Below are 54,891 nucleotides of genomic sequence, written 5' to 3' on the forward strand. Positions count from 1 at the left end.
TGCCGGTGCCCCCCTCCGCGGCTGAACACCGGACGACAGTGGGCCCACCGCGCGGCCTCGGCGCGCGGTGGGCCCACTGTCGTCCGGTGTTCAGCCGCGGAGGGGGGCACCGGCACGTCCGGGCCGCCGTGCCGGTCCTCCGAGCAGGCGCGGCGCCGGCTACCACAGCGCCGCCCGCCCGTGCACGGGGTGGCCCCGGAGGCGCGGCTCGCCTGGGATGGAGGGGAGCGGCCCGATCCGGGTGCCGCGGACGGAGGAGCCATGCCCGACCAGTACACGTTCACGAACCCCGCCACCCAGTACCCGGACGTGACTCCGCCGGTCCAGCAGCAGCCCGAGCCCGGGCTGCAGTCGCGGATGACCCCGGTGCCCGACCTCGGCGAGGAGAGCTACCGCGGCACCGGCAGGCTCGCGGGCCGCCGCGCGCTCATCACGGGAGCCGACTCCGGGATCGGCGCCGCCGTGGCCATCGCCTTCGCCCGCGAGGGGGCCGACGTCGCCCTCGCCTACCTCCCGAGCGAGGAGGAGGACGCGCAGCACGTGATCGGGCTGATCCGCGCGGAGGGGCGCACCGCCGTGCCGATCCCCGGCGATCTCACGAGTGCCGAGTACTGCACGCGGCTCGTGGCGGAGGCGGTCGAGGGCCTCGGCGGGCTCGACGCGGTGGTCAACGTGGCCGGCAAGCAGATCTGGAAGGAGGACCTGCTCGACATCACCGACGAGCAGTTCGAGGCGACCTTCGCGGTCAACGTCTTCGCTCCGTTCCGGATCATCCGCGCGGCACTCCCGCACCTGCCCGCGGGCGCCACCATCATCAACACGGCGTCGGCGGAGGCGCACAAGCCCGCCCCCGACCGCCTCGACTACGCGATGACGAAGGGCGCGATCAACAACCTCTCGAAGGGCCTGGCGCAGCAGCTCGCCGCGAAGGGCATCCGCGTGAACGTCGTGGCGCCCGGCCCGACGTGGACCGCCCTGCAGGTGAGCGGCGGCGTCGACCCCGAGAGCCTGCCCGACTTCGGCTCCAGCGAGTCGCCGATGGGCCGTGCCGCGCAGCCCGCCGAGCAGGCCCCGGCCTACGTGTTCCTCGCGTCCGCCGAGTCGAGCTTCGTCGCCGGCGAGACCCTCAACGTGAACGGCGGCATGGTCTCGCCCTGACCCGCCGCGCCGCCGCCGCTCGCTGCTGGACCGCCGAGACGCCTTGGTCCTGCTCGAGACACGGGCTCGCGTCAACCCTCTCCCGAGCGGCGGGGGGCGCGAGGTGCCATGGAGGGACCACCACGAAGGAGCACCATGAGCACCACGACCGTCCTCCCCATCGAGACCTACTCCGACGAGCAGGGCTGGCACAACCGCATCGCCCACGCCCAGGTCCCGCTGAGCCACCACGAGTCGCGCCAGGAGGCGGAGGAGGTCGGCGAGGAGATCGCCGAGCAGCGCGGCGGGGAGCACGTCGTCCTCGGCTGACGGCCGGCGCGGGGCGCGGCATGCGGTGCCCGGCCGGGGGACGCGCCCGGCCCGCAGGCGCCCGCTCCGCAGACGCCCCGTCCCGCGCGTGTAGCGCCCCCGACCCCGCCCGGTCAACCTTCTCGACCTCCCGGCCCCCTCCTCCCTAGCGTGGCCCGTCGTGCTCGCTCCCGAGCGCGCGACGAGAGGACGACATGGCCACCACGAGCGACGCCCCCGCGACCGGAGAGGCCGGCGGCACCTCCCTGCGCCGCCGCATCACCGGCCCGCTGCTCTACTTCTTCATCCTCGGCGACGTCCTCGGCGCGGGCATCTACGCCCTCATGGGCACGCTCTCGGCGGAGGTCGGCGGCGCCGTCTGGATGCCACTCCTGCTCGCGCTCGGCCTCGCGCTGCTGACCGCCGGCTCCTATGCCGAGCTGGTGACCAAGTACCCGAAGGCGGGAGGCGCGGCGGTGTTCGCGCAGCGGGCGTTCCAGCGCCCGATCGTCTCGTTCCTGGTCGGCTTCGCCATGCTCGCGGCCGGAGTGACCAGCGCGGCCGGTCTGTCGCTCGCGTTCGCCGGCGACTACCTCGGCACCTTCCTCGACGTGCCGACCGTGCCGACGGCCATCGTCTTCCTGATCCTCGTCGCGTGCCTCAACGCGCGGGGCGTCGCGGAGTCGCTGCTCAGCAACACGGTGATGACCGTGATCGAGGTCGGCGGCCTGCTGATCGTGATCGGATGCGTCGCGCTGCTGGTGGCGGGCGGAGGCGGCGACCTCGCCCGCACGGTCGAGCTCAGCTCCGAGCAGGCGCCGGCGCTGGCGGTGCTCGGCGCGGCGATCATCGCGTACTACTCCTTCGTCGGCTTCGAGACCTCGGCCAACATCGCCGAGGAGATCCGCGACCCCAGCCGCGTCTACCCGCGCGCGCTGTTCGGCTCGCTGCTGACGGCCGGTGCGGTGTACGTCCTGGTCGGCCTCGCGAGCTCGATCGCGCTGCCCGCCGACGAGCTGTCCGGATCCTCCGCCCCGCTGCTCGACGTCGTGACGGCGAGCGGAGCCGGGGTGCCGGCGTGGCTGTTCAGCCTGATCGCGCTCGTCGCGGTCGCCAACGGAGCGCTGCTGACCATGATCATGGCGAGCCGCGTCACCTACGGCATGGCGAAGGACGGCCTCCTCCCGGACGTGCTCGGCCGGGTGCTGCCGAAGCGCCGCACGCCGTGGGTGGCCATCGCGGTGACCACGCTGGCGGCATGCCTCCTGACCCTGGTCGGCGATCTGGCGACCCTCGCCGAGACCGTGGTGCTGCTCCTCCTGCTGGTGTTCATCAGCACGAACGTCTCGGTGCTCGTGCTGCGGCGCGACAAGGTCGAGCACGACCACTTCCGTGTGTGGACGGCGATCCCCGTGCTCGGCATCGCCTCGTGCGTGCTGCTCCTCAGCCAGCAGGACCCGATCGTCTGGCTCTACGCCGGGATCCTCCTCGTGGTCGGAGTCCTCGTGCACCTGGCGACCCGCCGCTCGTCCCGTCGCACCGCCTGATCCGCTGACGGTCCCGGCGGGGCCGCCGCTCCGCCGGACCGTCCCTCCCGACCGCCGCGCTCGCCCCGCGACCGGTCAAGCCCCTGGGCGGACGGCCGTCCGAGGCGTGGGATGGAGGGAACGGAAGGAACACGAATGACCGACACACCCTCCCGTGAGGAGCTGCCGCTCCCCGACTGGAACGACATCCCGCTCGCCACGCTCGCGGAGCGCATCCGCCCGCTCGACGAGGCCGGCCTCGGCGCGCTGCTCGCCTACGAGGAGGCGCACGGGCACCGACTGCCGGTGACGACGATCCTGCACTCGCGCCTCGAGCAGCTGCGCGGGGGAGCGGAGCCGGCAGGCAGCGCGCCGGAGTCGCTGCCCGAGGTGTTCCGCTCGTCGTCCGGATCGCCGGTCTCTCCGGCGACGTCCGGTCCGCCGATCAACCCGCCCTCGCACGGAGTGCCGACGAACCCGGCTCAGCCGCGCTGACGGCGGCGGGCGGAGTCGCGGTCGCGGCGGCTCCGCTCCCGCCGCGCGCTGCTCAGGGCCTGCCCAGCGCGCGCGGGCAGACTGTCCGGAGCCGATGACGGCGACCGGACGAGGGAGCAGTACCCGGAACGCGACAAGACTGACTCGTAGGAGCTGTCATGTCCTGGATCGTCCTCATCCTCTCCGGTGTCCTCGAGGCCGTGTGGGCCACCGCCCTCGGCAAGTCGGAGGGGTTCACCCGGCTCGGCCCGTCGGTCGTCTTCGGCGTCGGCGTCGTCGCGAGCATGGCCGGCCTCGCCTACGCGATGCGCGAGCTGCCCACCGGCACCGCGTACGCGGTCTGGGTCGGGATCGGCGCTTCGCTGACCGTGCTCTACGGCATGTTCTTCGGCGGCGAGGGCTTCTCGCTCGTGCGCACGCTGCTGGTCCTCGGGATCGTCGGCTGCGTCGTCGGCCTGAAGCTCGTGCACTGAACCGAGGCCCCCGTCCTCTCCTCCGCGAGAGCCGCTCCCGTACGCGACACGCCGACGGAGGCGCACCGGACTGGCATCTCGCCGAGGGTCCGAGGCCGGTGGTTGCAGGACGCCGCGCGTTCCACCTAGGCTCGGCGCATCAGGGGAGAACGATCGTTCTACGGTTCTCCCCGCCCCCCCAAGGAGGACTCATGCCCACTCGTACCGCACGCACCGCCTGGAACGGCTCGCTCGAGACCGGCGAGGGCCAGGTCGAGCTCTCGAGCTCGAAGATCGGCACCTACGACGTCTCGTTCCCCAAGCGCGCCGCCGACGACGCCAACGGCTCGACCAGCCCCGAGGAGCTCCTCGCGGCCGCCCACTCCGCCTGCTACGCGATGCAGTTCTCGGCCGTCCTCGGCCAGGCCGGCGGCACCGTCGAGGCGCTCGACGTCCGCGCCGACGTCTCGCTCGGCCCGGACTCGGCCGGCGGATTCAAGCTCACCGGCATCAAGCTCGTCGTGAGCGGCGAGGTCTCCGGCATCGACGAGGCCGCCTTCCTCAAGGCCGCCGACGAGGCCAAGGAGACCTGTCCCGTCAGCAAGGCGCTCACCGGAGTCGACATCACGCTCGACGCCACCTTCGAGGGCTGAGCCCCTTCGCACGTCACGAGCACCCCGTCGCGCATCGCGGCGGGGTGCTCGTGCGTCCGGCGCGGCCGCGGAGCGGCGTATCGAGACCCCCGCCCCCGCCGGCCGCCCGGCGCCCCCTGTCGTCAGACCGCCGCCGGCGCGTAGCGGAAGCCGGCGCCGAGGTGCTCCTCCGGCAGCCGGTCGCCGCGGCCGTGCAGCTTCTGGCGGAGGCTCCCCTCGACGTACTCCTCCGGGTACGCACCGCGGCGGCGCAGCTCCGGCACGATGAACTCCACCACGTCCTCGAAGGTGCCGGGCGTGATCGCGTAGGCGAGGTTGAACCCGTCCACGTCGGTCTCCTCGACCCACTCCTGGAGGTGGTCGGCGACCTCCGCGGGCGAGCCGACGACGAACGGGCCGAGCCCGCCGATAACGCTGAGCTTGGCGATGTCGCGGACCTTCCACTCCGAGCCGTCCTCGTTCGCCTCCTGGAAGTTGGCGACGGCCGACTGGATCGCGTTGCTCTTCACGTTGCCGATCGGCTCGTCGAGGTCGTACTGCGACAGGTCGATGCCCATCCAGCCCGACATGAAGACCAGCGCCCCCTCCTCGCTCCCGTAGGAGAGGTAGTCGCGGTGCTTCTCGTGCGCGGCCTCGCTGGTCTCGGCGGTGATGATCGTCAGCAGCGTGTAGATCTTCGCGGAGTAGCGGTCGCGGCCGGCCGCCTCGAGGGCGTCGCGGATGCGCGAGACGGTCGCCTTTAGGCCGGCCTTCGTCGAGGACGCGACGAAGATCGCCTCCGCGTTGCCCGCCGCGAAGCGGATGCCGCGCGGTGACGCTCCCGCCTGGTAGATGACGGGGGTCCGCTGCACCGACGGCTCCGAGAGGTGGATGCCGGGGACGGTGAAGTTCTTGCCGCGGTGCCCGATCTCGTGCACCTTCGCCGGGTCGGTGAAGACGCCCGACTCGCGGTCGCGGACGACCGCGTCGTCCTCCCACGACCCCTCCCACAGCTTGTAGAGCACCTCGAGGTACTCGTCGGCGACGTCGTAGCGGTCGTCGTGCTCGAGCTGGTCTTCGTGGCCCATGTTGCGGGCGGCGCTGGGGAGGTAGCCGGTGACAACGTTCCAGCCCACGCGGCCTTTCGTCAGGTGGTCGAGCGTCGACATGCGCCGCGCGAACGGGTACGGGTGCTCGTAGGCGGTGCCCGCGGTGATGCCGAAGCCGAGGTGCTCGGTCGCGGCGGCCATCGCCGAGACGAGGAGGATCGGGTCGTTGACGGGGACCTGCGCGCCGTGGCGGATCGCCGCCTCGTTCGAGCCGCCGTAGACGTCGTAGGTGCCGAGCACGTCGGCGATGAAGATGCCGTCGAACGTGCCGCGCTCGAGCAGCTTCGCCAGGTCGGTCCAGTACGAGAGGTCCTTGTAGCGCCAGGACTGGTCCTGGGGGTGGCGCCACATGCCCGAGGACTGATGGGCGACGCAGTTCATGTCGAAGGCGTTGAAGCGGATCTGGCGGGTCATGGAGTCGATAGTGCCCAGAAGAGCAGCGAACGGGTACCGAGCGCGACGCACGGCGTCACAATGCGACGCCCGTCGAGGCGCCCGGCGGGTCTGGGTGGTCGGCGACGTCCTCGACGAGCTGGCCGACCTCGAGGACCGCATCGGCAGCGCGATGATCGAGAGTCGGAACGGGTGATGCGCCGGGGCGCACCGCCCCCGTCCGCCGACCGGGCGGCTCCTCCTCCTACGCCAGCTCGCGCCCCAGGAAGCGCACGTGCTCGCCGATCTGGAACGCCTCGCCGCCCTCGTGGCCGTTGAAGGGGTAGACCCGGATCTCGCGGGGTCCGGCGTAGCGGTTGTAGGAGGCGTAGACGGTGGACGGCGGGCAGATGTCGTCGCGGAGCGCCACCGAGAACAGCGCGGGGGACTGCGCGTAGGGGGCGAAGGAGGTGCCGTCGAAGTACGAGAGAGTGTCGAACACGCGCGCCTCGGCGCCGCGGTGGGTGTGCAGGTACTGCACGATCTCGCCGTACGGCATCGTGTCGACCAGCCGCACGGCGTGCGGGATGTGGGAGAGGAACGGCACGTCGACGATCGCCGCGCGCGCCGACTCCGACTCGCCGAGCAGGCCCAGGATCCCCGTGACGGCCAGGGCGATCCCGCCTCCCTGGCTGCCGCCCGAGACGGCCACGCGGGAGGCGTCGACCGCGGGGTGCGCGCGCAGCACGTCGAGCGCTCGGACGGCGTCGGTGAAGACGCGGCGGTAGAAGTGCTCCGCGGGCGACTCGATGCCCTGCGTCATGAAGCCGGAGACGTGCGGCCCGCTGCCCACCGGGTCGGGCGTCGCTCCGGAGCGGTGCCCGGACCCCTGGCCGCGGGTGTCCATGACCAGGTGCGCGTAGCCGGCGGCCGACATCGCGGTCCACTCCGCGAGCTGCCCGCGGCCGCCTCCGTAGCCGATGAAGGTCACGAGCCCGGGGAGGGGGCCCTCGACGCCGCGGGGGAGGATCAGCCACGCGCGGATCGGGTGGCCGCCGAAGCCGGAGTAGGTGACGTCGAAGGTGTCGAGCAGTCCGAAGCCGGCGTCGACCCGCTCGAGGCGCGGCTCGGTCGCGACGGCCCTCGCCTCGGCGATCGTGTCGCGCCAGAACTCGGCGAACCCGGCGGGCTCGGCGATCTCGGGGGCGTACTGCTCGAGGAGGTCGAGCGGGAGGTCGTACTGCGGCATCACGGACTCCTTCTCGGGCAGCGGCGCCCGAGGACCGAGGCTACTGGAGGCACGGGCCCACCTGGGTGCGGCGTGGGAGAACGCCGCAGAGCGGAATGCCTGGGCACCCTCCGCGTTCTCCTCAGCATGACGACGTACGGAATCATCGGAGCAGGCAACATCGGCAGCCAGGTCGCACGGGCGGTCATCGCCCTCGGGGACGAGGTGGTCATCGCGAACTCGCGCGGCCCCGAGACCCTCGCCGACCTCATCGCGGAGCTCGGCCCGAAGGCCCGCGCCGCCACGGCACAGGAGGCGGCCGAGGCCGCCGAGATCGCCGTGGTGACGGTGCCGCTGAAGAACCTCGAGGAGGTGCCGGTCGCCCCGCTCGCCGGCAAGATCGTCCTCGACACGAACAACTACTACTTCGAGCGCGACGGCCGCATCGAGGCGCTCGACAAGGGCGAGACCACGACCAGCGAGATGCTCCAGCAGCACCTCCCGGAGTCGAAGGTCGTCAAGGCGTTCAACCACATCATGGCCGCCGACATCACCACCGACGGCACCCCGGTCGGCACGCCCGACCGCCGTGCCCTCGCGACGTCGAGCGACTACCCCGAGGCGATCCACTTCGTGACCGACCTCTACGACCGGATCGGCTTCGACACCGTCGCGATCACGCCGCTGAGCGAGTCGTGGCGCGTCGAGCGCGACCGCCCCGCCTACGTGGTGCGGCAGAACCGCGAGGAGCTCGAGGCCAACCTCGCGAAGGCCCCCCGCACGGTCTGATCCAGCCACTCGGAGGGGAGCGGAGCTGCGGCGCCGCTCCCCTTCTGCATGTCCGGACGGCGTCGGAGGCGCGCCCGGGACGGCTCCCTCGGCGCTCGCCGCCGCCGGGCCTGCGATAGTCGAGAGGACCAGCCACGCACCAGAGAGCCCCGATCGGGCTCCGAGAGGAGAGGCCTGCCATGCCCTCGACACCCCGTTCCGTCCCCTCCCGCTCCGGGCTCTCGCGCCGCAGCGTCGTGATCGGCGGTCTCGCGGTGCTCCCGCTGCTCAGCGCCTGCACGCCCGACTCCTCCGCTCCGGACGACGCTCAGCAGGAGGCGCCCCGCACCCGCACCGCGGCTCCGAGCGGGCCGGTGGCGCTCGCCCCGGACGCGCTCGCCGCGAGCGCGGCCCTGTTCGCCGCGGCTCCGCTGGTCGTCCTGGTCGAGGACGTCGCCGAGTCCCGCCTGCGCGCCGCCCAGGTGAGCATCGCCTGGGGCGTGCCGCTGCTGGTCGGCTCGGCGGGATCCGGAGCGACGGCCGCCCCGACCGCGGACGCCGCGGCCGCGGGATCCACGGCTTCCGAGACGCCGTCCGATCCGGGGGGCCCGTCCGACTCCGCGACCGGATCCGCCACCCCGTCCGCCACACCGTCCTCCACCGCTCCGACCTCCGACGCCCTCGCCGCCGAGTTCGCCCGCCTCGGCGTGACCCGCGTGCTCGCGATCGGCGACGTCACCGCGCCCGAGGGCGTCGACGTCGTCGCCTCCGCCTCCGACGCGGCCGCCCTCAGCACCGCGTCCGGCCTGACCGTGACCGACCTGGCGCTCGCCGACCTCGCCGCCGCGGCGCCGTCCACCGCCTCCGACGCTCCCTTCGGCGCTCTCCCGGCCCGGGCCGACGCCCTGACCGGCCTGCACGCTCTCGCCCGCGCGCAGGACGCCGACGTCGCCGCACTGGCGACCGCCCGCGCGGCCGGCGTGCCCGTCACCGTGGTCGACGGCGACGACCTGCTCGCCTCGGGCGGAGCCGTGACCGCGATCGCCCAGGCCGACGCCTCCTGCACGCTGCTGCTCGGCCCCGTGCTCGCCGCCCAGCCCGAGCCCGAGTGGGCCGTGCGCGCGGCCGCGAGCGGCTGGCAGCTGCCGGGCGGCGGCCAGCGGATGTTCGGCGGGCACCTCTTCGTCGCGATCTACGGCACTCCGGGCGCTCCCGTCCTCGGCGTGCTGGGGGAGCAGGGCCTCGAGCCCACGATCGCGCGGGCGGAGGCGGTGGCCGAGCCGTACCGGGCGCTCACCGACAAGAAGATCGTGCCGAGCCTCGAGATCATCACCACGGTCGCGGCGGGCGACCCCGGCAAGGACGGCGACTACTCCAACGAGCTCGACGCCGCCGACATCCGCCCCTACATCGACGCGGCGCAGGCGGCGGGGATGTACGTGGTGCTCGACCTGCAGTCGGGGCTGACCGACTTCCTCACCCAGGCGAAGCAGTACGCGGACCTCCTGTCGCTGCCCAACGTCGGCCTCGCGCTCGACCCGGAGTGGCGCCTGCTGCCCGGCCAGAAGCCGCTGCAGCAGATCGGGCGCGTCTCGGCCGCCGAGGTCGACAGCGTGTCGGAGTGGCTGGCCGACCTGGTGCAGAGCGAGGGGCTGCCGCCGAAGATGTTCGTGCTGCACCAGTTCCGGCTGTCGATGCTGCAGGACCGCGACAGCATCCGCCGCGACCGGCCCGAGCTGGAGTTCCTCATCCACGTCGATGGCCAGGGCTCGCAGCCCGACAAGCAGGCGACCTGGGACGCGCTGCACGAGGGCGCCCCCGAGGGCATCGGCTGGGGCTGGAAGAACTTCTACGACGAGGACGCGCCCATGCTCACCCCCGCCGAGACCATGGCCGAGGTGCGCCCCCTCCCCGACCTCGTCACCTACCAGTAGGCGGATCCCGAGGGCGGGCGTCAGCGGCGCAGGAGCTCGCCGGAGACGACGCCCGCCTCGACCTCCTCGAGGGCGCGGCCGCGGGTCTCGGGCACGCGCTTCCAGATGAAGACGAGCGCGAGCAGGCCGACGGCGCCGAACAGGAAGAACGTTCCGGTGATGCCGACGCCGGAGACGAGGGTGGGGAAGAACAGGCCGAGCACCGCGTTCGTGATCCAGTGGCAGAAGATCGCGATGCCGACGCCGACGCCGCGGATCCGCAGCGGGAAGATCTCGGACAGCATCACCCAGGTGACGATGTTGAGGAACGTCTGCATGCTCCCCACGAACGCGACGACCAGCACCAGGATCACGTACGGCCGCGCCGGGTTCCCCACGGGGAGCGCGACGGAGGCGATGCCGATCAGGAAGTGCATCGCGGTGGTCAGGGAGTAGCCGAGCAGGAGGGTCGTGCGGCGGTTCATCGTCTGCATGAGCCGCAGCCCGATCAGGCCGCCGATCACGGCGATCGCCCCGGGTGCGATGTTGGCGACGAGCGCGCCGTCGTGGTCGAAGCCCGCCTCCTTCAGCACCGACTGGCCGTAGTACATGATCGAGTTGATGCCGGTGAGCTGCTGGGCGACTCCGATCCCGATGCCGACCAGCAGGATGCGCACCGCCCAGCGCTCGCGCAGCGCCTGCAGCAGGGGGATCCTCGGGCCGTCCTTCGCGCCGATCGAGCGGGCGATGGTCTCCGCCTCCGCATGGGCCCGGTCGGGCGTCCGGATGGTCGTGAGCACGTCGAGCGCCTCGTCGCGGCGGCCGTGCGCGATCAGCCAGCGCGGCGACTCCGGGACCCGGGTCATGCCGAGCAGGAGCGCGGCGGCGGGGAGCGCGGCGACGGCGAGCATGATCCGCCAGACGCCGGGCAGCTCGCCCCAGACGGTGCCGATGACGGCGTTGGCCACGAAGGCGGCGAGCTGGCCGATCACGATCATCAGCTCGTTGCGGCCGGCGAGCGAGCCGCGGATCTCGGAGGGGGAGATCTCGGAGAGGTAGATCGGCACGACCACCGAGGCGCCGCCGACGGCCAGTCCGAGGACCGCCCGCCCGAGGACCATCACGCCGAAGCCCGGCGCCACCACGCAGACCAGGGCGCCGACGAGGAAGAGCACGGCGAGGAGGCGGATCGTGGTCCGCCTCCCGAGGGCGTCGGCGAGGCGTCCGCCCGAGATCGCGCCGATCGCGGCGGCGAAGAGGAGCGAGCTGGTGACGACCCCCTCGGTCAGCGCGGTGAGGCCCAGCTCGGCCGACATCGGCTCGAGGGCGCCGTTGATGACGCCGGTGTCGTAGCCGAAGAGGAGGCCGCCGAGGGTCGCGATGAGCGCGATGAGGCCGAGACGCCGAGTCGGCGCCTCCAGGGAGGTGGTGGTCATCCGCTCACTCTGACGCATGGCCGCGCGGTGAGCGAACCCTGGACCGTCGGGGGAACCCGGTGTAGCGGGTCCCCTCGACGGCCCGAAGCCCCTCGGCGGCAGGGAGGGGGGAGGGAGCGTGCGGAGGGGGTGCTCAGGAGGAGACGCGCGCGCCCTCGCGCAGGCCCTCCTCCTTGGCCTGCTGCACCAGGGCGGCGATGCGGCGGCGCGAGCGCGAGCGCCCGGCGAGCAGCGCCGCGAGGATGAGGCCGACCCCGAGGATCACGAGCAGCTGCGGGACCGGCACGGCGGCGACCGTGATCGACTTCGTCACGGGAGCGGTGGCGACCGGCTCCTGATCGGCGGCGGCGACGGTCGGTGCGATGGTCAGGTCGGCGCCGACCCCGAAGAGGGGCCAGATGCCGTCGAGCTGCACCGAGACGCTGCGCCGGTCGCCGGGCAGCAGCTCCTGCTGGGGCGCGTCGGCCGCGACGACGGGGGCGGTGGCGCCCTGGGCGCTCGCCGTGCCGTCGAGCAGCAGGCGCACGTTGCCAGTGTTCACCACGTCGGCGACGAGCGAGAGGGAGCCGGGCTGGAACGGGTTCCAGGAGAGGCGGTAGTCGCTGGCCAGGTCCTCGACGGAGAAGGAGGGGGTCACCTCGCCGGTCACGCGGGTCATCACGCGGAAGCCGATGCGGCTCTCCACTCCGACGTTCGCGCCTCCCGCCTCGGTGCCCTGCGAGAGCACGGAGGCGGCGATGCCGGCGGCGTGGTCGCCGGGGGTGGCGTTGTCGGGGACCGTCACGGTGAACGGCACCACGCCGCTGCTGCCCGGATCGACGGTCACGGTCTCGGGGGCGGAGATCCACAGCCCGGCGTCGACCGACTCCTGGTCCGAGTTGAGCATGTTGAAGCGGCCGGTGTCGGTGAAGTAGCCGTCGGCGCTGGTGATGCTGAAGGTCACGGGCTGGTCGCTGAGGTTCCGCACGACCGCCTCGTCCGAGGCGCTCGCGCCGGGGGCGAGCTCGAGCTCGACCCACGCGCGCTTGTCGGGGACGCCGTCGGTGGAGGGGCTGACCGCCCAGGTGATCGCTCCGTCGGCCGCGACGGCCGCCGGAGCGACCCCCGCGCCGAGGAGGGCGACGATCAGCGCGAGCAGCGCGGGGAGGAGCGGGCGGCGGGGAGCGGCGGAGCGGCGCGGAGCAGTCATCAGAACCTCATGGTCGCACGGGGGAAGCACGACGCGGCCGGGCGGGCGGGCCCGGCCGCGTCGGCCGTGGTGGGATCGCGGCCGAGGGAGTGCGTCCCCCGGCCGCGACGGGTCACTCGAAGAGCGACAGGGTGATGGTGGACGAGTACGCGCCGGCGTCCACGTTCACGGGGGTGCGGAGGAAGAGGTCGGCGTCGGCGCTCCAGGAGCCCTCGGGGTTGACCTGCTGGGAGTTGCTGGCGACGATCGCGAGCAGCTCCTTGCCCTTCAGGCCGACGCCGTTGGCGCCGCCGTCGATGGCGGTGCCGACCTCATCGCCCGCGGCGACCTCGCCGAGGTCTCCACCGTCGACCAGGTCCGGGGTCCAGCCGAGGTTCTCGGCGCCGATGGTCGAGCCGTCGGCCGACGTGAAGTCGCTCGCCGTGCCGATGACGTACCACGCGGAGTCGGGGGAGACGTCCGCGGCGTCACGGGTGTCGGTGACCGTGACGGTGGGCAGGGTGCCGGTGAACTGGCGGCGGACGTTGTCCGAGCCGGTCTCGGTCAGCGTCGTCGAGTCCGCGGCGACGGTCATCGAGAGGGCGCCGGTCCCGGGGAGGTCGGCGATCTCGACGTTGATGTCGACGTCGTCGTTGCCGTAGTTGACCTCGGCGGCGAACGCCGTTCCGGCGACTCCGAGCAGGAGGACGCCTCCGGCCAGTCCAGCGGCTCCGCGGATCAGAAGGGATCGGGTGTTCATGTCGGGTGTTCTCCGTTCTCCGGCCGGCGTCGTCGCCGGCTCGATCTCAATGGGTGTGGGTCGTGCCCGCGGATCAGCTGCAGCTGGCCGCGGAGTAGGGGGCGGTCGCGGAGGCCGTGGCCGGCTTCCCGCTGATGAACGCGGTCGCCGTGGCGGTCGCGGATCCGTCGGTCACGCTCGTCGCCCGGGTGGTGAAGGCGGCCGAGACGGTGGCGCCGGGAGCGACGTCGGCGAAGCTCTTGGAGCCCCACGTCGTGCCGATCACGATCTTCGCGGCGAAGGCGTTCGGGTTCGTGGCGGTCGCGGTGACGACGATCTTCCCGGCGGCGCAGCGCGTCGTGGAGGTCGTGGTCACGGCGATCGCGGGTGCCGAGTCGGTCACGGGACCGACGGAGGCGGAGGCCGTCGCCGGCGTCCACTGCGGCTTCGCGGCGGTCACGGCCACCGAGATCGTCGCTCCGCGGTCGGCGGCGGTGAGCGTGTAGCTCGACGCCGTCGCCCCGCTGATCGCGGTCCCACCGCGCTTCCACTGGAAGCCGGTCGCCGTCCACGGGGAGGAGGCGGAGGCGGTCAGCGTGCTGCCCACCGTCGCCTTCCCCGTGATCGAGGCTGCGAGCGGCGCGGTGTCGACGATCGTCTGCGCGGCGACGCTGGTGAGGGTCGGGACGACCTTCTGCATGAGCCCGGTCGTCTTGTCGAAGGTCACCCGGTCGATCGTCGTCTCGCGGTGCTGGCCGTCTCCGCCGGGGATGGCGAAGCGGTGGTAGGCGATGTACCAGTCGTCCGTGCCGGGCACGTTGACGATCGAGTTGTGGCCCGTGGCGAGGATGCCCTGCGAGGTGTCCTTCTCGAGGACCACGCCGCGGTAGGTCCACGGTCCGTCGACGCTCGTCGAGGTGGCGTAGCCGACCTTGTAGTTCTCCGAGCCGGTGTCGTCGATCGAGTAGGTGAGGTGGTACAGACCGTCGCGGTAGTTCAGGAACGCACCCTCGCGGAAGTCGGTCAGACCGCTGATCTTCTTGATCGTGCCGGTCTTGATCGAGAGCATGTCGTCGGACAGCTCCCCGTAGAGCGGGTCGCCGTTGCCCCAGAAGAGGTAGCTCTTGCCGGTCTTCGGGTCGGTGAACGCGGCGGGGTCGATCGCCTGGCCGGACCGCACGGACTCGCCGTTGGTGATCATCGCGGTCGGCTGCGCCGTGAACGGGCCCATCGGGCTGTCCGAGACGGCGACTCCGATCGTCTTGCGGTTCAGCGAGGAGTTCTCGCCGGAGAAGTAGAAGTAGTACTTCCCGTTCTTCTCGATGATCGTCGGCGCCCAGGCGTTGCCGGTCGCCCACGGCACGTTGCCGTTCGCGCCGTCGAGCGTCAGGAAGGGCTGCTCCGAGCGGGTCCAGTCGATGAGGTTCTTCGAGGACCAGGCGTAGAAGGTCTTGCCGCCCCAGCCGGCGAAGCCGTCCGAGGTCGCGTACAGGTAGTAGGTGTCGCCGAAGACCGCGATGTTCGGGTCGGCGTTCAGGCCTGCGAGGACCGGGGACTTCATGACGACGGCCTTCAGGGTCCAGGTGGTCGCGGTGCCGCCGGCGGCGGGCGTGAGCACGACCGTCTGCGGGGTGGAGAGGTCGCGGACGGTGCCGGAGGCGGGGCTCGCCGTGACGCCGGCCGCGGTGGAGAAGGTCGGGGTGAGCTTCGTCAGGTCGGTCCCCGGCTTCACCGGGAAGGTGACCGTCCTGCTCGCCGAGTCGACGATCGGGGCCGTCTTCAGGACGTCGCCGCTGAGCGACAGGTCGACCAGGGCCGACGTGTTGCCGGAGGCGGCGAGCACCTCGGAGGCGCTGAGGGCCCGGTTGTAGACCGAGAACTCGCGGATCTGGCCGCGGAAGCGGTTGTCGGCGTCGTAGTTCGAGCGCCCGATGTAGTTCGCCGAGGTGGAGCCGCCGCCGATGTCCTTCGGGTCGGTCGTGACGGTGCCGCTGGCGACCTTCACTCCGTCGAGGTAGATCGTGCCGGTGGTGCCGGAGAGCGTGTACGTCAGGTGCGCCCAGGTGCCGCGGGGGAGGGCCGAGCCGCCGGCGACGGTCTGCTCGGTGGTGTAGTTCCCGGTCGCGATGCTGGTGCGGTAGTTGTTGCCCGAGGTGAAGAGGTAGCCGTCGCCGGCGCCGTTCGTGGTGTTGCCCAGGCCGTAGAGGAAGTAGGCGCCGCCCTGCGCGGGGTCGATCCAGACGTCGGACTGGATGGTGAGGTCCGTCACTCCGGCGAGCAGGTCGTTCGGCAGCTTGACGTAGTCGTCGGTGCCGTCGAGCTGCAGGGCGCCGTCCTTCCAGGTGCCACCCGAGGGCAGCGTGCCGTTCTGGTTGTTGCCCGAGCTGTCGCGCACCGTGGTGCCCGAGCCGCCGTCGAAGGTGTAGCGGAGGATCTCGCCGGCCGCGTTGACCGGCTTCGCGGCGGGGCCGGTGCTGCTGGTGCCGTAGGCGGCCGTCAGGCGCGCCTCCTCAGCGCTCGAGAGGCGGAGCACCGAGCCGTGGCGGAAGGGCTTCGAGAACGAGTACGTGTTCGCGCCGGTGGTGCCGACAGGAAGCGCCGTGAACCGCATGTCCGCGAGGGTGTCGGTGACGTAGGCGGAGTAGCCGAACGAGTCGCCCATGACGACCCAGCGGCCGTCGGGCAGCTGGTAGACGGTGAGGCCCTCGAGGTGGTCGGAGAGGCCGCGGGACTTCTCCTCGCCGAAGCCGATCACGCGGGTCCAGGGGCCGGCGAGACTCGGGGCCTTGTCGACGACCGTGCGCCAGTCGGCGGTGGAGAAGCGGTAGTACGTGTCCCCCTCCTTCGCGATGGTCGTGTCGATGATGCTGCCGCGGCTCCCGCCGCCGGCGGCGGGGTTCTCGTCCAGCCAGACCTTCGGGGTGGAGAAGCCGACGAAGTCGCGCGTGGTCGAGACGTAGACGCGCTGGGCGGAGGCCCCGCCGGTCAGCGTCTTGTCGCGGGCGGCCCAGTAGACGTAGTACTGGCCGGTCGCGTCGTCCCAGATCGCCTCAGGAGCCCAGACGTTGCCCGCGTCGGGGAAGCCGGCGAAGACGATGCTCTGATCGCTCCAGTTCACGAGGTCCGTCGAGCGCCAGACGACGAGGTTCTTGCTCGCGTTGGTCTGGTCCCAGGTGCCGCCGGGAGCGGTGCCCTCGGCGTGCAGGTCGGTGCCGATGATCCAGTACTCGTCGCCGGTGGGGGAGCGCACGAGGTGCGGATCGCGGACGCCGAGGGTGCCGCCGAGGTTGGCGAGCACGGCCTTGTCGTTGTTGAGCTTCGACCAGTGCAGGCCGTCGGTGCTGGAGCCGAAGTAGATCTTCTCGTAGTCGGTCGAGGCGAAGTGGGTCCAGAGGTAGCCCGCGTCGTACTCGGTGTCGAGGTCCGCGGGAGCCGCGGTCACCGTGACGGGCAGCTGCCGGGTCGCGGTCGTGCCGGCGATCGTCGCGGTGAGTGTGACGGGCGTGGCGGCGGACCGGCGCTTCACGACGCCGGTCGTGCTGAGCACGGCCGAGTTCGAGGAGGCCCAGGCGACGTCGTAGGAGCCGGCCTTCGCGGGCAGCGTCACATTGCCGCGGACGTCGCCGGAGTTGACGATCGAGAGGGCGTCCAGCGCCTTCTGGGCGTCGGCGTTCACGTCCTTGGCGGGCACGGTGGCGGTGAAGGTGCGGGTGGCCGTGGCCGAGCCGCGGGTGGTCGTGGCGGTCAGCTCGACCGAGGCGACCCCGGTCGCGGGCGGCGTGACGACTCCGCTGGTCGAGACGACCGCGGAGTTGCTCGAGGCCCAGGCGATGGCGGAGCCGTTGGGGCCGGTCGTCGGGAGGGTGAGGTTCGCGGAGACCGAGGAGAGGCTCCCGAGGTCCAGGGCGGCGGAGTCGCGGGAGACGCGCGTGCTGTCCGGGGCCTGGAGGGTCGCGACGTCGGCCGCGCTGAGCGCCGTGCTGTAGACGCGGAAGTCGCGGACCGAGCCGGCGAGGGTCTTGTCCGCCGTGTAGACGGAGCGGCCGATCGCGTTCGCGGTGGTGGTGCCGTTGCCGATCGCGGCGGGAGTGATGGTCACTCCTGTCTGCTGCGCGACCTGGGTGCCGTCGAGGTAGAGGCGTGCGGTGTCGCTCGCGTCGTCGAGCGTGTAGGTGAGGGTCTTCCAGACGCTGCGCGCGAGGTTCGCGTTGGAGTTGACGGTCTGCTCGGTGGTCCAGTTGCCGGTGGCGATCGAGGCCTTGTAGCCGTTGCCCGTCGTGTAGAGGTAGCCGTTCCCGGCGCCGTTCGTCGTGTTGCCGAGGCCCCAGATGAAGTAGGGCGTGCCCTGGTTCGCGTTCACCAGGACCTCGGTGCTGACCGTGATCGAGTTCAGGCCCGCGAGCAGGTCGTCGGGCAGCTTGACGTAGTCGTCGGTCCCGTCGAGGGCGACGCCCGCGGCTCCGCGAGGAGCGGCTCCGTTGACGAGCGTGCCGGTGCGGCCCTTGCCCGAGCTGTCGGCGACGGTCGTGCCGCTCGTCTCGTCGAGCGCGTAGCGCAGGACGAGGCTGTCGGAGGGAGCTGCGCTCGCCGACTGGGCCGTCAGAAGGGGGACGGTGAGGGCCACGGCCGTCACGAGGACGAGTGGTCGCAGGAAAGGCTTCATCGCGCTTTGCTCCAGGGTCGGCACCATTGCTGAGGGGAGGGAGTGTGCCGGCTTCGTACGCGGCAATGTTCACGGTAACACTATGTTGACGACAACGTGAAGAGCCTAACCGGATCATTTCCCGACACTCCAGAGGAGAGGCGAACCGGTTCGACGAATCCCGGGTGCATCCTGGAGCGACGCGTACGCCGATGTCCGGTCGGATCAGCCGCGGTCGACGTCGCGCGAACGGCTCAGCGCGCGGTCCATCGCCCTCAGCGTCCGGAAGCCGGCCCGCTCGGCCACGGCCGCGCGAGCCGAGGGCGAGAGCGACGGGCTCGCGGCGAGCAGCGACGCGGCGAGGTGCACGCGCCGCTCGCGGAGGGTCGCGGCCACGGTCGTGCCCCGGCGGTGGAAGGCGCGGTCCAGCGTCGCCCGCGAGACGCGGAGCCGCATCGCGAGAACGCCGGCGGTGAAGTCCGCGTCACCCGCCTCCGCATCGATGACGGCGATCGCGCGGAGGAGGACGCCCTCGAGTCCGTCCTCCGGACGGGCGGGCGGCAGGCTCTGCTTGATCAGGGCCGACGCGGTCGCCTCGAGCGCGCGGCGCAGCTCGCTGAAGCCGGGATCGCCCGCCGCGAGGTCCGCGTTGAGGGTCGCGTTGACGAGGGAGACGAAAGCGCCGCTGTAGCTGTCGGCGGCGAGCAGGGTGCAGGACGGCCCGTCGGACTGTGCGCTCGTGAGGCCGAGCCTGCCCCAGGACGTCCTCAGCGCCAGCCAGGCGGAGTCCTCCTCCGCCCGGAACCGAGCGGAGTCGTCGCGTCGGAGGAGGGCGAGCCCGCCGGGCCGCAGACGAGCGGCCTCGAGAGGGCCGTCGACGACGATCTCGCCGGCGACCGGGACGATGAGGTCGACCTCGGCCCGGTCGGGGGCCGGGAGGGGCGGGTCGGTCCGGAGCGTGCCGGGTGTGTGCCAGAGGCGGCTCAGCCGGAAGCCGTCGACGGCGAGCACGTCCCCGGCGAGGTGCAGGGGCGGAGCTCCGTCGCTCGCCCAGCCGAGGCTCCTCAGCCACGCCTCCACGCGGGGACCGCTCAGCTGCAGCGTCTCGACGAGACCGCGCGGGGCGGCCGGCTGCTCGGAAGCGGTCACCGGGCTCCTTCGCAGCGGGGACGGGGTGCGCGGGCGGTGACCACGTTAGGCCGGGGGAGGGGCGCCGAGACGGGGTGGCGCGTTCCTCCTCGGACGAGGCGCCCGTCCTCGGCGGGAGGGCGGAGGCGGCCCTCCTCGCCCGCGGTCCGGCAGGACGCGGGCGGAGAGGGCCGCCGGGCGCGGATCAGCGGCAGTCGGTTCTCGCCTTGATCCAGTGGGGGTTCAGCGCGCCGTCTCCCTGGGCGGTGATCCCGGCCGCATCGGGGCCGGTGCTGGCACCGGAGCCGATCTTGGTCCACGTGTTCTGCGCCGTGCTGTAGTACCAGATGTCGCCGTTCGCCTTCACGGAGACGTTCCCATCCGCTCCCTGACCGTAGGTGCGGACGAACCCGGAGTTCTCCGGAACGGTCGCGAGCCGGGTGCCGTACTGCAGGACCCCGTCCTTGATCCAGTGGATCTCGAAGGTCCCGCCCGGCCGCTGGGTCAGTCCGGCGGCGCTCGGCTCGGTGCTGGCTCCGGTGCCGACGAGGTCCCAGACGTTGCCCTGCGGGGTGTACCGCCAGATGTCGCCGTTCGACTTCACGGCGATCGTGCCGCGGGTGCCGAGGCCGTAGACGCGGACGAATCCGGAGTTGGTCGGCACGGTGGCCGCTGCGGTGCCGTACTGCAGGACTCCGTTCTTGATCCAGTGGACGTTCAGGGTCCCGGCCGGGTTCGCGGAGATGCCGGCCGCGCTCGGCTCGGTGCTGGCGCCGGTGCCCAGAAGGGTCCACTCGTCGGCCTGGCGGTTGTACCGCCAGACGTCGCCGTTCGACTTGATGGAGACGTTCCCGTCCGCGCCCTGACCGTAGGTGCGGACGAATCCGGAGTTGTTCGGAACGGTCGCGAGCGCCTTGCCGTACTGGAGGACTCCGTCCTTGATCCAGTGCGCGTTGTAGGTTCCGTCCGGCTGCTGCGTGAGCCCTGACGTGCTGGGCTCCGTGGAGGCGCCCGTGCCGAGCTTCTGCCAGCCGTCCGACCGCCGGTACTGCCAGATGTCGCCGTTCGCCTTGACGGAGACGTTGCCGTTCACACCCTGCGAGGAGGTGTGGATGAATCCGGAGTTCTCGGGAACAGTGGCGAGGCCCGTGCTGTACTGCAGGTCGCCGGTCTGGCGGACCGGGAACGGGGCGTTCGTCTTCGCCGAGCCGCCGAAGGCGAGGGCCGAGCCTGTCGAGGGGCCGGCGATGACGCTGCCGGCGGGGATGGTGGCGACTCCGTTCGCGTCGGTCACGAAGGTGTCGGTCCCGCTCCCTCCGAAGCGGAAGCCGGGCGGGGTGTTCACCCGCACGGGGACGTTCGCGACGTTGCCGCCGGTGAGGGTCAGCGTGATCGGCGCCGTGTTGGGCATGCACGCGATCATGGTCGGGATGGAGCTGAACACGAGGGTCTGCGTGGCAGAGGCGGCGGCGGCCGGGGTGGCCGTCGCTGCGGCGATCACGGGCAGGGACCAGGTGGCGCCGGCGACGACGGTGCGTCGCCTCAGCGGACCCTGCTCAGCGGGAGAGTTGTCTGAAGTCACAGTGAAGCTCCTCGGTCTGTCTTCTCGCCGGCGGCCTGCTCGGAGGACGGTCGTCGTCCGCTCGGGCGCTTCGGCGGGTACGACGGGCGCCGTACCGCTGGGGAGTCTTCCCGCGGGCGGGCGGTCGGCCCAAGCGTTCGGGGGCAGGTGAGGAGGAAGTGGCGCCGCCGTGAGGAGGGAGTGGTGGGCTCCGGCGCCGTCCCGAGTCGCGATCGCCCTCCTGACCCGGTGATCCCGTCGGTCGCACGCTGCCGCCGGGGCGCCGCCGGCGCGGTGAGCGGGAGCGTCGCCGTCCGCTGTGACCGGTCCGGTGACAAACGGAGCACGCGCGGGCTGCGAATCACTCCCGTGGTGAGGCGTCAGCGTGCCCGCGAGGAGGGGGCGCCCGATGAGGTCGAGATCGGCCGAGATGTACCGGCGGATGGCCGAGCACTGGAACGGCGTGGAGGCCCGTTCTGGACTGCGGGTCGAGGCGACGGGCTCGCTCGGCTTCGAGATCGCCAGACTGTGGATTCCCGGTGGGTGCGTTCTCGAGCAGAAGCCGCAGTCGCGCTGCCCGCCGGGCGCGCATCTGCTGCTGGTCGTCGAGGGCGGAGGACGCATCCGACAGGACGGACGGATGCTCGAGTGCGGCAGTGGTGATCTGGTGGTCATCGACGCGGAGCCGCGGACCGGGGCGCGCTTCCCCCGCTCGACCGTGATCTACGCCTGGGTGCTCGGCGAGCGGGCGCTGGAGCAGCGCTGGATCACGGAGCGCTTCGGCGAGGTCCTGCCCGTCGCCGGCTGCTTCCTGGCCCCGGCGCGGGCGCTGATGAACGGTCTCGTCGACGGCGACCCCGCTCTGGCGGAGCAGCCCGCCGTCGCCCGGGCGGGCGAGGCCTTCCTGAAGGAGCTGGTCGAGGGCTCCGCACCGCGCAGGCGTCCCCGCGCCGAGGACGTCTACGGGGAGGCCATGGCCCTGATCGAGGAGCGCCACCGCGATCCCGCCTTCACCGCCGCCCGGCTCGCCCGCGAGCTCCTGGTGTCGGAGCTGACGCTGGCTCGCGCGTTCTCCTTCCTCGGACGCACGGCGGACGACGAGCTCGAGCGGCGCCGGGCGGGGACCCTCCTGCTCCTGATCGGCGGGCGGTCCCTGGCGACCGCCGACTTCGCGCGCGCAGCCGAGGAGGCGGGCTTCGCCTCCGTGGGGAGCGCTCACCGCGCGCTGCGGCGGCTCTGCCAGCGCCGCTGACCGTGCGGTCCCCGTGGCCGTCCTCCCGGTCCGGCGACGGCGTGCGGCCGGATTCCGAGCGCGAGGCGCGGAGGCCTGGGAGATCCGTGCGAACGTCCGGCGGTGATCGACAGATGAGGAATTCTGTTCGTTCGACGCGGAGGAGGCGGGAGATGGGGGCCGCAGAGGAGCGGATGCAGGCGTTCGCTCGCGCCTGGTACGAGCGCGGGACCGGCGCTCCCGGTCTGCGGATGGACGCAGCGGATGGACCGGGACTCGCGCTGACGCGGGTGTGGGGGCCGAACGGGATCAGGGTCGCCCCCTCGCCGTCGGTCGACAGGGCGGACAGGCCGGCGGGCGTTCACATCTCCCTGATCGTCGAGGGCGGGGGCGAGGTCGTCCTCGACGAGGGCGTGCTCGAGGCGACGCCGAACAGCGTCCTGCTCCTCGACGCCAGGGTCCCGGTGCGCATCGACTACCGGCGGCCCACCCTCTCGTACACCTGGAGCTTCGACGCCGCCGTGCTCGAGCACCGGTGGGTCCGCGAGCGGATCAACGAGGTCGTGCCGGTGCGCGAGTCGGTCTGGACGCCTGCCCGTGCCCTCGCCAACAGTCTGATCGAGGGCGATCCGGCCGTGCTCGGGGCCGCCGGCGTGAGGCGGGCGAGCGAACTGCTGCTGGAGGGGATCGTCGAGCACAGCGCTCCGCGGGTCCGGACCCGGAGCGCCGACCAGGTCTACGCGGAGGCGATCCCGGTGATCGAGGCGCGCCACCGCGACCCGGCGTTCTCCGCCGCGGTGCTCGCCCGGGAGCTGCTCGTCTGCCCCCGCATGCTCGCGCAGGCTTTCGCGTTCCTCGGCCGCACGCCGGCGGAGGAGATCGAGACGCGCCGGGCGGGCACCCTCCGGCGCCGGATCGGCCTGCGGCGGCGGGGCCCTGCCGACTTCGCCCGCCTCGCCGAGGAATGCGGCTACGCCACCCGCGAGCAGGCCGCGCTGACGCTCAGCCGCTCCGCCTCCTGAGGCCGGCGGAGCGCCCCGGACACGACGGCGCCCCCTCGTCCGCGGAGGGACGAGGGGGCGCCGGGGGAGATCGGGCGGGAGCCCGGTCAGGTCTTGCTGCGGGCCATGACGGCGCGCTGGAGGAGGACGAAGACCAGGAGGATGCCTCCGGTGATGATCGTGGTCGCCTCCGGCGGGATGCCGCCGTCGCGGGTGATCAGGACGTTCATCAGTCCGAGCACCAGGGCGCCGACCACCGAGCCGAGCACGAACCCGACGCCGCCGGTGAGCAGCGTGCCGCCGATGACGGTCGCCGCGATGGCGTCGAGCTCCCAGCCGGTGCCGGTGATGTTCTGCGCGCTGCCGAGGCGGGCGGTGTAGACCACACCGGCGAGACCGGCGAGCGTGCCGCTGATGATGTAGATGAACAGCTTGGTCCGCACCACCGGGAGGCCCATCAGGGCCGCCGACTGCTCGGAGCCGCCCATCGCGTAGACCGTGCGGCCCAGGCGGGTGCGGTGCAGCACGAAGAACGCGCCGGCCACGACGAGGATCGCGATGATCACGCCGGGGCTGATGACGAAGTCGTTGACCTTCGGGCCGTCGATCAGCTTGATCGGCGTGGCCAGGCTCAGCACGGCCGAGTCCTCGGGGAGGCGCTCCGGGACGGTGCTCAGCATGGAGGCGAGACCGCGGGCCAGGAACATCATCGCGAGCGTCGCGATGAACGGCTGCACGTTGAAGTACTGGATCAGGACGCCGGAGATCACGCCGAACAGGGCGCCGATCACGACCATCAGGACCATCACGAGCCAGGGGTTCCAGCCGGCGTTGATCAGGAGCACGCCGCTCACGCTGCTGAACGCGATCACCGCGCCGACCGAGAGGTCGATGCCGCCGGTGAGGATCACGAAGGTGAGGCCCACGGCGAGGATGATCAGGTGCGCGTTGTTGACCAGCAGGTTCGAGATCGTGCTCGCCTGAAGGATCCGGCCGTAGGCGGCCTCGCCGTAGACGATCATCCCGAAGAAGATGATCAGCGCGGCCAGGGTGGGCAGCTTGTCCAGGTGCTGGCTCAGCCAGCCGCGCGCCCCGGAGGTGCGCTTGGTGCTCGCCGGAGGGGCGGAGCGGGTCATCACGGCACTCATGCGGGGATCGCCTCTTTCTGCGGGACGCTGCGGCGCGCCTCGCGACGGGACTTGAAGGCGGAGCGGACGCGCTCGGACTGCAGGAGGCAGAGCGCGACGATGACGATCGCCTTGAAGGCGGGCGTCGCGGAGGACGAGACTCCGAGGAACACGACGGTCTTGTCGAGGGTGGCGATCAGGATCGCGCCCACGGCGGCACCGGTGATGTTGAACTTGCCGCCGGCGAGCGAGGTGCCGCCGATGACGACCGCGAGGATCGCGTCGAGCTCGAGCTGGTAGCCGGTGCGCGAGACGTCGACCGTCATCACGCTCGCCGTGGCGAACACGCCCGCGACTCCGGCGAGGATGCCGCTGCCGATGTAGGCGGTCATCAGCAGGCCCCGGCGGTTGATGCCCGCGAGGCGGGCCGCCTTCGGGTCCATGCCGATGGCCTCGATCATCAGGCCGAGCGCGCTGCGGCGCACCAGGACTCCGACGACCACGACGATCGCGATGGCGAGGAGGAACACGACCGGGAGCCCGAAGACGTACCCGTTCGCGACCCAGCGGAAGGGCTCGTTGGTGGCGGCGGTGTTCTGGCCGCCGGTGATGACCTTCGCCAGGCCGCGGCCCGCGAGCATCACGACGAGCGTGCTGATGAAGGGCTGGAGGCCCACCACCGAGACCAGGACGCCGTTCACGGCTCCGAGCACGGCGGCCACGAGGAGGGCGAGTGCGAAGGCACCCGCTGCGGCGCCGAGCGAGTCGGGCGCTCCCGCGGAGTTGAGGAACTCCATCGAGACGGCGCCGGCGACGACCATGATCGAGCCGACCGAGAGGTCGATGCCCCCGGTCGCGACGACCAGGCACATGCCGACGGCGATCATCAGGATCGGAGCGGCGGCGCGGGCGATGTCGATGACGTTGCCGACGAGGTAGCCGGTGGTCGGGCTGACCGAGACGGCCAGGTAGCCCGGGTCCTTGACGACGTTGACGAGGAGGAGCAGGGCGATCGCCACGACTCCCCAGAAGTACTGGCGGCGGATGATCCCGCCGAGGACGGATCCCCGGGCGGGTCGGGTGTCGCTGCTCATGATGCGGCCTCCTGCGTGGCGCTCTCGAGGACGACGACGTCCTCGTCGACGACTCCCTCTGCGGCGATGGTAGTGACGATCGACTCCGCAGTGACAGCGGGACCGTTGAGGATCTCCGCGATCACGCGGTGGTCCTTCAGGACGATGATGCGGTCGCTGAGGCGGACGACCTCGTCGAGCTCGGACGAGATGAAGACCACGGCGACGCCCTCGCCGGCGAGGGCGACGACCTTCTCCTGGATCTCGGCCTTCGCTCCGACGTCGATGCCGCGGGTCGGCTCGTCGAGGATGAGGATCTCGGGGGCGGTGGCGAGCCAGCGGCCGAGGAGGACCTTCTGCTGGTTGCCGCCGGAGAGCTTGCTGATCGGGCGGTCGGGGTCGGCCGGGCGCACGTTGAGCTCGACGAGGTACTTGCCGACGATCTCGTCCTTCTCCTTCTTGGAGAGGGGGCGGGCCCAGCCGCGCTTGGCCTGCACGCCGAGGATGAGGTTCTCGCGGACCGAGAGGTCGCGGATGATGCCCTCGTCGCGGCGGTTCTCGCTCGAGAACGCGATCTTGTGGGCGAGACCGGCGGTCGGCGTCGGGACGTCGATCTTCTTGCCGTGCATCGTGATCTCGCCGGTGTCGGGCTTGTCGACGCCGTAGATCAGGCGCGCGAGCTCGGTGCGGCCGGAGCCGAGGAGCCCGGCGAAGCCGACGACCTCGCCGCGGTGCAGCGTCAGGTCGGTGCTCTCGATGGAGCCCTTCTTGCCGATGCCCTTCGCGGTGTAGAGCGGGGCGTCGCGGTAGAGGTGGTCCTGGCTCTCGCGCTCGGAGTCGAGGGAGCGCAGCGCTGCGATGTCCTTGCCGATCATCTTCGAGATCAGCGAGGTGCGGTCGAGCTCGTGGGTCAGGTACTCGCCGACGAAGGTGCCGTTGCGCAGCACCGTCAGGCGGTCGCTGATCGCGTAGACCTGGTCGAGGAAGTGCGAGACGAAGAGGATCGCGACGCCCTCCGCACGGAGGCGGCGGATGACGACGAAGAGGTTCTCGACCTCGTTCGCGTCCAGGCTCGAGGTCGGCTCGTCGAGGATGAGCACCTTGGAGTCGCTCACCGTCGAGCGGCTGATCGCGACCAGCTGCTGCATCGCGATCGAGAGCGAGGCGAGCGACTGGCGCGTGTTGAGGTGGCCGAGGCCGAGCTTCTCGAGCGCGACCTTCGCGGCCTGGTGTGTGGCCTTCCAGTTGATGCCGAAGGGTCCGCGGACCTCGTAGCCGAGCATCACGTTCTCTCCGATGGAGAGGTTCGTGACCAGGTTGACCTCCTGGTACACGGTGGAGATGCCCGCGGCCTGCGAGTCGGCGGTGCCGGTCAGGCGACGGGTCTCCCCGTCGATCACGATGTCTCCGCTGTCGATGCGGTAGACGCCGGTGAGGGCCTTGATGAGCGTGGACTTGCCGGCGCCGTTCTCACCCATGAGGGTGTGGACCTCGCCCGGGAACAGGCGGAAGTCGACGCCGTCGAGGGCTTTCACGCCGGGGAAGCTGATCGAGATGTTCTTCATCTCGACGATCGGAGGCGAACCTGTCATGTCGCGTCGTTCCGTTCTCGAGCGGGGCGCAGCCGAACAGGTGCGCCGAAGGGTCGGAGCGACCGGGGCCGGCGGAGAGCCGGCCCCGGTCGCTCCGGGGGAGTGGTGCCGCGTCGAGGACGACGCCGGGCGACCGGTGGTGCTGAGCGACTAGAACTTGCGGTCGGGCAGCGCGGTGGTGGCGGCCTCGGGCGAGTCGAAGGTCTCGCTCGGGACGACGATCGAGGACTCGACCGTCTCGCCGGCCAGGGTCTTCTCGACCGCGTCGAGGGCGGTCTCGCCGAACAGCGGGTTGTACTCGGCGACGAAGCTCAGCTCGCCGTCGGCCAGCGCCTGCAGGGCGTTCTTGGTGCCGTCGATCGTAGCGATCTTGACGTCGGTGCCGGGGGTGAGGCCGGCCTCCTGGACGGCCTGGACGGCGCCGAGGCCCATCTCGTCGTTCTGTGCGAAGACCAGCTGGACGTCGTTGTTGTTCGACTTCAGGACGGTCTCGAAGACGCTCTTGGCCTCTTCGGTGGACCAGTTCGCGGTCTGCGCGCCGATCTTGGTGAACTTCGAGTCGGCGCCGATGACCTCGTCCCAGCCCTCGTTGCGCTCGTTGACGACCGAGACGCCCGCGGGGCCCTCGAGCGTGAAGTACTTCGCGCCGCTCGGGAAGGTGGTCTTGGCCCAGTCGGCGACCGAGGTGCTGACCGCGATGTTGTCCGGCGCGATGCGGGTCACGTAGAGGTCGGTGTTGTCCGGCTCGATGCCGCGGTCGATCAGGATGACCGGGATCTCGGCCTCCTGGGCGCGCTCGAGCGAGTCCTCCCAGCCGGAGCCCTCCGTGGCGGAGAGCAGGATGATGTCGACGCCCTCGTCCACGAAGGAGGTGAAGGAGTCGATCTGCGACTTCTGGTCTCCGTTGGTGGCGGGTGCGTACTTCAGGTCGAAGCCGGCGTCCTTGGTGAACGTGTCCTCGATGTTGGTCTCGTTCGCCTGGCGCCACGCGCCCTCGGGGCCGACGGCCACGAAGCCGATGGTGGTGAGGTCACCGCTCGAGCCGGAGCCCGAATCGGTGCCGGAACCGCCCGAGCAGCCCGCGAGTCCGAACGCGAGTGCGCCGACTGCTGCGAAACCCAGGAACTGGCCGATACGCCTCGTCTTGGACATAGATCTCCTCCTTGAGATCGCGGGCACGAAGAGAGTGCCCGAGATGGTGGACCCCGAAGGGCCTCGAATGCGGGCCTAGCGGCCCGAGGTGCGGTGAGTGCAGGATGTGCAGTGGGCGCCGGCCGAAGCAGCGCCACGTCGAAATGTTACCGTGAACAATTCTTGTGACGCAACAGCACGGCGGTGCGCTTCGGTAACGATCCGGTCGCGGGGCCCGCAGGGCCCGATGGCAACCCTCTGCCCGGTGGTCGGGCCCGGGAGTAGCTTCCCTGGCCATGATGCTCCCTCGATCGCGCTCCGTCCCCGCGACGGCCGCGACGGCGGCCCTCGTGCTCGCGCTCTGCGGATGCTCCGCGGACGGCACGGCGGCCCGCCGCGCGGCCGACGCCTTCCTCTCCGCGCTCGCCGACGGCGACGGCCGCGCGGCGTGCGCGCTGCTCACCGATTCCGCCCGCGAGGCCGTGGAGGACCGGTAGGGCGACTGCCCCGGCGGCGTGCTGGAGCTCGGGATCGCGGAAGACGGAGCAGGGGACGCCGAGGTCTACGGCCGGGCGGCGATCGTGCGCTCCGGCGGCAGCGCGGTGTTCCTCACCCGGGCGACGACGGCTGGCTGGTGCGCGCGGCGGGGTGCACGCCGGTGGCGGACGCGCCCTTCGACTGCGTCCTGGACGGGAGCTGACGTGCGCACCGCTTCCGCCCTGTACTACGCCGTGATCGTGCTCGGCCTGATCGGGTTCTTCGCCGTCGGGATCCTCGGGAGGTGAGCCGGATGCGCCGCTTCCTGCGCGAGAACGGGCTCTCGCTGTTCTTCCTCGCGATCTTCCTGCTCGCTCTCCTCGGGCAGTCGTTCGCCGGGCTCGCCGCGTACAACGACACCCAGGTCGCGGAGGGGCTGCGGGAGGTCGGCTACTGGCGCTTCGTCACCTCCTCCGACTTCGCGATCGACGTCGCCGAGAACTGGCAGTCGGAGTACCTCCAGTTCTTCCTCTACATCGGCGCGACCGTCTGGCTCGTGCAGCGCGGCTCGCCCGAGTCGAAGCGGGTGGGCGAGGAGGGCCTCGAGACCGACGAGCAGCAGAAGGCGGGGGCGTCCGCGGAGGACGACTCGCCGCCCTCGGCGTCCGCCGGCGGCCTGCGGCAGGCGCTGTTCTCGCACTCGCTGCTGCTGGTGATGGGGGCGGTGTTCCTGCTGTCCTGCGCGGCGCAGTCGGTGACGGGCGTCGTGGCCTACAACGAGGAGCAGCTGACGAGCCTGGAGGCGCCCGTCGACTGGCTCGGCTACGTCTCCTCCGCCGACTTCTGGAACCGGACGCTCCAGAACTGGCAGTCGGAGTTCCTCGCGGTGGGCAGCATGGCGGCGCTCGCCGTGTTCCTGCGCGAGCGCGGGTCGAGCGAGTCGAAGAAGGTGGGCGACCCGCACGGGCGGACGGGGATCTGAGTGGTCAGGGGGCGTCGGATCGGACGCGGATCTCGTCGCCCTCGAGGGCGAACCGCAGGGACGTGCCGATCGGGAACCGCTCGCGCAGGGCCTCCGGCGCCGCCGACGTCACGGTGAACTGCGCGACCGCGGGGAACGCTCCGGCCGTGCAGCCCTGGAAGAACAGGCCGTCCTGCGGCTCGGCGGTCCGCACGATGGAGAGGCACGAGCCGGCGCTCGAGGAGCGGCGCTGCCGGACGACGGTGAGCCCCGTGTCGGCGGGCAGGCTCTGCCGCACGACGGTGAGCCCGCCGAAGTCCTCGGTGGTGACCGATCCGTCGAAACCCAGTCCCTCCCAGCCGGGGAGGTCGGTGCCGTTCGACAGCGGCAGCACGGCGACCTCGCGGCCGGGCTGTCCGTCCTCGGCGGTGGCGAGGAGGGTGGCCCCCGCGGCGACGGCGGCCGTCGCGGCCAGCGCGGCGAGGAGGAGGAGGCCGCGCCGACGGGAGCGGCGGGGCGGGACGTGGCCGAGGGGGTCGGACTCCTCGTCGGCGGAGGCGTCCGCGGAAGGTGCCGCGTCCTCCGGCGCCGCGTCCCCGGAGACCGCGGGAACCACCGCGTCCGGCAGTGCGGTGCCGAGGGCGGGACGGACGCGGGCCTCGAGCGCGGAGAGCCGGGCGAGCGCGCCGGGGTCCCGCTCGATGTCGGAGCCTCGGCCGTAGGCGCGCCGCTGCAGCTCCGCGAGCTCGTCCGGTCGCTGATCGTCCACCCCCGGATCCTCGCAGGCCCGGCGCCCGAGCGGGACCCGCCGGCGCGCCGAGGTCCTGGCGGTCGAGCAGCCCGGACGGCTCATCGAGACCCGGTGGACGGTGCGGCCGCTCGGCCGGCGGGGGAGGTCAGTCGTCGTCGTCGTCGAGGTCGTCGTCGCGGTCGGCGGCGATCATCTCGACGATCGTGTCGACGGTGAGCCAGGGGCCGTTGCTGACCTCGCCGATCTTCTCGCGGTCCTTGAACACGACGATGCGGTCGCTGAGGCGCACCACCTCCTCCAGCTCGGACGAGATGTAGACGACGGTCACCCCCTCCTTCGCGAGCTGCGCGATGTGCGCCTGGATCTCGACCTTCGACGCCACGTCGATCCCGCGCGCCGGCTCGTCGAGCACGAGCAGCCGCGGACGGGTCGCGAGCCACCGCGCGAGGACCACCTTCTGCTGGTTGCCTCCGGAGAGGTACTTCACCGGGATGTCCGGGTCGGCCGGCGAGATGTTCAGCGCCTCGACGTAGGTGCGCACCAGGGTGTCGGTCTCGGCGGCCGACAGTGGGTGCGCCCAGCCGCGCAGAGCCTGCAGGCCCAGCACGAGGTTCTCGCGGAGGGAGAGGTCGCCGATGATCCCGTCCTCGCGGCGGTTCTCGCTCGAGTGGGCGATGCGGTGGCGCAGGCCCGACACCGGGTCGGAGATGCGGGCGGGCTCGCCGTCGATCAGCACCTCGCCGGTGTCCGGCTTCTCGACCCCGCTCACCAGCGACGCCAGCTCGGTGCGCCCCGAGCCGCGCAGGCCCGCGAAGCCCACGATCTCGCCGCGGTGCAGCTCCAGATCGGTCGGGCCCACGGCGCCGCGGCGGCCGATCCCGTGCGCGCGGTAGATCGCCGGGCCGACCGGCTGGCGGCGGTGCTCGCGGCGGTCGGAGCCGATCTGCCGCAGCGCGTCGATGTCCTTGCCGATCATCTTCGCGATCAGCTCGGCGCGGTCCATGGTGTGCGCCGGGTACTCGCCGACGGTGCCGCCGTCGCGGAGCACCGTCAGCCGGTCGCTGAGGGTGAGGACCTGCTCGAGGAAGTGCGAGACGAACAGGATCGCGACGCCCTGGTCGCGCAGCCTCCGCAGCACCGTGAAGAGGCGGGCCACGTCGCTGAGGTCGAGGCTGGAGGTGGGCTCGTCGAGCACGAGCACGCGTGGACGGTCGACCATCGCGCGGCTGATCGCGACCAGCTGGCGGATCGCCGGCGAGAGCGAGCGCAGCGGCAGGTGCGGATCGAGGTCCTCCAGGCCCAGCTCGGCGAGCATCTCGGCCGCGCGGTGGTGGGTGCGCGACCAGGAGATGCCGAAGCGGCCGCGGACCTCGTGGCCGAGCATCACGTTCTCGCCGATGCTGAGGTTGTCGGTGAGGCGCTCGTCCTGGAACACGGCCGTGATGCCCGCTGCCTTCGCCTCCGCCGGGCCGCTGAAGCGCCGGGCGACGCCGTCGACGAGGATCTCGCCCGCGTCGGGCTGGTGGATGCCGGTGAGCGTCTTGATCAGCGTGGACTTGCCCGCGCCGTTCTCGCCCATCAGTCCGTGGATCTCGCCCGGCACCAGCCGCAGGTTCCCGTCCTTCAGAGCGGGTCCGGAGGCGAAGGAGACGCGGATGCCGGTCATCTCGACGACGGGTGCCGCGGAGCTCCGGGTCGTCCTCGATGAGATCGCCACGTGCCGTCCTCGGTTCGTGTGCGGCGCGCCGTCAGGGTCCGGCGTGCCAGGGGCTGCCGCCGATGATACGCGAGCGCATGCGGCGGGACGGGAACAGGAGGGTCACGATCGGGGAGCGGCCGTGGAGGAGCGGATCACCAGCTCCGTGGGGATCCGGGTGCGCTGCGGGATCTCCTGGCCGCGGATCCTCGCGTGGATCACCTCGGCGACCGTCGTCCCGAGCTTGTCGAAGTCCTGGCGGACCGTCGTCAGCGGCGGGAGGAAGTGGCGGGCGGTGGGCAGGTCGTCGAAGCCGACGATGCTCATGTCCTCGGGCACGCGGATCCCGCGCTCGACGAGGCCGTGGATCACTCCGAGCGCCATCTCGTCGTTCGCGACGACCATCGCGGTGAAGTCGGGCACCGACTGCAGGCTCGCGGCGAAGTCGTACCCGGAGTCCGGGGTCCAGTCGCCGATGACGATGGGGCGCTCGTGCATCCCCCACGACTTCGCGCGGCTGTGGAAGGCGCGCTCGCGGGCGCGCGCGTCGAGCCAGTCGAGGGGGCCGGAGAGGTGCAGCACGTCGCGGTGGCCGAGGTTGCCCAGGTGGTCGACGGCCTGGAACATGCCGGCCTGCTGGTCGACCGAGACGGTGAGGAAGCTCGGATCCTTGTCGCTCTTCACCACGAGCGTCGGCACGCCGATCTCGACGGTGCGGAGGGTCGCCACGGAGGAGGAGCGCGGCGCGATCACGCAGAGCGCGTCGATCCCGAGGCCCATCAGGTGGGCGATCGCGTCGGTGGGGGTCATCTCGAGGTCCGGCCGCAGCGCGACGGAGGTGATCGAGTACCCCTTCTCGCGGGCGGCGCGCTCGATCGCGCGGAGGGTGCTCGACGGCCCGTACTCGGCGCCGCTCTCGATCATCACGCCGATGCGGTCGGTGCGCTGCGTGACGAGGGAGCGGGCGGCGATGTTCGGCCGGTAGTTGAGCTCGTCGACCGCCTCGAGGACCTTCTGGCGGGTCGACTCCTTGATGTTGGGGTGCCCGCTGAGCACGCGCGACACGGTCATGTGCGAGACGCCCGCGACCGCCGCGACATGGCGGAGGTTCGGCCGATCGGCCATGAGAGGACCTCCTCCGCTCCCCGGGCGGGTGAGCCGCGCCACCCCGGCGCGGACGAGGCTCAGAGGGCTCGGCTGCCGGGGGTGGCACCAGCATAGTCAGGCGGGGCCGACCTCCCGGTGGGCGCCTCCTGAGCGGGCGGGCATCGTCCGATCCGCTGCGGCATCCGCCGTGGCGCGGGGCGGGCGGGACCGTCCCGGTCGCGTCGCTCTCACTGCGGTCCTCGATGATCGAGGGGGCTCCGGGGCGTCGTGAGCCCTCGCCAGAACACGTCGTGCAGGGAATGCTCGGCGACGAGCTCCGGAAGGATCGGGGCCGCGTCCGCTCCTCGTAGGAGGATGTCGTCCAACGAAGCGATGACGTCCACGACCGAGCGCGGAGTGAACTGCCCGGCGAGACGTTTCGCCTTCGCACGGACGTTGTTGGGCGTGGGGCCCGCATCGATCACGGAGTGGTTCCAGAGCCGGCTGTGGTGAGCGCACCGGTTGCGCAGGTAGACGAGTGCGCGGACCCGGTAGGCGAAACCGGCTCGGGCGACTCCCAGACCGGACGCGACGTCCCCCGCAAGCGATCCTCGTGCCCCTCGCTCGATGCATCTCGACAGAGTTCCGAAGGACCAGGCCTCGACGGCCGACCACACCGGTAGCTCGCCGAAGGCGGCCGCGCCCCTGCCGCCGGGGAGCTCCGTGAAGCGGAGGACATGCCGTTCCCTGCTGCGCTCGATGTCGCGGAGGCACGAATCGACTGTCGACTCCGCGTTCGGAGACTCGGAGTAGAAGCTCTTCTCGAGAGAGCACTCGTACGGGCCGTGCTCACGAGCGATGACATGAGCCGTACGGCTGCGGAGAAGGATCTCGGCACGGGCCAGTCGAGCACGCAGGCTCTGCCGCAGCGCTTCATCTGCGTCGCAGACCGCTCGGACGTCCTCGAACGAGACTCCGTCCGCGAACGAGTCGTCCCCGTCGTGCGGAGCCCGCTGGAAGTAGCGGGCGTACCCGGAGAAGCGGTAGTAGTTCTGCGCGGCCAGGTAGCTCGTGCAGGCCTCCCCGTCGGCGATGTCGAGCCCGCGGTCACGGAGGAGCTGGACCTGCTGCTTCCACGACAGGCTCGGTTTCCGTGCCATCGCAGTACCTCGGTGCCGAAGAAAAAGGCCCCTCCCATGTGAGCATCGCGGAGAGGCTTGGGAGGGGGTCGATCGGATCGAATCTACCAGGCGTCCCTCAGCCGTGGTCCCTGCGGCGCCACTCGACCAGCAGGTGGCACGAGTGCTGATCGGACCATCGCCGCAGGACGGAGAGGGCCGACCGCCGCGGCGCCGAACGCTGCGGGTCTTCGAAGGCGCGGGGCGGGCGAGTACTCTCGGGAGCCTCATGGCACGCGACAACGAACCGACCGTCACCCTCACCGATCCGCTCGAGGAGCGCCTGCGCGCGCAGGTCGCCCGCGAGGGGGAGCGCAACGTCGCTCTGCGATCCGCGGCCCTGCTCACCGGCGGGTACGAGGGCGAGTCCTTCCTCCTCACCGTGGGCGGCGAGCACGCCGACGGGATCCTCAAGGGAGCGCCCTCCCTCTACTGGCCCGAGCTCTGGGGTGCCCGCGCGCTCCTCTACGTCTGGGACGACGACGCCGCCGACGCGGTGACCGCCGGACTCGCGAACCCCTCCTGGCGCGTCCGCGAGATGTGCGCCCGCGTCTGCGCCGAGCGCGTGCTGGGCGGGCAGAAGAAGCTGTCCCGCCTGACCACCGATGAGCACCCCCGGGTCCGCGCGGCAGGAGCCCGCGCTCTCGTGGCGGCCGCTCTGGCGGGGATCTCCTCCGGTCGCGACGCGAAGGGCGAGTTCGCGGCGAGCGTCGAGGCCGTCCTGACGGGCATGCTCCGCGACCCGGACCGCGACGTCCGCCGCGCCGCGCAGCAGTCGGCCGACGCGCTGCGGGGCGCCCGCTCGGCCTGAGCGGACCGCCCGCCGGCGGTCGAGGCGTCGCGAAGGGCTGCCTCCCGGCTCCGATGACGACCGTTCGTGACGCCTCGGAGCCCCGGGGGCTCAGCCGACCAGGTGCGTCGCGCGCTCGAAGGCGCGCTTCAGCTCGTCGCGCTTGCGGGGCTGGCTCATCGCCCGCTGGCCGGGGCTCCACGAGTCGATGACCGTCGGGCCGTCGACCATGTACGGCTCGATGTTCTTCTTCCAGCCGCTGGTCGGCGCGGTCCCGGCGTTGACGACGACCCGCAGGTCGGGGAGCAGCGGCAGGAGCCGGCGCAGCTCCATCGCGCCCTGCCGCACCTCGTCCGCGTCGGGGGCGCCGTCGAGCTGCCACGGCACGATGTTCCAGACCAGGGTGCGGGCGTGCAGTCCGACCTCGTCGCGGAGGGTCCAGGTCGAGGCGGCGGTCGCGTCGTCGTTGTCGACCGAGACGAAGCCGGAGCCGTCGGGGGCGGTCGACATCGGTCCCGGGGCCTCCAGCACGATGAGCGCACGCGCCTCGACGCCGGCCTCGGCCGGGTCGAAGTCGGGCACCACGGCACCCGGATGCCTGCGCATGCGCCGGGCGAGGAGCTCCTCGCGGAACGCCCGGAGGGGCTGCACCGAGGGCTCGTCCTCGAGCAGGGCCCGGCGCTCGTCGAGGGCGGAGCGGTCGCGGAAGCCGTACGGCTCGGTCAGGAACACCCTCCGAGGCTAGTCGCGATCGGCGCCGCCGCGGGAGGCGGGCCTGCGGGCGCCCTCCTGGGTGACCCCGGCAGGGCCTGGCTCGTGCCGCCCCCGGCTCCTACGGTCTGACTGCAGTCGAGAATCTGGACCGGAGGGGGTCACCGTGTCGGACGAGCCGTCAGTGAGCATCGGGGTTCCGTACGTCGAAGGGGGGTCGTCGCCGCAGGTGCTGGACGTGTACAGCAGGTCGGTGTCCCCGGCCGAGGACGCCGCTCGGCCGGCCGTCGTGCTGATCCACGGCGGCGGGTGGTTCCGGGGGGACAAGAGCAAGGAGCGGGCGCTCGCGACGATGCTGGTCGACGCCGGCTACCTCGTGTTCGCGGCGGACTACCGCGAGGCTCCGGACTCGGTCTTCCCGGCCAGCAGGGACGACGTGCTCGCCGCGGAGCGGTGGGCGGTCGCGTCCGAGTGGGCGTTCGACCGGAGCAGGCTGGCGTTCTTCGGCGGATCGGCGGGCGGGAACCTGGTCGTGGAGGCCGCGATCGCGACCGGCCGGCCCGCCGTCAGCTGGTCGGGGATGTTCGACCTCCTCGGCATCGTCGAGGCGACCGACGACCTCCCGGCCACGCCGACGACGCAGGACCTCGACGCCATGAAGAGCGCCGACATCAACCAGACCGGCCGGAACGACGCCTTCCTGCGCTGGACGATCCTCAACGAGGTCGGGGGCGACCGCGGGCTGCTCACCGCCGCCTCCACGACGCGCCACGCCTCCCCGGACGGCGGGCCGGTGTTCCTGGCCAACTCGCTCGGCGAGTTCGTCCCCGTGAGCGACGCGCAGGCCATGCAGGCGGCGCTCTCCGCGGTCGGAGTCGCAAGCACGCTGCAGCTGATCCCGGGCACCCGTCACGCCGAGGGGTACACGGAGGCGGCCATCGGCCCCTCGCTCGCCTTCCTCCGCGACGCCCTCCCGCCGGCCCGAGCATGACGACGACGGAGTTCGCCGGAGTCGGAAACGTCTTCTACTTCGTCGACGACCTCGACGCCGCTGTCGCCTGGTACTCGGCGCGGCTCGGGCGCGAGCCCGTCGTCCGCGGCGGGGCGCTCGTGGCCTACGACCTGGACGGCACCCGCCTGACGCTGCACGAGCGGGACGAGCTGAACCGGCCCGGACCCGACGGCACGAGCCCGTACTGGACGGTCCCCGACGTCGACGCCGTCGTCGCCGACTGGACGGCGAACGGCGCCGTCGCCCACCGCGGTCCGAAGACGGTGTTCACGGGGGAGCGGCTGTGCCAGCTGCTGGACCCGTTCGGCAACCTCTTCTCGGTGCGGCAGGCCGTGCCCCGTGACTGAGGACGTCGCTCCGGCTCCCGCTCCCGCCGCCCCGGCGCAGACGTCCGCGCCGGCGCAGCCGTCGGCCTGGGCGCCCATGGCGATCACCGCCTTCCGCGTGCTGTGGTTCGCCCAGCTGGGCAGCAACATCGGCACCTGGATGCAGACCGTCGGAGCCCAGTGGTACCTGGTCGAGGCGGCCGCGGGCGCGGCGGTCGTCGCGCTCGTGCAGACGGCGAGCCTGGCGCCCTCGATCCTCGTCGCCCTCCCCGCGGGCGTGCTGGCCGACTCGCTCGACCGGCGGCGGCTGCTCATCTGGGGGTCGTCGGCCAGCGCGCTGCTGGCGGCCGCTCTGACGGTCGTGGCGGCGGTCGGCGCGCTGACGCCGTGGACGATCCTGGCCTTCACCTTCCTCCTCGGCATCACCTCCACCCTGACCTCGCCCGCCTGGCAGGCGATCCAGCCGGAGCTCGTGCCCCGGAACCTGATCGCGGCGTCGTCGGCCCTCGGCGGCGTGACGGTGAACGGCGCCCGCGCGGTCGGCCCGGCCCTGGCGGGAGTCGTCCTCTCGGCGTTCGGCGCTCCGGTGGTCTTCGGCATCAACGCCCTGAGCTTCATCGGCGCCGTGCTCGCTCTGCTCTGGTGGAAGCGGCCGACGCAGACCGGCCTCGACGACCGCGAGCAGTTCGGCGCCGCGCTGAAGGGAGGGATCAGGTACGTCGCCTCCGCGCATCTCGTCCGCCGGATCCTCCTCCGCTCCGCGCTCTTCGCCCTGCCGGCCAGTGCGCTCTGGGCGCTGCTGCCGCTCACCGCGAAGCGCCTCCAGCTCGACTCCAGCGGCTACGGCTTCCTCCTCGGTGCACTCGGTGCCGGTGCCGTGCTCGGCGTCTTCGCCCTGCCGCTCGCCCGCCGGAAGCTCTCGGACGACGTCGTGATCGGGGCGAGCGCCGTGCTGTTCGCGGCGGGGACGCTCGCGGCGGCCTTTCTGCCCCTCGTTCCGGCACTGCTGCTGCTGGTCCTCGCGGGGCTGGCCTGGATCGGCACCCTCACCGTGCTGAACGCGGCGCTGCAGCTCACGCTGCCGCAGTGGGTGCGGTCCCGCGGAGCCTCGATCTACATCCTGGTCTTCATGGGGACCATGGCGGTCGGCTCGATCGGCTGGGGCCTGGCCGCGCAGGTGCTCGGCACCGCGCCCGCGTACGCCGCGGCGGCCGCTCTGCTCCTCCTCGTGGCGGCCAGCGTGCGGGTGCTGCCCCTGCTGCCGGGGACGGGAACCGTCGACCGCAGCATCTCGATGTCGTGGCCCACGCCCACGCTGGTGTTCGAGCCGGAGCCGACGGACGGGCCGGTGATGGTGCAGATCTCGTGGACGGTCCGCCCCGACTCCCTCGCGGACTTCCGATCGGCCATGCGGCTGCTGGAGAGCTCCCGCCGCCGGACCGGCGCCTCGCGCTGGGCGCTCTACCGGAGCGGGGAGGAGGCCGACGTGCAGCTGGAGACGTTCATGGTGCCCTCGTGGGGCGAGTTCCGGCGGCAGGAGACCCAGCGGCTCACCGGCCGCGACCGCGAGATCCGCGCGGCGGCGCTGACCCACGCCGACGGCGATCCCGTCGAGCGGCACTTCTTCCCGAGCGCGACGCCCTCCTCCTGAGAGAGGGAGCGGCGGCGAGCCGTCCCCGTGATCGTCGAGACGCCGGCCTGCGAGCGGTGTCCCGGCGGCGCGCGGACGCCTCGGCGCGTCCCGGGCGCGCGGGCGGAGGTGCGCTGCGGTCAGCCGCCGACGGTGGAGCCGAAGCCGGACTTGCCGGAGGAGCCGAAGCCGCCCGAGAGGGTCGCCTTCGAGCCGACGGTCGAGCCGGCCGGCGCGCGCTGCACGACGTCGGGCTGGGTCGCTCCGCGGGCCGCGAAGCCGCCGGACGCGACGGGCGCCCAGCTGGTCGCCCGCGTCGAGTTCCAGCGCGAGGACGCGAAGATCAGCGGGCCGAGCCAGAAGCCGCCGGCGTAGTGCCCGCGGTACTCGTCGGTCGCCTCGCACAGCTGCTCGGGGTCGTCGCCGACCTCCTCGCCCTGCGCCTGGAGCTGGGCGATCTGCTCCCGCACGTCGGCGAGGCAGTCCTCGCGGCTCGCATAGACGGGGCGCTCGGCGTTCTCGGGGATGACGTAGTCCTGGCCGTCGGCTCCCGTGGCGACGACGCCGTCGGTCGAGGGGCCGCCGTTCGCGAGGGCGACGGCGAGGCCGACCGCGCCGACCGCGACCGCGCCGCCGATGAGCAGGCCGCGGCGGTTCTTCGCGATGCCGCTGATGCCGACGCTCCGGGAGCGGTGGGGAGCGGTGCGGGTGGGGCCGTCGCCGCGGCCGGTGCCGCCGCTCGAGCCTCCGCTCGGCGTGCCGGAGCCCGCCGCGGGCTCGCGGCTGCCCCAGTCGTTCCCGGAGTTCGGCGTCCCGGAATCGCCGGGGGTGCGGTCGTCGTCCGTCATCGGGTCTCCTCGTCCTGCGGGCGGGCCGCGCGGGTGTCCTGCGGCCGGTCGTGCTCGGGGGCGCCGTACTCGGGCGCGGGGGTGCCGGGCGCGGGAGCGCCGTAGGCGGGGGTGGCGCCGTGCCCGGGGTGGGAGGCGGCCGACGCGCCGTCCGCGGCCGTCGCGACCCCGTCGCTCCGTCCGCCCTCGATGTAGTGGGGGACGAACTCCGCCAGGTCGCCGGTGATCAGGCCGCTCGTCTCGCGCACGTCGATGCCGGCCGGGGTCTCGCCGACGATCCAGCTGCCGATGACGACGGTCTTCCCGTCGACCCGGGCCAGCTCGGCGCGCTCCTGGTGGATGAAGCCCTCGGCGCCGTAGCTCCCGCCGTTCTCGGCGACGACCGAGCCGTCGGCGTCGAGGACCGTCACGTTGGCGCCCTCCCGGCCCAGGCGCGGCTTGCGCACCTGGGCGGTGCCGGGCAGCGGATGCACGGAGGCGGGCAGCAGGTTCGGGTGGCCGCGGAACATCTCCCACAGCACCACCAGCAGCTGCTTGTTGCTGAGCAGGAGCTTCCACGCCGGCTCGACCCAGCGGGTGCGCTCGCGCCGGTCGAGGAGCAGGCCGCCGAACTGCTCGCCGAGCATCCACTCCCACGGGTACAGCTTGAAGACGTGGCGGATCGGCTCGCCCTCGCCGTCGAGGAAGCCGGCGCCGTCGAGCTCGTAGCGGATGTCCTCGACGAAGATCAGCTTGGGGTCGAAGCCGGCCTGCGCCGCGGTCTCGGCCATGTAGGCGACCGTGTCGGCGTCCTCGACGATCAGCTCGCCGTCTCCGGAGTCGTGCAGCGACGCGAGGTGCAGCCGGGCGCCCTCGTCGAGGCTCCAGCGCTCGAGGCGGAGATGGCGCCACTGCTCGACGAGCTGCTCGTGCAGGCTGTTGAACTGGTCGGCGTCGGGCCCCTTCGTCTCGACCAGCCACTGCCACTGGGCCGCGGCCGTCTCGACCAGCGAGGTCGGAGTGTCGGCGTTGAACTCGAGCAGCTTCACCGCGCCCGCGCCGTCGTAGGCGAGATCGAAGCGGCCGTAGACCGTGGGGTCGTCCTCGTCCCACGAGGTGCGCACCAGGTCGTGGAAGCGGGGCGGGATGCCGAACTCGGCGAAGCGGCCCTTCCGCACCACGAGCTCGCACGCCTCCAAGCAGAGGTCGAACAGCTCCGAGGTCGTGCGCTCGAGCAGGTCGATCTCGGCGGGCTCGAAGGAGTACGCCGCGGACTCGTTCCAGTAGGGGCGGCCGCCCTCGGAGGGGAGGTCGTAGAAGCTGAAGCCGATCTCGTCGCAGCGGGCTCGCCAGTCCGGTCGCGGAGTGAGGGTGTGTCTGCGCATGATGTCCGGCAAGTGTAGGTCGGGTGTCCGCGTGAGGGCAGGGGGTGGCGCCGTCCTCCGCGCTAGCCTCGACGGGAGCGAAAGGCCGTGCCATGACCGCACCCCTCCCGCTCGCGGGCGTCCGCGTCCTCGAGCTCGGCAACTTCATCGCGGCGCCCACGGCTGGCCGGCTGCTCGCCGACTTCGGCGCCGAGGTGATCAAGGTGGAGCGGCCCGGCACGGGGGACGAGCTGCGCCGCTGGCGGCTGCACGAGGGGTCCGAGACCTCGCTCCTCTTCCACACGATCAACCGCAACAAGCGCTCGATCGCGCTCGACCTGCGCACGGACGAGGGGCGCGACGCCGTCCGCCGCCTGGTCGCCGAGTGCGACGTGGTGCTCGAGAACTTCCGGCCCGGCACGCTCGAGCGCTGGGGGATCGGACCGGACGTGCTCGACGGGGCCCGGCCCGGCATCGTGATCGGCCGCATCTCCGCGTTCGGGCAGACCGGCCCGCTGTCGGCCCGGCCCGGATTCGCGGCGGTCGCGGAGGCGATGGGCGGGTTCCGCGAGCTTGTCGGCGACCCGGACCGGCCGCCCGTGCGCGTCGGCGTCTCGATCGGCGACTCGATCGCCGGGCTGTACGCGGGCTACGGAGTGATGATGGCGCTGTTCCAGCGCGAGACCCGCCGCTCCGCGGGGCTGGATCCGGCACCGCTGGCGGAGCGGGTCGTCGACGTGGCGCTGCACGAGGCGATGTTCTCGATGACGGAGTCGCTGATCCCCGACTTCCAGGCGCACGGCATCGTCCGGGAGCGCGTCGGCGGGCGGATGGAGGGCATCGCCCCGACCAACGCCTACACCTGCGCCGACGGGGCGAGCATCGTGATCGCGGGGAACGCGGACGCGATCTTCCAGCGGCTGATGGCGGTGATCGGCCGCGCCGACCTGGGCGAGGACCCGGCGCTCGCCTCGAACGAGCAGCGCTGGGCCCGGCGCGACGAGCTGGACGCGGTGATCGGCGCGTGGACGGCGGGCCGCACCGCCGCCGAGGCGCTCGCGGTCCTCGACGACGAGGGCGTCCCCTCCGGCCCGATCTACACGGCCGCCGACATCAGCGCGAGCGAGCAGTACGCGGCGCGCGACATGATCCAGGCCTTCGACGTCGAGGACGCCGGCGGCACCCTGCGCGGCGTGGGCTTCCCGGGGATCGTGCCGGTGCTCGGCGGCCGCTCCCTCCCCATCCGCTCGCTCGCGCCCGACCTGGGCCAGGACACCGAGGAGGTGCTGGGGATGCTCCGGCGCACCGGTCCCGCTGCTCCCTCCGCCGGCGGGGCTCCTGCCGCTCCCTCCGCCGCCGCTGCCGAGGAGGCCGGCCGGTGACCGCGCTCGCCTCCGCGCGCCTGCGCGACGTCACCCTCCGCGACGGCCTGCAGCTCACCGGCAAGCTCCTGACGACCGAGCGCAAGGTCGACCTCGCGCGCACGCTGCTCGCCGCGGGAGTGCCCGAGCTCGAGATCGGCTCGCTCGCGCGCGGCGACCTCGTCCCTCCGATGGCCGACACTCTCGACGTGATCGCCGCGCTCACTCCCGAGGAGCTGGAGCGGTGCTGGGTGTGGGTCGCGACTCCGCGCCACGTCGAGCGTGCGGCCGCCGCGGGGGCGCGCCGCTTCCAGTACTGCTTCTCGGCGTCCGACTCGCACAACCTCGCCAACGTCGGCAGGCCGACCGAGGCGAGCATGGCCGCGATGCCGGAGGCGGTCGCGCTCGCCGAGAGCGTCGGCGGGCGGATCCAGCTGTGCATCGCCACCTCGTTCACCTGCCCGTTCGAGGGCCCGGTCGACCCGGAGCGCGTGCTCGCGATCGCGCGCGACCCGCGAGCGGAGGGAGCGGCCGACGTGGTCGTCTGCGACACGCTCGGGCAGGCGCACGCCGGCCAGGTGGCGTCGCTCGTCTCGCGCGTGGCCGCGGAGACCCCGCCCCGCGAGATCGTGTTCCACGGGCACGACACCTGGGGCTCGGGCGTCGCGAACGCGATCGCCGCCGTGCAGGCCGGGGCCGCGGTGGTCGACGGCGCGCTCGGCGGCCTCGGCGGCTGCCCCTTCGCGCCGGGCGCCAGCGGCAACACGGCGACCGAGGACCTCCTGTTCGCCCTGCGCCCCGACTGGTTCACGCCCGGCGCGCTCGCGGTCCTCGTCGGCGAGTCGGAGGCGCTGCTCGCCGAGCTCGGCGAGCCCGGCCGCTCGAAGGCCGCGCAGGGCGCCCGCTCGAACGCCCCCGCCTTCCCCTGGGCGCTCTGAGCGGGTCGTCTCCCGCTCGCCGGTCCGAGGCGTCGCGAACGGCCGCCTCCCGCCGCGGAGGACGACCGTTCGCGACGCCTCGACAGCGTCGTGCGGGTCAGCGCGCGAGCAGCGCGCCGAGGCGTGCGCGCTCGGCGCGGAGGACGTCGACCAGGAGGGACCCCTCGGGTGCGGCGAGCCAGCGCTCCAGGGCGAGGTCGAAGAGGGCGGAGGCCGCGAGGGCGGCGAGGGCCGCGTCCTCCGGCGTGACTCCGGCGTCGACGAGGGCGGCGCGCATGCTCTCGGCGAGGGCGGCCGACTTCAGGAGCTCGCGCTCGCGCAGCTGCGGCTCGGAGCGCACGACGGCACGGCGGGCGGCGATCGGAGCGCGCCAGGTCTGGAGGTCGCCCGAGGCGGCCGCCTCGAGGCCGTGCATCACGAGGTCCATCGGCGCGAGGCCGGCGGGGGCGCCGGCGAGCAGGCGGCCGACGAGCTCGGGGAACTCGCGCTCGCGGAGGAAGAGGACGTCGCGCTTGTCGGCGAAGTGGCGGAAGAAAGTGCGGGTGGTGAGCCCGGCGCGTTCCGCGATCGCGGGGACGGTGGTGCCCGCGTAGCCGTGCTCGGCGAAGAGCTCCATCGCCGCCTGCTCGAGGCGGAGGGCGGCATCGGGGGCCCAGCGTGACATCCGCCCAGGATAGCTGACGACACGACGTGTCATCAGGAGTAGTGTGACGACACGTCCTGCCATCACTTCTGACTGGAGCCGGCCGTGCCCGAGAACGCCGCCGCCCTGCTGACCGCCCCGCGGGCCGACCTCGTCGTCCGCCCCGCTCCTATGCCCGTCCCAGGTCCGGGGGAGGTCCTGCTGCGCAACCGCGCCCTGGCCGTGAATCCGGTCGACGAGATGAAGCAGTGGACGGGCGATCTGATGTTCCGGTGGGTGCCGTACCCGGCGGTGCTCGGGGAGGACGTGGCCGGAGTGGTCGAGGCGGTCGGCCCTGGAGTGACGCGCTTCGCCGTCGGCGACCGGGTCGTCGCGTACGCGGTCGGGATGGAGCGCGGGCGGCGGAACCGCGACGAGGGCGCCTTCCAGGAGTACACGGTCGTGCGCGAGGACCTGGCGGCGCCGATCCCCGACCGGCTGGGCTTCGAGGAGGCGGCGGTGCTGCCGCTCGCGGTCTCGACGGCGGCGACGGCGCTGTTCCAGCGGGACCACCTCGCCCTGCTGCACCCGAGCGTCCCGGTCCGGCCGACGGGCAGGACGGTCGTGGTCTGGGGCGGGACGACGAGCGTGGGGAGCAACGCGATCCAGCTCGCCGTCGCCTCCGGGCACCGCGTGGCGACGACCGCGTCGCCCCGCAACCACGATCGGATGCGCGAGCTGGGCGCCGAGATCGTCCTCGACTACCGCAGCCCCACCGTCGTCGCCGACCTGGTGGCGGCGCTCGCGGGCCACGAGGTCGCGGGGGTGCTCGCGATCGGGACGGGTTCCGGTGCCCCGTCGGTGGCGGTGGCCGCGGCCACCGGAGCGCGACGCGTCGCCCTGGCCAGCCCCTCCGTCTCGTTCGGCTCGCTCCCGCGTCGGCGCGGTGTCAGCGCCGCCTTCGTGCGGACGATGCTGCGCGTGGTCGGCGGCACCGCGGCGCTGCAGATCGCGGCCCGGCGCCGCGGCATCCGCGCCCGCTTCGTCTGGGGCGGCTCGCTGATGACGAACGAGGTGGGGCCGATGCTGTGGCGCGACCACCTGCGGGCGGCGCTCGCCGAGGGCCGTCACGTCTGCGCCCCGGCGCCCGAGGTGGTGGGTGAGGGGCTCGCCGCGCTGCAGCCCGCCCTCGACCGGCTGCACGAGGGTGTGTCGGCGGTGAAGCTGGTCGTCCGGCTCTGAGGGCGGGCCGCCGCCGCCCGCCCAGGCCGTGCCGCGGACCGGCCGCTCCGCCCGCAGCCGCTCCGCCCGAGCCGTGCCGCCGAGTGGCCGCAGCGCCGGAGCCTCGGTATCGTGGCGCGCTCCGACGCGACCCGAGGAGATCCCGTGATCCGCCGCACCGCCCCCGGAGCCGCCGCGCTCCTCCTGCTCGCCCTGACCGGCTGCTCCGCCGGGTCGTCGCCCGCGGCGTCCCCGTCCGCCACTCCGGAGCCCGTCGGCGGCCTCGGGGTCGCCGTCTCGGCGCTCTGCGAGCCCGGCTCCGATCCGCAGTGCGTCCCGGTCGGCGGGCAGGACGTCCTCGTCGATCCCGAGGACTTCACCCGCGCGGGCGTCGCCGCGCTCGAGGCCGATCCGAGCACGGGGGCCGTCGACGTCCGGTTCGACGAGGCGGGCGCCGCCCTCCTGCGCCGCGGCTCCCAGGCGGCCATCGACGAGGGGGCCGACGCCCGGCTCCTCCTCCGCGTGGGCGACCGGGTCGAGTCTGCGCTCTCCGTCATGCAGCCGATCGAGGGCGACACCGTGCAGATAGTTCCCGCGGAGGGCGACGCGCAGGGGCTGGTCGACCGGATCCTCGCCGGCTGACGCCCGCCTAGGATCGGCGCATGGCGAAGGGTTTCCGCACGGAGCGCGCGCAGGCGCTCCTCCTCGCGCAGCCCTGGGCGCTCTCGCTGGTGAGCGCCGTCTTCGTGGCGGGGATGCTCTGGCTGGCGGCGGACGCGGGCTGGGATCTCGGCGCGGTCGTCGGCGGCGGACGCCGGCACGCGCCGCTGTGGCTGGTGCTCCTGCTCGGCCTGCCGCTGTTCGGCGCCGGAGTGGTGCTCGGCGCGGTCCGGCAGGTGCGGCTCCTGCGGCGGCCGGCGGCGCCGCCCGTCCCGAGTCCGGAGGCGGAGCGGCTGCGGCGCGAGGGCCCGGGCTGGCTCAGCCGGCGCGAGGACGAGCGAGCGGCGCAGGGCGGGACCGGGAGCGCGCAGGGCGGCACCGGCGGCACACCGGACGTGATCGGCAGCGCTCCCGACGGCACGGACGACCCGCGCGACGAGGCCCGCTGACCGCGCCTCAGAGGTGCAGCATCCCCCAGTCGATGATCACGGCCAGCGCCGTGTAGGCCGCGGCCACTGCTCCGACCGCCTTGCCCGCGCGGTCGAGGTCGGCCTGCGGGTCCGGACCGGCGTCGGCGACGACCCGGAGCAGCGCTCCGACCAGCGCGATCAGCGTGATCGCCAGGATCCAGACCTTCAGCGACGCGTGCGGGTCGACGTGCGCGAGCGTCAGCGCGACGACCGGCACCGCCACCACGAGCACCGACGCCAGCACCAGGAGGCAGCCGCGCCGGGTGAGGCCGGTCGGCCCGAAGGAGCCGCCGCGCATCCAGGCGCGCACGCGCTGCCTCCGCGAGGCGGGCGGACCGCCGGCGGAGTCCGCGTCGGTCGAGGGCCCCCAGTCCTGCGCGGTCGTCATCGCGCGGTGCCGGAGCGGTCGGGAGTCGGGCTGGGCCGCATCGGGTCCTCCAGGAGACGAGGGGGCACGTCGGACGGTGGTGCCGACCCCTCAGTCTCGGGAGCGCCTCCGGCAGCGGCAAGCGCCTCTTCCGGACATGTCCGGAAGAGGACGCTCAGGCCCGTCCCTGCAGGATCAGATTCCAGTACACCCACGGCAGGACGCGGCGGTCGGCGAGGTAGGTGAGGCGCCGCTCCTTCGCCAGGCCCGTCCAGAAGGGGACGGTCGGCTTCGGGCGGTAGCGGTCGTCGAACTCGGCGAACACCACGCTCGACCGCGAGACCACGAAGGGGCAGACGGAGTAGCCGTTGTACACGCGGGGGAGCGGGCGCCCCTTCTGCGCGGCGACGAGGTTCTTCGCGAGTGTGGTGGTCTGCTGGCGCAGTGCTCCTCCGGACTTCGAGTTGACCGTGGCCGCCGCGTCGCCGAGCGCCCAGACGTCGGGGAACCGCGGGTGCCGCAGGGTCAGCGGGTCGACCTCGACGAAGCCGCCCTCGTCGCCCTCGGCGGCCAGTCCGGTGCCGGCCAGCCAGTCGGGGGCCGACTGCGGGGGCACGGCGTGCAGCACGTCGTACGACAGCGTCTCGCGCGGGCCGTCGGTCGAGCGCCGCGCGCGGTCGGGGCCGGGGAGGGCGGTCGCGCGCTCGTCGACGGCGAGGACGACCCGCCGCTCGGCCGCGTCGACCTCGACCAGCTCGCGGCCGTAGCGGACCTCGATCCCGTACTCCGCCACCTTCCGCTCGAGCTCGGAGTCGATCAGCAGCATCCCGAACAGGGTGGGGGTCGGCACGACGAGCACGACGCGGATGCGGTCGAGGACGCCGGTCGCGCGCCAGTAGTCGCAGGCGAGGTACATCGGCTTCTGCGAGGCGCCGGAGCAGGTGCCGGGGCCGCCGGGCTGCGTGAAGACGACGGTGCCGGAGCGGACCTCGCGGAGCACCTGCGACGCCTTGCGGGCGTACTCGTACTCGTAGTTGGACACTCCGAACGGCGAGTCCATCGCCTCCTGGAGCCCGGGGACCGCGGCCCAGTCCTTCTGGATCCCGGGGCAGACGACGAGCTGCCCGTAGCCGACGGTGCGGCCGGAGAGGAGGGTGACCGTGTGCGCGACCGGGTCGATCGTCTCGACGCGGTCCTGGATCCAGACGACCCCCTTCGGCGTCACCGAGCCCTGGGGCCGGGTCGCCGCGGAGGGGGGTGCTGTGCCGCCCGCGACGTGGGAGAGCATCGGCTGGTAGACGTGGGTCGACCGGGGCTCGATCACCGCGACGTCCTCCACTCCGTAGCGCCGCAGCCGCCCCGCGGTCGAGAGTCCGGCGTTGCCGCCGCCGATGATGAGGACGTCGTGGCGGGCCGCGCCGGGATCGGTCATGGCCTCACCCTAGGGGCGCGCCGGGGCGAGCGGACGGGCTTGCGCAGACCCGCGGAAGGGGGTGCGCTCGGAGCGCTTCGGGACGGTGATCCCGCACGGCCGCCCGGCTCGCGTCAGGCCGCCTCGAGCGCCTCGATCGCGGTCCTCGCGGTCGCGCAGGGGTAGGAGTCGTACCCGTCGTGGGCGTCGAAGGCGCGGCACTCGGCGCAGCGCAGCCGCACTCCGGCGCCGCCCTCGAGGACGCGCTCCGGGCGGTGCCCGTGCAGGATGACGGCGAGGCTCGCGACGAGGGGGTCGCTGCTCACCAGCGCGCTCCGCAGCGCCTCCGACCGGCGGCGGAGGTAGTCGTCCGCCACGGCGTCGATCGACTGCTCGGGAAGGTCCGGCTCGGGCCAGGAGGCAGGCCGCTCGACGGGCAGGTCGAGCTCGTCGAAGCCCATCGACCAGTCCGGGAAGCGGCGCTGCTCGTGCACGCTGGTCCAGACGGTGACCACTCCCTCGTGCCGCGGGTCGGCGAGGATCCGCGCGTAGAGCGAGCGCACGTCCGACTCCTCGCCCTCGAGCAGCTGCATCACGCGGCGGCCGCGGAAGACGAGCATCCCCGAGACGCCGTGCTCGACGTTGTTGCGGCGGCTCGTCTCGAGCAGCCGGCGGATCTCCCCCGAGCCCAGGTCGCGGTCGAGCGTGCTGACGTAGACGACGGTGAAGACGAGGGAGTCGCGCCGCGGCGAGTGCTCGACGAGGTGGAGCGTCGCGGGGGAGTGGGCGCCGGTCTCGGGGTCCATCAGGGCCGCGACCTCCGGGAACTCGAGCCAGATCAGGTCCTCCGGAGCGCTCGGCTCCACGGCGGTGACCGCCGGGACCGCGTCCAGCCACTGCGTCCGCTGGCGGAGGTCGGCGGCGACCGCCTTCTCGTCGAGCCCGGGCAGGAGGCCTGCGGCGCCGGAGACGAAGAGGCTCGTCGCGGAGTTGAGCAGCAGCGTCACGACCGTCGCGTGGCCGTCGCCGCCGAGCACGGGGAGCTCGACACTGTCGGTGCGGCCGTGGGCGGCGAGCCCGGAGGCGTAGGAGACGAGTGCGTCGGCGACCGCGTCCCCCACCTGGAAGGTCGCGCCGGCGTACTGGATCTGCTTCATAGCCCTACGATGCGCCTGCGGCGGATCCACGGGTAGGGGTACCGGTGCCGGGTGGAGCGTGCAGGGGTCGCGGCTGCTCCCGTCCGAGGAGCACGGAGCGGCGGGACCGCGCCCAGTCGGCCGTCGAGCGGGCCGGCGTCCCCGTGATCCGCTCGACCTCGTCGGTGAGCACGTCGACGCCGTCCAGGCCGCGGCGGGCGACGACTCCGAACTGCCGACGGAGCCCCTCCGCCTGCCACACGGACATGCCGGCGAGGCGCAGGACCCCGGCGAACACGCGGCTGGGCAGGTGCAGGTAGCGGACGCGCCGCCCCAGGCCCGCGGTCAGCTCGCGGGCGGCGCCGGGTCCGTCGAGCAGGGCCGGTCCGGTGAGGACGGGCTCGGCGCCGGTGTGCCCTCCCGCCTCGAGGACGTGCGCGGCGACCCGGGCGATGTCGGCGGTGTCGATCCACGGGATGACGCCGCGCCCCATCGTCTGCGGGAGCAGACCGCGCGAGATCGCGGGCGCCGAGGGCTCGAGGTTCGTCAGGAAGCCCGAGGCGTGGAGGATCGTCGCGGGCAGCCCGGAGGCGCGCACCCGCTCGTCGGTCCGCCAGATCGCGCGGCCCCAGGTGAGCGGCGAGTGCTCGGCCGCGTCGCCGCCGGAGAGCTGCACGAGCGCGCGGACGCCCGCCTCCTGGGCGGCGCGGACGGCGGTGGCGCCGTGCTCGGCCTGGCGCGGGGTGGCGGCGGTGACCAGGAAGAGCTGGTCGGCGCCCCGGAGGGCGGCGGTCAGCGCGGCCCCGTCGCCGAGGTCGGCGATCCGTGCGTCGAGGCCGCGGGCCGCGAGGGCCGCCGCCTGCTCGGGCCGGCGGACGATCGCGCGGACGGGCGCGCCGGCCGCCACGAGCCGCTCGAAGGTCTTGCCGCCGACGTCGCCGGTGACTCCGGTGATCGCGATCACATCGCTCATGATTCCTCCTACGTATCAACTAACTGATACTCGAAGACTACGCCGCTACGCTCGGTCCATGTCCTCGGAGTTCTCCCTGACCCGCGACGACGTCGACGCGATCGCCGCCTGGACGGTCATCCGCGCCGCCCGCGACCTGGCGAGGCGGGTCGGCGACGCGCTCGCGCCGGTCGGGCTCAGCCCGGTCGAGTTCGGCGTGCTGGCACAGCTCTCGGCGGCCGACGGGCTGACGCAGGCCGACCTCGCCCGCGCCGTCGGCGTCCGCCCGCAGAGCATGACCGCCCTGGTCGCCGGGCTGGCGGAGCGGGGCCTGCTCGACCGGGGCGCCGAGCGCGGCCGCGGCCGTCACTCCCGGATCGCCCTGACCCCGGCGGGGCGCGACCTCCTCGCGGCCGCCTACCCGCTCGTGCGGGCCGGCAACGCGTGGTTCGGCGGCGAGGAGCGCGCCGACGCCGTCGCGACCGCGCTGCGCCCGCTGCTCGGCGGGCAGTCGGGCCCGGGGCACGAGGTCCCCTGAGCGGACGGGGCGGGGAGGCTCGGCAGCGGGAGAGACGGCTCCTCCTCCGAGCGCTCGTGCACACCCGGCCCCCTCGCGGGTGCCACCGGTACCCTGGTGCGGTGCCCCTGACCCTCCCTCCGCTGAGCCGCGCCCGCGCGCGCGCCGCCGCGGCGTACCCGACCCGGCAGCTGCTGACCAAGCGCGCCTCGGGCACGAACGGATGGCTCAGCTCGTGGGGGACGAACGCGCACGGCGAGATCGCCGGCTGCCCGCCGCCGCGCGGCTGACCCGCGACCGCCCCTCCTCCGGAGCCCGCGGCCGCGTTCCCGCGCTCACCCACCCCTCCGGACGGAACCCCTCATGCCGCACCAGCCCCTGCCCGCCGATCAGGCCCCCCACTCGATCTGGCGGGGACTCCGCCAGACCCTCCAGAAGGACACGGTCGGCGGAGCGTTCCTGCTCACCGCGACCCTCCTCGCCCTGATCGTCGCGAACAGCCCCGCGTCCGCGCTCTACACCGCGGTCCGCGACTTCCGCTTCGGCCCCGAGGCCCTGCACCTCGAGCTGAGCGTCGGGTCGTGGGCGGCCGACGGCCTGCTCGCGATCTTCTTCTTCGTCGTCGGGCTCGAGCTCAAGGAGGAGTTCGTCGCCGGCAAGCTCCGCGACCCCAAGACGGCGCTCGTGCCGATCGTCGCGGCCGTCGGCGGCGTGGCCGTCCCCGCCCTGATCTTCACCGCGGTGAACCTGCCCCGCGGAGGAGCCGCGCTGGACGGCTGGGCGATCCCCGCCGCCACCGACATCGCCTTCGCCGTCGCGGTGATCGCCGTGGTCGGCCGCTTCCTCCCGCCGGCGCTGCGGACGTTCCTCCTCACGCTCGCCGTGGTGGACGACCTCATCGCGATCACGATCATCGCCGTCTTCTACACCGCCGGCATCGACGTGCTGATGCTCCTGCTCGCGCTGGTGCCGCTGGCGGTCTTCGCGGTCTGCGTGCAGCGCGGCGTGCGCGCCTGGTGGGTGCTGATCCCGCTCGGAGTGGCGACGTGGGCGCTCGTGCACGCCTCGGGCATCCACGCCACGGTCGCGGGCGTGCTGCTCGGCTTCACCGTGCCGGTCGTCGCGTCGAGGCGCGCCCGAGTTCAGGTGGGGTCGGACGCGGAGGGGCGCCCGGTCTACGACGGCCTCGCCGCCCACTTCGCCGACCGCTGGAGCGTCCTCTCGACCGCGGTCGCGGTGCCGGTCTTCGCGTTCTTCTCGGCCGGAGTGACGGTCGGCGGAGTCGCGGGCCTGGTCGACTCGTTCCAGGACTCGATCGCCGTGGGCATCATCGCGGGCCTCGTGCTCGGCAAGCCGCTCGGCATCGCCGGGAGCACCTTCCTCCTGACCCGGTTCCGCGGCATCGGCCTGGATCCGTCGCTGCGCTGGGTGGACGTGATCGGCATGGCGTTCGTGGCCGGCATCGGATTCACGGTGTCGCTGCTGGTCGGCGAGCTGTCGTTCGGCGCGGGCAGCGAGTCCGACGACCATGTGAAGGTCGGCGTCCTGGCCGGCTCGTTCCTCGCGGCGGTGATCGGAGGCGCGATCCTCTCGGTCCGCAACCGCCACTACCGCCGTCTGCAGGGCTGACGCCCGGCGGGATCTCGCGGCGCCCGCGGCCCGGGCGGCTCGATCGGCACGCGCCTCCTGCTGGTCGAGCAGCCGCCGCAGGCGCCCTGTCGAGACCCGCGCGGCTCAGCCGTGCAGGCCGTGGACGACCGCGTGGCCGCGGCCGCGGGAGATGAGCAGGCGGTTCACCGGGGTCGTGACGACGAAGGCCAGGGCCAGGGCGCCGGCGAGCGAGCCCCAGAAGAGGCCGGACGAGAGGCCCGCGTCCATCGCTCCGGGGATCGCGAGCACCACCGTGTTGTCGACGACCTCCATCACGGCGATCGAGACGGTGTCGGCCGCCAGCGCGATGCCGACGGCGGCGCGCCACGTCACTCCGGAGCGGAGCACGCCCCGCAGCGTGAGCGCGTAGCCGAACACGAAGGCGAGGACGATCGAGAGGGCGACCGTCGCCAGGGCGGGCAGCCCCAGGGCGGAGCCGATCACCATGCCGAGGACCTCGCCGATCGCGCAGCCGGTCAGGCAGTGCAGGGTCGCGAGGGCGGCGGCGCGCCAGGTGGTCGGGTGGTGGTGGGCGTGGTCGGTCATGGTGTCTCCTCCGGTTCGGTCCAGGGGAGTGCAACATACCCCCGGGGGGTATATTCCCGACCCGGCCGTCGGAGTCTCCTGCGGCTCCGCAGGCCCGCGAGCCGTTCGCCCGGGCGCGCTACCCTCGCCCCGTGCTCCTCCGAGCACCGCCCCTCGACACCAGGAGCCCCGATGGCCGCCCCCACCGTCCTCTTCGTCTGCATCCACAACGCCGGCCGCTCGCAGATGGCCGCCGGCTACCTCCGCGCCCTCTCCGGCGGCGCCGTCGAGGTCCGCTCCGGCGGCTCCGAGCCCGGCGACAGCATCAACCCGATCGCGATCGAGGCGATGGCGGAGGAGGGCATCGACATCTCGCAGGCCGTCCCGCAGCTGATGACCACCGAGCAGGTCCAGGCCTCCGACGTCGTGATCACGATGGGCTGCGGCGACGTCTGCCCCGTCTTCCCGGGCAAGCGCTACGAGGACTGGGACCTCGCCGACCCGAAGGGCCGACCGCTCGAGGAGGTCCGCTCGATCCGCGACGACATCAGGGCCCGCGTGCAGGCGCTCGTCGCGGAGCTGCTGCCCGCCTGAGCCGTTCGATGCGGTCCGGCCGCGTCAGCGTTCGGCGGGAGGCGGGAACGTCCGCCCGACCGGAGGCGAGCCCGCCGGGAGCGCCGCGCGCGCCCGGTGCAGGAAGACGGCGGTCATGACGACCCGGGCGCGGGCCGGCGACGAGTCGAGCGGGCCGATCAGCTCCTCGATCCGCGCGAGCCGGTCGTAGAGGGTCTGCCGGCCGATGCCGAGCGCGGCCGCCGTCGCCGTCTTGCTCCCCCACAGCGACGCGAAGGCCTCGAGGGTGGCGAGCAGCTCGCCGCGCTGGGCGCGCAGGGGCCCGAGCACCTCCTCGACGAGGTCGTCCGCCTCCGGATCGTTTTGCAGGGAGCTCGCGAACCGCTCCAGGCGGTACTGGCGCGAGTCGACGACTCCGCCCGCGGGCGCCCACTCGAGCGCGCCGCGCACCTCCGCCAGCTCCCGCGGCACCCGCTCCTGCCCGCCGAGCCCGCTGCCGACGCAGAGCAGAGCGTCCGAGTCGAGGGCGGCGCCGAGGCGCAGCAGCTCCGCGCGGCCCTCCTCCATCGCGGCGGCGGTGGCGAACGGCAGCAGCGCCAGCAGCTCGGAGCCGACCACGCAGAGCACCGGGCCGGGATCCGCTCCTGCGCCCGTCAGGAGGCGGAGCAGAGCGCGGAGCCGCCGGTCGTCGTGACCGGTGTCGGCCCGGACGCCGAGGTAGCGCTCTCGGGAGCCGGCGCCGAGGCGGCCGAGGAAGGCGTCGATCTGGAGGTCGGCCGCCGGGTCCGCGCGCTCGACGGGCGCGATCGCGAAGAGCTGGGCGGTCAGCCGCTCGGTGACCGACGGCGGGCGGTGCCGGAGCACGGCGATCGCGAGGACGTCCGGCGCCCGGTCGAGCGCGACGGCGACGGCGTGGAGGTCGGCGTCGGCGTGGGCCCGCAGATGCAGGGTGCCCAGGAGGGAGTCGCCCGCGTGCAGCACGTTCGAGAACGTCCCGGCCGTCGGCTCCGTGTCGACGCCCGGCCCGGGCGAGGCGCGGGCGATCTCGTCGCCCGTGAGCGAGACGAGCGAGGCGGAGGCGCCCGTCGCGGAGGCGACGACCTGCAGGAGCTCGTCGACGCCGGCGTCCCCGGAGGCCGCGTCGGCCAGAAGACCGGACACTCTGTCCGCCAGTCGGATGCTCCGGAACTTCTGCTCGGTGAGGTGGGTGTTGATGCTCTCGCAGACCTGCACGAAGGGGACGCGCCGGGGCAGGGCGAGCACGGGGAGGCCGAGCTCGTCGGCCGCCGCGACGATCGGCGGCGGCACCGCGGGCAGGCGCGGCGAGAGCTCGAGAGCGAGGGCGCCGACTCCCGCATCCACCAGAGACCGCACGTACTCGCGGCACTCCGCCGGGTCCTGGTCGGTCGAGAGGAGCGCGCCCTCCATCAGGAGCAGCTCGCCTCCGAGGAGGAGGGGCGCGATGTCGAGCTGCTCGCTCGTGTGGGCCCAGCGGATCACGGCGCGCTCGGCGGCCGCGTGCCCGGCGGCCACCACCGGGAGCATGGCGGCGAGGCGCGGATCCCGCATCGCGTCCGACAGCAGGTAGGCCATACAGAACGTCCTCTCGCGTCACGGCGAATTTACACGCGGACGCGCCGCCCGAAACGGGTCCGCACGAGAGTGGAGCCTCACCGGGCGCCCCGCCCTCCCCTTCATCCCCCTCCCCGAGAGGATCCGCCATGAGCACCGACACCCTGCACGGCACCGCCGACGCCGAGGACGCGCTGAGTCCCCTGCCCGACTCCCGGCGCACCGCCCGGCTCGACGGGCAGTTCTGGATCTGGGCCGGCGCCAACATCGCCCCCATCAACTGGGTGCTCGGCGCCCTTGGCGTGAACATGGGCCTCGGCCTGGCGGACACCGTCAC

53 protein-coding genes, 1 pseudogene and 1 riboswitch (1 of these 55 only partly in view) are annotated in these 54,891 nt (G+C 73.0%); of the genes and pseudogenes, 28 read left to right on the forward strand and 26 right to left on the reverse strand.

The genetic code is table 11. The features are described from left to right. The first annotated feature begins 261 nt into the window (after positions 1–261). The 6 genes from C5C37_RS14065 (at position 262) to C5C37_RS14090 (ending at position 4,572) form a co-directional block, all read left to right on the forward strand. Positions 262–1,158, forward strand: coding sequence for an SDR family oxidoreductase (locus C5C37_RS14065; protein WP_104227027.1), 897 nt, complete (start codon positions 262–264; stop codon positions 1,156–1,158). Between the two features lie 135 nt (positions 1,159–1,293). Further along, the gene (locus C5C37_RS14070; RefSeq protein WP_181065496.1) at positions 1,294–1,467 is read left to right on the forward strand and encodes a DUF2188 domain-containing protein; all 174 of its coding nucleotides are present in this window, start codon (positions 1,294–1,296) and stop codon (positions 1,465–1,467) included. A 194-nt stretch (positions 1,468–1,661) separates the two neighbouring features. After that, entirely contained in the window at positions 1,662–2,993 is a 1,332-nt protein-coding gene (locus tag C5C37_RS14075) for an APC family permease (protein ID WP_104339129.1), read from the forward strand. 135 nt (positions 2,994–3,128) lie between these two features. Further along, a complete protein-coding gene (locus tag C5C37_RS14080; RefSeq protein WP_104339130.1) occupies positions 3,129–3,467 on the forward strand; it encodes a hypothetical protein in 339 nt (112 codons plus the stop codon). 85 nt (positions 3,468–3,552) lie between these two features. After that, positions 3,553–3,616, forward strand: a riboswitch (guanidine-III (ykkC-III) riboswitch). Positions 3,617–3,625: 9 nt separating this feature from the next. Then, positions 3,626–3,940, forward strand: a complete 315-nt coding sequence (locus tag C5C37_RS14085; RefSeq protein WP_104222377.1) for a multidrug efflux SMR transporter — start codon at positions 3,626–3,628, stop codon at positions 3,938–3,940. Between the two features lie 191 nt (positions 3,941–4,131). After that, positions 4,132–4,572, forward strand: a complete 441-nt coding sequence (locus tag C5C37_RS14090; RefSeq protein WP_104247811.1) for an OsmC family peroxiredoxin — start codon at positions 4,132–4,134, stop codon at positions 4,570–4,572. Between the two features lie 122 nt (positions 4,573–4,694). Here the strand turns inward: C5C37_RS14090 and C5C37_RS14095 are convergent, their stop codons facing one another. After that, positions 4,695–6,074: an LLM class flavin-dependent oxidoreductase gene (locus C5C37_RS14095; protein WP_104247810.1), complete on the reverse strand. Its 1,380-nt coding sequence runs from the start codon at positions 6,072–6,074 to the stop codon at positions 4,695–4,697. A gap of 10 nt (positions 6,075–6,084) precedes the next feature. Here C5C37_RS14095 and C5C37_RS17620 point away from each other — a divergent pair, with 10 nt between their 5' ends. After that, positions 6,085–6,249 carry a hypothetical protein gene (locus tag C5C37_RS17620; protein WP_181127427.1) on the forward strand — a complete coding sequence of 55 codons (165 nt, stop codon included), beginning with the start codon at positions 6,085–6,087 and terminating at the stop codon, positions 6,247–6,249. 48 nt (positions 6,250–6,297) lie between these two features. Here C5C37_RS17620 and C5C37_RS14100 read toward each other — a convergent pair whose 3' ends face one another. Continuing rightward, positions 6,298–7,281: an acetylxylan esterase gene (locus C5C37_RS14100; protein ID WP_104222380.1), complete on the reverse strand. Its 984-nt coding sequence runs from the start codon at positions 7,279–7,281 to the stop codon at positions 6,298–6,300. Between the two features lie 126 nt (positions 7,282–7,407). On the opposite strand from C5C37_RS14100, the gene C5C37_RS14105 reads away from it, so the two are divergent. Both C5C37_RS14105 and C5C37_RS14110 read left to right on the forward strand, forming a co-directional pair. Further along, the gene (locus C5C37_RS14105) at positions 7,408–8,049 is read left to right on the forward strand and encodes an NADPH-dependent F420 reductase (RefSeq protein WP_104222381.1); all 642 of its coding nucleotides are present in this window, start codon (positions 7,408–7,410) and stop codon (positions 8,047–8,049) included. A gap of 179 nt (positions 8,050–8,228) precedes the next feature. Beyond that, entirely contained in the window at positions 8,229–9,962 is a 1,734-nt protein-coding gene (locus C5C37_RS14110) for a hypothetical protein (RefSeq protein WP_104339131.1), read from the forward strand. Positions 9,963–9,982: 20 nt separating this feature from the next. Here the strand turns inward: C5C37_RS14110 and C5C37_RS14115 are convergent, their stop codons facing one another. The 6 genes from C5C37_RS14115 to C5C37_RS14140 form a co-directional block, all read right to left on the reverse strand. Next, on the reverse strand, positions 9,983–11,377 hold the full coding sequence (locus C5C37_RS14115; RefSeq protein WP_258060020.1) for a sugar porter family MFS transporter: 1,395 nt from the start codon (positions 11,375–11,377) through the stop codon (positions 9,983–9,985). A 133-nt stretch (positions 11,378–11,510) separates the two neighbouring features. Further along, the gene (locus tag C5C37_RS14120; protein WP_104273667.1) at positions 11,511–12,566 is read right to left on the reverse strand and encodes a WxL protein peptidoglycan domain-containing protein; all 1,056 of its coding nucleotides are present in this window, start codon (positions 12,564–12,566) and stop codon (positions 11,511–11,513) included. Positions 12,567–12,678: 112 nt separating this feature from the next. After that, positions 12,679–13,305, reverse strand: coding sequence for a hypothetical protein (locus C5C37_RS14125; RefSeq protein WP_104227017.1), 627 nt, complete (start codon positions 13,303–13,305; stop codon positions 12,679–12,681). A 73-nt stretch (positions 13,306–13,378) separates the two neighbouring features. After that, positions 13,379–17,947: a family 43 glycosylhydrolase gene (locus C5C37_RS14130; RefSeq protein WP_181127428.1), complete on the reverse strand. Its 4,569-nt coding sequence runs from the start codon at positions 17,945–17,947 to the stop codon at positions 13,379–13,381. Positions 17,948–18,151: 204 nt separating this feature from the next. Beyond that, positions 18,152–19,075 carry a helix-turn-helix domain-containing protein gene (locus C5C37_RS14135; protein WP_104222387.1) on the reverse strand — a complete coding sequence of 308 codons (924 nt, stop codon included), beginning with the start codon at positions 19,073–19,075 and terminating at the stop codon, positions 18,152–18,154. Positions 19,076–19,259: 184 nt separating this feature from the next. Beyond that, entirely contained in the window at positions 19,260–20,636 is a 1,377-nt protein-coding gene (locus tag C5C37_RS14140) for a hypothetical protein (RefSeq protein ID WP_104339132.1), read from the reverse strand. Between the two features lie 388 nt (positions 20,637–21,024). On the opposite strand from C5C37_RS14140, the gene C5C37_RS14145 reads away from it, so the two are divergent. Both C5C37_RS14145 and C5C37_RS14150 read left to right on the forward strand, forming a co-directional pair. Beyond that, positions 21,025–21,867, forward strand: a complete 843-nt coding sequence (locus C5C37_RS14145; RefSeq protein WP_104247804.1) for a hypothetical protein — start codon at positions 21,025–21,027, stop codon at positions 21,865–21,867. Between the two features lie 152 nt (positions 21,868–22,019). After that, a complete protein-coding gene (locus C5C37_RS14150; RefSeq protein WP_104339133.1) occupies positions 22,020–22,868 on the forward strand; it encodes a hypothetical protein in 849 nt (282 codons plus the stop codon). Between the two features lie 86 nt (positions 22,869–22,954). Here C5C37_RS14150 and C5C37_RS14155 read toward each other — a convergent pair whose 3' ends face one another. The 4 genes from C5C37_RS14155 to C5C37_RS14170 form a co-directional block, all read right to left on the reverse strand. Beyond that, positions 22,955–23,995, reverse strand: coding sequence for a sugar ABC transporter permease (locus C5C37_RS14155; RefSeq protein WP_104222391.1), 1,041 nt, complete (start codon positions 23,993–23,995; stop codon positions 22,955–22,957). Beyond that, positions 23,992–25,068 carry an ABC transporter permease gene (locus C5C37_RS14160; protein WP_104263321.1) on the reverse strand — a complete coding sequence of 359 codons (1,077 nt, stop codon included), beginning with the start codon at positions 25,066–25,068 and terminating at the stop codon, positions 23,992–23,994. The genes C5C37_RS14155 and C5C37_RS14160 overlap by 4 nt, the downstream gene beginning before the upstream one ends. After that, complete coding sequence (locus C5C37_RS14165; RefSeq protein WP_104222393.1) at positions 25,065–26,639, reverse strand: sugar ABC transporter ATP-binding protein; 1,575 nt, start codon at positions 26,637–26,639, stop codon at positions 25,065–25,067. Before C5C37_RS14165 ends, C5C37_RS14160 begins: the two co-directional genes overlap by 4 nt. 150 nt (positions 26,640–26,789) lie before the next feature. Further along, positions 26,790–27,791 (reverse strand): ABC transporter substrate-binding protein, encoded by a 1,002-nt coding sequence (locus C5C37_RS14170; protein WP_104247802.1) that lies wholly within the window; start codon positions 27,789–27,791, stop codon positions 26,790–26,792. A gap of 275 nt (positions 27,792–28,066) precedes the next feature. Between C5C37_RS14170 and C5C37_RS14175 the strand changes: the two genes are divergently transcribed. Genes C5C37_RS14175 through C5C37_RS14185 form a run of 3 tightly spaced genes read left to right on the forward strand, consistent with a single transcriptional unit; the run spans position 28,067 to position 29,229 of the window. After that, on the forward strand, positions 28,067–28,267 hold the full coding sequence (locus tag C5C37_RS14175; protein ID WP_104222395.1) for a hypothetical protein: 201 nt from the start codon (positions 28,067–28,069) through the stop codon (positions 28,265–28,267). Positions 28,268–28,285: 18 nt separating this feature from the next. Further along, positions 28,286–28,555, forward strand: coding sequence for a hypothetical protein (locus tag C5C37_RS14180; RefSeq protein ID WP_104316952.1), 270 nt, complete (start codon positions 28,286–28,288; stop codon positions 28,553–28,555). A gap of 5 nt (positions 28,556–28,560) precedes the next feature. After that, a complete protein-coding gene (locus C5C37_RS14185; protein ID WP_104339134.1) occupies positions 28,561–29,229 on the forward strand; it encodes a DUF6766 family protein in 669 nt (222 codons plus the stop codon). A 4-nt stretch (positions 29,230–29,233) separates the two neighbouring features. On the opposite strand, the gene C5C37_RS14190 is transcribed toward C5C37_RS14185, so the two are convergent. The 4 genes from C5C37_RS14190 to C5C37_RS14205 form a co-directional block, all read right to left on the reverse strand. Continuing rightward, positions 29,234–29,977, reverse strand: a complete 744-nt coding sequence (locus tag C5C37_RS14190; protein ID WP_104337916.1) for a hypothetical protein — start codon at positions 29,975–29,977, stop codon at positions 29,234–29,236. 127 nt (positions 29,978–30,104) lie between these two features. After that, positions 30,105–31,625, reverse strand: coding sequence for a sugar ABC transporter ATP-binding protein (locus C5C37_RS14195; protein ID WP_104255631.1), 1,521 nt, complete (start codon positions 31,623–31,625; stop codon positions 30,105–30,107). A gap of 153 nt (positions 31,626–31,778) precedes the next feature. Further along, complete coding sequence (locus C5C37_RS14200) at positions 31,779–32,780, reverse strand: LacI family DNA-binding transcriptional regulator (protein WP_104222399.1); 1,002 nt, start codon at positions 32,778–32,780, stop codon at positions 31,779–31,781. Between the two features lie 209 nt (positions 32,781–32,989). After that, a complete protein-coding gene (locus tag C5C37_RS14205) occupies positions 32,990–33,901 on the reverse strand; it encodes an Abi family protein (protein WP_104339135.1) in 912 nt (303 codons plus the stop codon). 247 nt (positions 33,902–34,148) lie between these two features. On the opposite strand from C5C37_RS14205, the gene C5C37_RS14210 reads away from it, so the two are divergent. Beyond that, positions 34,149–34,730 (forward strand): HEAT repeat domain-containing protein, encoded by a 582-nt coding sequence (locus C5C37_RS14210; protein WP_258074145.1) that lies wholly within the window; start codon positions 34,149–34,151, stop codon positions 34,728–34,730. Between the two features lie 90 nt (positions 34,731–34,820). On the opposite strand, the gene C5C37_RS14215 is transcribed toward C5C37_RS14210, so the two are convergent. Further along, positions 34,821–35,441 (reverse strand): hypothetical protein, encoded by a 621-nt coding sequence (locus C5C37_RS14215; RefSeq protein ID WP_104339136.1) that lies wholly within the window; start codon positions 35,439–35,441, stop codon positions 34,821–34,823. A 217-nt stretch (positions 35,442–35,658) separates the two neighbouring features. Here C5C37_RS14215 and C5C37_RS14220 point away from each other — a divergent pair, with 217 nt between their 5' ends. The 3 genes from C5C37_RS14220 to C5C37_RS14230 are packed head-to-tail and all read left to right on the forward strand — an operon-like array spanning position 35,659 to position 38,409. Beyond that, positions 35,659–36,411: an alpha/beta hydrolase gene (locus C5C37_RS14220; protein WP_181065720.1), complete on the forward strand. Its 753-nt coding sequence runs from the start codon at positions 35,659–35,661 to the stop codon at positions 36,409–36,411. Further along, on the forward strand, positions 36,408–36,779 hold the full coding sequence (locus C5C37_RS14225) for a VOC family protein (RefSeq protein WP_104234343.1): 372 nt from the start codon (positions 36,408–36,410) through the stop codon (positions 36,777–36,779). The genes C5C37_RS14220 and C5C37_RS14225 overlap by 4 nt, the downstream gene beginning before the upstream one ends. After that, entirely contained in the window at positions 36,772–38,409 is a 1,638-nt protein-coding gene (locus C5C37_RS14230) for an MFS transporter (protein WP_258072632.1), read from the forward strand. Before C5C37_RS14225 ends, C5C37_RS14230 begins: the two co-directional genes overlap by 8 nt. A 119-nt stretch (positions 38,410–38,528) precedes the next feature. On the opposite strand, the gene C5C37_RS14235 is transcribed toward C5C37_RS14230, so the two are convergent. Then, positions 38,529–39,236, reverse strand: a complete 708-nt coding sequence (locus C5C37_RS14235) for a hypothetical protein (protein WP_104273952.1) — start codon at positions 39,234–39,236, stop codon at positions 38,529–38,531. Then, entirely contained in the window at positions 39,233–40,600 is a 1,368-nt protein-coding gene (locus C5C37_RS14240) for a glutathionylspermidine synthase family protein (RefSeq protein ID WP_181127429.1), read from the reverse strand. Before C5C37_RS14240 ends, C5C37_RS14235 begins: the two co-directional genes overlap by 4 nt. A gap of 92 nt (positions 40,601–40,692) precedes the next feature. Here C5C37_RS14240 and C5C37_RS14245 point away from each other — a divergent pair, with 92 nt between their 5' ends. Further along, entirely contained in the window at positions 40,693–41,961 is a 1,269-nt protein-coding gene (locus C5C37_RS14245) for a CaiB/BaiF CoA-transferase family protein (protein WP_104339137.1), read from the forward strand. Further along, on the forward strand, positions 41,958–42,878 hold the full coding sequence (locus C5C37_RS14250; RefSeq protein ID WP_181127430.1) for a hydroxymethylglutaryl-CoA lyase: 921 nt from the start codon (positions 41,958–41,960) through the stop codon (positions 42,876–42,878). The genes C5C37_RS14245 and C5C37_RS14250 overlap by 4 nt, the downstream gene beginning before the upstream one ends. A 97-nt stretch (positions 42,879–42,975) precedes the next feature. On the opposite strand, the gene C5C37_RS14255 is transcribed toward C5C37_RS14250, so the two are convergent. Continuing rightward, on the reverse strand, positions 42,976–43,542 hold the full coding sequence (locus C5C37_RS14255) for a TetR/AcrR family transcriptional regulator (RefSeq protein WP_181127431.1): 567 nt from the start codon (positions 43,540–43,542) through the stop codon (positions 42,976–42,978). Positions 43,543–43,626: 84 nt separating this feature from the next. On the opposite strand from C5C37_RS14255, the gene C5C37_RS14260 reads away from it, so the two are divergent. From C5C37_RS14260 to C5C37_RS14270, 3 genes are all read left to right on the forward strand, one after another. Then, the gene (locus C5C37_RS14260; protein ID WP_104339139.1) at positions 43,627–44,742 is read left to right on the forward strand and encodes a zinc-binding alcohol dehydrogenase family protein; all 1,116 of its coding nucleotides are present in this window, start codon (positions 43,627–43,629) and stop codon (positions 44,740–44,742) included. A gap of 144 nt (positions 44,743–44,886) precedes the next feature. Next, positions 44,887–45,363: a hypothetical protein gene (locus tag C5C37_RS14265; RefSeq protein ID WP_104339140.1), complete on the forward strand. Its 477-nt coding sequence runs from the start codon at positions 44,887–44,889 to the stop codon at positions 45,361–45,363. A 20-nt stretch (positions 45,364–45,383) separates the two neighbouring features. Beyond that, the gene (locus C5C37_RS14270; protein ID WP_104255608.1) at positions 45,384–45,830 is read left to right on the forward strand and encodes a hypothetical protein; all 447 of its coding nucleotides are present in this window, start codon (positions 45,384–45,386) and stop codon (positions 45,828–45,830) included. 7 nt (positions 45,831–45,837) lie between these two features. Here C5C37_RS14270 and C5C37_RS14275 read toward each other — a convergent pair whose 3' ends face one another. The 4 genes from C5C37_RS14275 to C5C37_RS14290 form a co-directional block, all read right to left on the reverse strand. After that, positions 45,838–46,239: a hypothetical protein gene (locus C5C37_RS14275; protein WP_104226999.1), complete on the reverse strand. Its 402-nt coding sequence runs from the start codon at positions 46,237–46,239 to the stop codon at positions 45,838–45,840. A 154-nt stretch (positions 46,240–46,393) separates the two neighbouring features. Further along, entirely contained in the window at positions 46,394–47,650 is a 1,257-nt protein-coding gene (locus tag C5C37_RS14280; RefSeq protein ID WP_104339141.1) for an NAD(P)/FAD-dependent oxidoreductase, read from the reverse strand. Positions 47,651–47,763: 113 nt separating this feature from the next. Further along, positions 47,764–48,786 (reverse strand): BLUF domain-containing protein, encoded by a 1,023-nt coding sequence (locus C5C37_RS14285; protein WP_104261083.1) that lies wholly within the window; start codon positions 48,784–48,786, stop codon positions 47,764–47,766. A 4-nt stretch (positions 48,787–48,790) separates the two neighbouring features. Continuing rightward, entirely contained in the window at positions 48,791–49,738 is a 948-nt protein-coding gene (locus C5C37_RS14290; protein WP_104339142.1) for an NAD(P)H-binding protein, read from the reverse strand. A 58-nt stretch (positions 49,739–49,796) separates the two neighbouring features. On the opposite strand from C5C37_RS14290, the gene C5C37_RS14295 reads away from it, so the two are divergent. The 3 genes from C5C37_RS14295 (at position 49,797) to nhaA (ending at position 51,863) form a co-directional block, all read left to right on the forward strand. Next, the gene (locus C5C37_RS14295) at positions 49,797–50,255 is read left to right on the forward strand and encodes a MarR family winged helix-turn-helix transcriptional regulator (protein WP_181027218.1); all 459 of its coding nucleotides are present in this window, start codon (positions 49,797–49,799) and stop codon (positions 50,253–50,255) included. Between the two features lie 101 nt (positions 50,256–50,356). After that, positions 50,357–50,524, forward strand: coding sequence for a hypothetical protein (locus C5C37_RS17625; RefSeq protein ID WP_181027217.1), 168 nt, complete (start codon positions 50,357–50,359; stop codon positions 50,522–50,524). Positions 50,525–50,597: 73 nt separating this feature from the next. Beyond that, positions 50,598–51,863 (forward strand): Na+/H+ antiporter NhaA, encoded by a 1,266-nt coding sequence (gene nhaA, locus C5C37_RS14300; protein ID WP_104269294.1) that lies wholly within the window; start codon positions 50,598–50,600, stop codon positions 51,861–51,863. 105 nt (positions 51,864–51,968) lie between these two features. Here the strand turns inward: nhaA and C5C37_RS14305 are convergent, their stop codons facing one another. Next, entirely contained in the window at positions 51,969–52,430 is a 462-nt protein-coding gene (locus C5C37_RS14305) for a DUF4396 domain-containing protein (protein WP_104234357.1), read from the reverse strand. Between the two features lie 171 nt (positions 52,431–52,601). On the opposite strand from C5C37_RS14305, the gene C5C37_RS14310 reads away from it, so the two are divergent. Further along, positions 52,602–53,003, forward strand: coding sequence for an arsenate reductase ArsC (locus C5C37_RS14310; RefSeq protein ID WP_104222419.1), 402 nt, complete (start codon positions 52,602–52,604; stop codon positions 53,001–53,003). 24 nt (positions 53,004–53,027) lie between these two features. On the opposite strand, the gene C5C37_RS14315 is transcribed toward C5C37_RS14310, so the two are convergent. Beyond that, the gene (locus C5C37_RS14315) at positions 53,028–54,575 is read right to left on the reverse strand and encodes a PucR family transcriptional regulator (RefSeq protein ID WP_104339144.1); all 1,548 of its coding nucleotides are present in this window, start codon (positions 54,573–54,575) and stop codon (positions 53,028–53,030) included. A gap of 128 nt (positions 54,576–54,703) precedes the next feature. Here C5C37_RS14315 and C5C37_RS14320 point away from each other — a divergent pair. Then, positions 54,704–54,891: pseudogene (locus C5C37_RS14320) on the forward strand (purine-cytosine permease family protein); its annotated part runs 1,108 nt beyond the window's last position; the annotation flags it as partial.

Origin of the sequence: Rathayibacter sp. AY1F9, assembly GCF_002932155.1 — a bacterium.
Lineage (GTDB): Bacteria > Actinomycetota > Actinomycetes > Actinomycetales > Microbacteriaceae > Rathayibacter.

Excerpts from the sequence above, each read along its gene's own strand:
- C5C37_RS14065 (WP_104227027.1), top strand. The coding sequence starts at position 262 with ATGCCCGACCAGTACACGTTCACGAACCCCGCCACCCAGTACCCGGAC.
- C5C37_RS14070 (WP_181065496.1), top strand. The coding sequence starts at position 1,294 with ATGAGCACCACGACCGTCCTCCCCATCGAGACCTACTCCGACGAGCAG.
- C5C37_RS14075 (WP_104339129.1), top strand. The coding sequence starts at position 1,662 with ATGGCCACCACGAGCGACGCCCCCGCGACCGGAGAGGCCGGCGGCACC.
- C5C37_RS14080 (WP_104339130.1), top strand. The coding sequence starts at position 3,129 with ATGACCGACACACCCTCCCGTGAGGAGCTGCCGCTCCCCGACTGGAAC.
- C5C37_RS14085 (WP_104222377.1), top strand. The coding sequence starts at position 3,626 with ATGTCCTGGATCGTCCTCATCCTCTCCGGTGTCCTCGAGGCCGTGTGG.
- C5C37_RS14090 (WP_104247811.1), top strand. The coding sequence starts at position 4,132 with ATGCCCACTCGTACCGCACGCACCGCCTGGAACGGCTCGCTCGAGACC.
- C5C37_RS14095 (WP_104247810.1), bottom strand. The coding sequence starts at position 6,074 with ATGACCCGCCAGATCCGCTTCAACGCCTTCGACATGAACTGCGTCGCC.
- C5C37_RS14100 (WP_104222380.1), bottom strand. The coding sequence starts at position 7,281 with ATGCCGCAGTACGACCTCCCGCTCGACCTCCTCGAGCAGTACGCCCCC.
- C5C37_RS14105 (WP_104222381.1), top strand. The coding sequence starts at position 7,408 with ATGACGACGTACGGAATCATCGGAGCAGGCAACATCGGCAGCCAGGTC.
- C5C37_RS14110 (WP_104339131.1), top strand. The coding sequence starts at position 8,229 with ATGCCCTCGACACCCCGTTCCGTCCCCTCCCGCTCCGGGCTCTCGCGC.
- C5C37_RS14115 (WP_258060020.1), bottom strand. The coding sequence starts at position 11,377 with ATGACCACCACCTCCCTGGAGGCGCCGACTCGGCGTCTCGGCCTCATC.
- C5C37_RS14120 (WP_104273667.1), bottom strand. The coding sequence starts at position 12,566 with ATGACTGCTCCGCGCCGCTCCGCCGCTCCCCGCCGCCCGCTCCTCCCC.
- C5C37_RS14125 (WP_104227017.1), bottom strand. The coding sequence starts at position 13,305 with ATGAACACCCGATCCCTTCTGATCCGCGGAGCCGCTGGACTGGCCGGA.
- C5C37_RS14130 (WP_181127428.1), bottom strand. The coding sequence starts at position 17,947 with ATGAAGCCTTTCCTGCGACCACTCGTCCTCGTGACGGCCGTGGCCCTC.
- C5C37_RS14145 (WP_104247804.1), top strand. The coding sequence starts at position 21,025 with ATGAGGTCGAGATCGGCCGAGATGTACCGGCGGATGGCCGAGCACTGG.
- C5C37_RS14150 (WP_104339133.1), top strand. The coding sequence starts at position 22,020 with ATGGGGGCCGCAGAGGAGCGGATGCAGGCGTTCGCTCGCGCCTGGTAC.
- C5C37_RS14155 (WP_104222391.1), bottom strand. The coding sequence starts at position 23,995 with ATGAGTGCCGTGATGACCCGCTCCGCCCCTCCGGCGAGCACCAAGCGC.
- C5C37_RS14160 (WP_104263321.1), bottom strand. The coding sequence starts at position 25,068 with ATGAGCAGCGACACCCGACCCGCCCGGGGATCCGTCCTCGGCGGGATC.
- C5C37_RS14165 (WP_104222393.1), bottom strand. The coding sequence starts at position 26,639 with ATGACAGGTTCGCCTCCGATCGTCGAGATGAAGAACATCTCGATCAGC.
- C5C37_RS14170 (WP_104247802.1), bottom strand. The coding sequence starts at position 27,791 with ATGTCCAAGACGAGGCGTATCGGCCAGTTCCTGGGTTTCGCAGCAGTC.
- C5C37_RS14175 (WP_104222395.1), top strand. The coding sequence starts at position 28,067 with ATGATGCTCCCTCGATCGCGCTCCGTCCCCGCGACGGCCGCGACGGCG.
- C5C37_RS14185 (WP_104339134.1), top strand. The coding sequence starts at position 28,561 with ATGCGCCGCTTCCTGCGCGAGAACGGGCTCTCGCTGTTCTTCCTCGCG.
- C5C37_RS14195 (WP_104255631.1), bottom strand. The coding sequence starts at position 31,625 with ATGACCGGCATCCGCGTCTCCTTCGCCTCCGGACCCGCTCTGAAGGAC.
- C5C37_RS14200 (WP_104222399.1), bottom strand. The coding sequence starts at position 32,780 with ATGGCCGATCGGCCGAACCTCCGCCATGTCGCGGCGGTCGCGGGCGTC.
- C5C37_RS14205 (WP_104339135.1), bottom strand. The coding sequence starts at position 33,901 with ATGGCACGGAAACCGAGCCTGTCGTGGAAGCAGCAGGTCCAGCTCCTC.
- C5C37_RS14210 (WP_258074145.1), top strand. The coding sequence starts at position 34,149 with ATGGCACGCGACAACGAACCGACCGTCACCCTCACCGATCCGCTCGAG.
- C5C37_RS14225 (WP_104234343.1), top strand. The coding sequence starts at position 36,408 with ATGACGACGACGGAGTTCGCCGGAGTCGGAAACGTCTTCTACTTCGTC.
- C5C37_RS14235 (WP_104273952.1), bottom strand. The coding sequence starts at position 39,236 with ATGACGGACGACGACCGCACCCCCGGCGATTCCGGGACGCCGAACTCC.
- C5C37_RS14240 (WP_181127429.1), bottom strand. The coding sequence starts at position 40,600 with ATGCGCAGACACACCCTCACTCCGCGACCGGACTGGCGAGCCCGCTGC.
- C5C37_RS14245 (WP_104339137.1), top strand. The coding sequence starts at position 40,693 with ATGACCGCACCCCTCCCGCTCGCGGGCGTCCGCGTCCTCGAGCTCGGC.
- C5C37_RS14255 (WP_181127431.1), bottom strand. The coding sequence starts at position 43,542 with ATGTCACGCTGGGCCCCCGATGCCGCCCTCCGCCTCGAGCAGGCGGCG.
- C5C37_RS14270 (WP_104255608.1), top strand. The coding sequence starts at position 45,384 with ATGGCGAAGGGTTTCCGCACGGAGCGCGCGCAGGCGCTCCTCCTCGCG.
- C5C37_RS14275 (WP_104226999.1), bottom strand. The coding sequence starts at position 46,239 with ATGACGACCGCGCAGGACTGGGGGCCCTCGACCGACGCGGACTCCGCC.
- C5C37_RS14280 (WP_104339141.1), bottom strand. The coding sequence starts at position 47,650 with ATGACCGATCCCGGCGCGGCCCGCCACGACGTCCTCATCATCGGCGGC.
- C5C37_RS14285 (WP_104261083.1), bottom strand. The coding sequence starts at position 48,786 with ATGAAGCAGATCCAGTACGCCGGCGCGACCTTCCAGGTGGGGGACGCG.
- C5C37_RS14290 (WP_104339142.1), bottom strand. The coding sequence starts at position 49,738 with ATGAGCGATGTGATCGCGATCACCGGAGTCACCGGCGACGTCGGCGGC.
- C5C37_RS14295 (WP_181027218.1), top strand. The coding sequence starts at position 49,797 with ATGTCCTCGGAGTTCTCCCTGACCCGCGACGACGTCGACGCGATCGCC.
- nhaA (WP_104269294.1), top strand. The coding sequence starts at position 50,598 with ATGCCGCACCAGCCCCTGCCCGCCGATCAGGCCCCCCACTCGATCTGG.
- C5C37_RS14305 (WP_104234357.1), bottom strand. The coding sequence starts at position 52,430 with ATGACCGACCACGCCCACCACCACCCGACCACCTGGCGCGCCGCCGCC.
- C5C37_RS14310 (WP_104222419.1), top strand. The coding sequence starts at position 52,602 with ATGGCCGCCCCCACCGTCCTCTTCGTCTGCATCCACAACGCCGGCCGC.
- C5C37_RS14315 (WP_104339144.1), bottom strand. The coding sequence starts at position 54,575 with ATGGCCTACCTGCTGTCGGACGCGATGCGGGATCCGCGCCTCGCCGCC.